At 67.1% G+C, this 55,024-nt stretch carries 54 protein-coding genes, 1 tRNA gene and 1 pseudogene (1 of these 56 cut by a window edge); 28 read left to right on the top strand and 28 right to left on the bottom strand.

All coding sequences use genetic code 11. The features are described from left to right. Window positions 1-226: the 5' portion of an HNH endonuclease gene (locus tag KBY71_RS04915; protein WP_254927843.1), read on the bottom strand. 197 nt of this gene lie to the left of the window's left edge; the window shows 226 of its 423 coding nt (coding positions 1-226); its start codon is at window positions 224-226; the stop codon falls past the left edge of the window. 74 nt (window positions 227-300) lie between these two features. Here KBY71_RS04915 and KBY71_RS04910 point away from each other — a divergent pair, with 74 nt between their 5' ends. After that, entirely contained in the window at window positions 301-1,890 is a 1,590-nt protein-coding gene (locus KBY71_RS04910) for a DEAD/DEAH box helicase (protein ID WP_254927842.1), read from the top strand. A 5-nt stretch (window positions 1,891-1,895) separates the two neighbouring features. Here the strand turns inward: KBY71_RS04910 and KBY71_RS04905 are convergent, their stop codons facing one another. The 3 genes and pseudogenes from KBY71_RS04905 to KBY71_RS04895 all read right to left on the bottom strand — a co-directional run. Continuing rightward, window positions 1,896-2,336: a hypothetical protein gene (locus KBY71_RS04905; RefSeq protein WP_254927841.1), complete on the bottom strand. Its 441-nt coding sequence runs from the start codon at window positions 2,334-2,336 to the stop codon at window positions 1,896-1,898. Then, window positions 2,317-2,781 (bottom strand): DUF6554 family protein, encoded by a 465-nt coding sequence (locus KBY71_RS04900; RefSeq protein ID WP_254927840.1) that lies wholly within the window; start codon window positions 2,779-2,781, stop codon window positions 2,317-2,319. The genes KBY71_RS04905 and KBY71_RS04900 overlap by 20 nt, the downstream gene beginning before the upstream one ends. Before the next feature lie 69 nt (window positions 2,782-2,850). After that, window positions 2,851-3,384 (bottom strand): annotated as a pseudogene (locus tag KBY71_RS04895) (AbrB family transcriptional regulator); the annotation flags it as partial. An 86-nt stretch (window positions 3,385-3,470) separates the two neighbouring features. On the opposite strand from KBY71_RS04895, the gene KBY71_RS04890 reads away from it, so the two are divergent. The 3 genes from KBY71_RS04890 to KBY71_RS04880 all read left to right on the top strand — a co-directional run bounded on the left by KBY71_RS04890 (window position 3,471) and on the right by KBY71_RS04880 (window position 4,473). Next, on the top strand, window positions 3,471-3,773 hold the full coding sequence (locus tag KBY71_RS04890; RefSeq protein WP_254927839.1) for a hypothetical protein: 303 nt from the start codon (window positions 3,471-3,473) through the stop codon (window positions 3,771-3,773). A 44-nt stretch (window positions 3,774-3,817) separates the two neighbouring features. Continuing rightward, the gene (locus KBY71_RS04885; RefSeq protein ID WP_254927838.1) at window positions 3,818-4,072 is read left to right on the top strand and encodes a hypothetical protein; all 255 of its coding nucleotides are present in this window, start codon (window positions 3,818-3,820) and stop codon (window positions 4,070-4,072) included. 218 nt (window positions 4,073-4,290) lie between these two features. Beyond that, entirely contained in the window at window positions 4,291-4,473 is a 183-nt protein-coding gene (locus KBY71_RS04880; protein WP_254927837.1) for a hypothetical protein, read from the top strand. Window positions 4,474-4,621: 148 nt separating this feature from the next. On the opposite strand, the gene KBY71_RS04875 is transcribed toward KBY71_RS04880, so the two are convergent. Next, window positions 4,622-4,693 (bottom strand) — tRNA-Gly (locus tag KBY71_RS04875). Between the two features lie 70 nt (window positions 4,694-4,763). Further along, a complete protein-coding gene (locus tag KBY71_RS04870; protein ID WP_254927836.1) occupies window positions 4,764-5,915 on the bottom strand; it encodes an alanine--glyoxylate aminotransferase family protein in 1,152 nt (383 codons plus the stop codon). Window positions 5,916-5,996: 81 nt separating this feature from the next. Here KBY71_RS04870 and cbiD point away from each other — a divergent pair, with 81 nt between their 5' ends. The 5 genes from cbiD (at window position 5,997) to mrdA (ending at window position 11,709) form a co-directional block, all read left to right on the top strand. Continuing rightward, window positions 5,997-7,142 carry a cobalt-precorrin-5B (C(1))-methyltransferase CbiD gene (gene cbiD / locus KBY71_RS04865; RefSeq protein ID WP_254927835.1) on the top strand — a complete coding sequence of 382 codons (1,146 nt, stop codon included), beginning with the start codon at window positions 5,997-5,999 and terminating at the stop codon, window positions 7,140-7,142. Between the two features lie 46 nt (window positions 7,143-7,188). Continuing rightward, entirely contained in the window at window positions 7,189-8,808 is a 1,620-nt protein-coding gene (gene guaA / locus KBY71_RS04860) for a glutamine-hydrolyzing GMP synthase (RefSeq protein WP_254927834.1), read from the top strand. A 94-nt stretch (window positions 8,809-8,902) separates the two neighbouring features. Beyond that, window positions 8,903-9,484: a hypothetical protein gene (locus KBY71_RS04855; protein WP_254927848.1), complete on the top strand. Its 582-nt coding sequence runs from the start codon at window positions 8,903-8,905 to the stop codon at window positions 9,482-9,484. Window positions 9,485-9,535: 51 nt separating this feature from the next. Next, complete coding sequence (locus KBY71_RS04850) at window positions 9,536-9,949, top strand: hypothetical protein (protein ID WP_254927833.1); 414 nt, start codon at window positions 9,536-9,538, stop codon at window positions 9,947-9,949. 38 nt (window positions 9,950-9,987) lie between these two features. Next, a complete protein-coding gene (mrdA, locus tag KBY71_RS04845; protein ID WP_254927847.1) occupies window positions 9,988-11,709 on the top strand; it encodes a penicillin-binding protein 2 in 1,722 nt (573 codons plus the stop codon). A 38-nt stretch (window positions 11,710-11,747) separates the two neighbouring features. On the opposite strand, the gene KBY71_RS04840 is transcribed toward mrdA, so the two are convergent. The 4 genes from KBY71_RS04840 to KBY71_RS04825 form a co-directional block, all read right to left on the bottom strand. Beyond that, window positions 11,748-12,884, bottom strand: a complete 1,137-nt coding sequence (locus tag KBY71_RS04840) for a glycosyltransferase family 1 protein (RefSeq protein ID WP_254927832.1) — start codon at window positions 12,882-12,884, stop codon at window positions 11,748-11,750. A gap of 17 nt (window positions 12,885-12,901) precedes the next feature. Further along, window positions 12,902-14,095 carry an NAD-dependent epimerase/dehydratase family protein gene (locus KBY71_RS04835; RefSeq protein ID WP_254927831.1) on the bottom strand — a complete coding sequence of 398 codons (1,194 nt, stop codon included), beginning with the start codon at window positions 14,093-14,095 and terminating at the stop codon, window positions 12,902-12,904. A gap of 96 nt (window positions 14,096-14,191) precedes the next feature. Then, window positions 14,192-14,359 carry a photosystem II assembly protein Psb34 gene (psb34, locus tag KBY71_RS04830; RefSeq protein WP_254927830.1) on the bottom strand — a complete coding sequence of 56 codons (168 nt, stop codon included), beginning with the start codon at window positions 14,357-14,359 and terminating at the stop codon, window positions 14,192-14,194. Window positions 14,360-14,460: 101 nt separating this feature from the next. After that, window positions 14,461-15,243 carry a thiazole synthase gene (locus KBY71_RS04825; protein WP_254927846.1) on the bottom strand — a complete coding sequence of 261 codons (783 nt, stop codon included), beginning with the start codon at window positions 15,241-15,243 and terminating at the stop codon, window positions 14,461-14,463. A 143-nt stretch (window positions 15,244-15,386) separates the two neighbouring features. Here KBY71_RS04825 and KBY71_RS04820 point away from each other — a divergent pair, with 143 nt between their 5' ends. Next, window positions 15,387-16,013, top strand: coding sequence for a hypothetical protein (locus tag KBY71_RS04820; protein WP_254927829.1), 627 nt, complete (start codon window positions 15,387-15,389; stop codon window positions 16,011-16,013). 30 nt (window positions 16,014-16,043) lie between these two features. Here KBY71_RS04820 and KBY71_RS04815 read toward each other — a convergent pair whose 3' ends face one another. From KBY71_RS04815 to rpmI, 3 genes are read right to left on the bottom strand one after another with little or no spacing between them, the layout of a single operon-like run. Continuing rightward, window positions 16,044-16,586, bottom strand: coding sequence for a tetratricopeptide repeat protein (locus tag KBY71_RS04815; protein WP_254927828.1), 543 nt, complete (start codon window positions 16,584-16,586; stop codon window positions 16,044-16,046). Window positions 16,587-16,605: 19 nt separating this feature from the next. Continuing rightward, window positions 16,606-16,953, bottom strand: coding sequence for a 50S ribosomal protein L20 (gene rplT, locus KBY71_RS04810; RefSeq protein ID WP_254927827.1), 348 nt, complete (start codon window positions 16,951-16,953; stop codon window positions 16,606-16,608). A gap of 50 nt (window positions 16,954-17,003) precedes the next feature. Further along, on the bottom strand, window positions 17,004-17,201 hold the full coding sequence (rpmI, locus tag KBY71_RS04805) for a 50S ribosomal protein L35 (RefSeq protein WP_094558996.1): 198 nt from the start codon (window positions 17,199-17,201) through the stop codon (window positions 17,004-17,006). A 91-nt stretch (window positions 17,202-17,292) separates the two neighbouring features. Between rpmI and KBY71_RS04800 the strand changes: the two genes are divergently transcribed. Next, on the top strand, window positions 17,293-18,861 hold the full coding sequence (locus KBY71_RS04800; protein WP_254927845.1) for a SpoIID/LytB domain-containing protein: 1,569 nt from the start codon (window positions 17,293-17,295) through the stop codon (window positions 18,859-18,861). 24 nt (window positions 18,862-18,885) lie between these two features. After that, complete coding sequence (locus KBY71_RS04795; protein WP_254927826.1) at window positions 18,886-20,229, top strand: glycosyltransferase family 2 protein; 1,344 nt, start codon at window positions 18,886-18,888, stop codon at window positions 20,227-20,229. 32 nt (window positions 20,230-20,261) lie between these two features. Here the strand turns inward: KBY71_RS04795 and KBY71_RS04790 are convergent, their stop codons facing one another. The 5 genes from KBY71_RS04790 to tig all read right to left on the bottom strand — a co-directional run bounded on the left by KBY71_RS04790 (window position 20,262) and on the right by tig (window position 26,446). Beyond that, window positions 20,262-22,139 carry a DNA polymerase III subunit gamma/tau gene (locus KBY71_RS04790; RefSeq protein WP_254927825.1) on the bottom strand — a complete coding sequence of 626 codons (1,878 nt, stop codon included), beginning with the start codon at window positions 22,137-22,139 and terminating at the stop codon, window positions 20,262-20,264. A gap of 49 nt (window positions 22,140-22,188) precedes the next feature. After that, the gene (locus KBY71_RS04785; protein ID WP_254927824.1) at window positions 22,189-22,836 is read right to left on the bottom strand and encodes a lecithin retinol acyltransferase family protein; all 648 of its coding nucleotides are present in this window, start codon (window positions 22,834-22,836) and stop codon (window positions 22,189-22,191) included. A gap of 13 nt (window positions 22,837-22,849) precedes the next feature. Then, window positions 22,850-24,217: an ATP-dependent protease ATP-binding subunit ClpX gene (clpX, locus tag KBY71_RS04780; protein WP_254927823.1), complete on the bottom strand. Its 1,368-nt coding sequence runs from the start codon at window positions 24,215-24,217 to the stop codon at window positions 22,850-22,852. Between the two features lie 77 nt (window positions 24,218-24,294). After that, window positions 24,295-24,954 (bottom strand): ATP-dependent Clp endopeptidase proteolytic subunit ClpP, encoded by a 660-nt coding sequence (gene clpP / locus KBY71_RS04775; RefSeq protein ID WP_254927822.1) that lies wholly within the window; start codon window positions 24,952-24,954, stop codon window positions 24,295-24,297. Window positions 24,955-25,012: 58 nt separating this feature from the next. Continuing rightward, complete coding sequence (gene tig / locus KBY71_RS04770) at window positions 25,013-26,446, bottom strand: trigger factor (protein WP_254927821.1); 1,434 nt, start codon at window positions 26,444-26,446, stop codon at window positions 25,013-25,015. 228 nt (window positions 26,447-26,674) lie between these two features. On the opposite strand from tig, the gene KBY71_RS04765 reads away from it, so the two are divergent. The 3 genes from KBY71_RS04765 to KBY71_RS04755 are packed head-to-tail and all read left to right on the top strand — an operon-like array spanning window position 26,675 to window position 30,750. Beyond that, entirely contained in the window at window positions 26,675-27,754 is a 1,080-nt protein-coding gene (locus KBY71_RS04765; protein ID WP_254927820.1) for an aspartate-semialdehyde dehydrogenase, read from the top strand. Continuing rightward, window positions 27,751-28,656: a 4-hydroxy-tetrahydrodipicolinate synthase gene (gene dapA, locus KBY71_RS04760; RefSeq protein WP_254927819.1), complete on the top strand. Its 906-nt coding sequence runs from the start codon at window positions 27,751-27,753 to the stop codon at window positions 28,654-28,656. Before KBY71_RS04765 ends, dapA begins: the two co-directional genes overlap by 4 nt. A gap of 60 nt (window positions 28,657-28,716) precedes the next feature. After that, a complete protein-coding gene (locus KBY71_RS04755; RefSeq protein WP_254927818.1) occupies window positions 28,717-30,750 on the top strand; it encodes a ribonuclease J in 2,034 nt (677 codons plus the stop codon). A gap of 19 nt (window positions 30,751-30,769) precedes the next feature. Here the strand turns inward: KBY71_RS04755 and KBY71_RS04750 are convergent, their stop codons facing one another. Next, window positions 30,770-31,489, bottom strand: a complete 720-nt coding sequence (locus tag KBY71_RS04750) for a hypothetical protein (protein WP_254927817.1) — start codon at window positions 31,487-31,489, stop codon at window positions 30,770-30,772. Next, the gene (gene tilS / locus KBY71_RS04745) at window positions 31,486-32,571 is read right to left on the bottom strand and encodes a tRNA lysidine(34) synthetase TilS (protein WP_254927816.1); all 1,086 of its coding nucleotides are present in this window, start codon (window positions 32,569-32,571) and stop codon (window positions 31,486-31,488) included. The genes KBY71_RS04750 and tilS overlap by 4 nt, the downstream gene beginning before the upstream one ends. Window positions 32,572-32,597: 26 nt before the next feature. On the opposite strand from tilS, the gene KBY71_RS04740 reads away from it, so the two are divergent. The 3 genes from KBY71_RS04740 (at window position 32,598) to uvrB (ending at window position 35,929) form a co-directional block, all read left to right on the top strand. After that, window positions 32,598-33,377 (top strand): DUF561 domain-containing protein, encoded by a 780-nt coding sequence (locus KBY71_RS04740; protein ID WP_254927815.1) that lies wholly within the window; start codon window positions 32,598-32,600, stop codon window positions 33,375-33,377. A 68-nt stretch (window positions 33,378-33,445) separates the two neighbouring features. After that, a complete protein-coding gene (locus KBY71_RS04735; protein WP_254927814.1) occupies window positions 33,446-33,871 on the top strand; it encodes a phage holin family protein in 426 nt (141 codons plus the stop codon). Between the two features lie 51 nt (window positions 33,872-33,922). Then, on the top strand, window positions 33,923-35,929 hold the full coding sequence (gene uvrB, locus KBY71_RS04730; RefSeq protein ID WP_254927813.1) for an excinuclease ABC subunit UvrB: 2,007 nt from the start codon (window positions 33,923-33,925) through the stop codon (window positions 35,927-35,929). Window positions 35,930-35,936: 7 nt separating this feature from the next. On the opposite strand, the gene KBY71_RS04725 is transcribed toward uvrB, so the two are convergent. The 4 genes from KBY71_RS04725 to KBY71_RS04710 form a co-directional block, all read right to left on the bottom strand. Continuing rightward, window positions 35,937-37,256, bottom strand: coding sequence for an exopolysaccharide biosynthesis polyprenyl glycosylphosphotransferase (locus KBY71_RS04725; protein WP_254927812.1), 1,320 nt, complete (start codon window positions 37,254-37,256; stop codon window positions 35,937-35,939). Continuing rightward, window positions 37,253-39,082: an aspartate kinase gene (locus KBY71_RS04720; RefSeq protein ID WP_254927811.1), complete on the bottom strand. Its 1,830-nt coding sequence runs from the start codon at window positions 39,080-39,082 to the stop codon at window positions 37,253-37,255. Before KBY71_RS04720 ends, KBY71_RS04725 begins: the two co-directional genes overlap by 4 nt. A 72-nt stretch (window positions 39,083-39,154) precedes the next feature. After that, window positions 39,155-40,135: a DNA polymerase III subunit delta gene (holA, locus tag KBY71_RS04715; protein WP_254927810.1), complete on the bottom strand. Its 981-nt coding sequence runs from the start codon at window positions 40,133-40,135 to the stop codon at window positions 39,155-39,157. A gap of 10 nt (window positions 40,136-40,145) precedes the next feature. Then, window positions 40,146-40,937 (bottom strand): hypothetical protein, encoded by a 792-nt coding sequence (locus KBY71_RS04710; protein WP_254927809.1) that lies wholly within the window; start codon window positions 40,935-40,937, stop codon window positions 40,146-40,148. 168 nt (window positions 40,938-41,105) lie between these two features. On the opposite strand from KBY71_RS04710, the gene KBY71_RS04705 reads away from it, so the two are divergent. Further along, window positions 41,106-41,810 carry a precorrin-8X methylmutase gene (locus KBY71_RS04705; protein WP_254927808.1) on the top strand — a complete coding sequence of 235 codons (705 nt, stop codon included), beginning with the start codon at window positions 41,106-41,108 and terminating at the stop codon, window positions 41,808-41,810. On the opposite strand, the gene mutS is transcribed toward KBY71_RS04705, so the two are convergent. After that, window positions 41,762-44,539 (bottom strand): DNA mismatch repair protein MutS, encoded by a 2,778-nt coding sequence (gene mutS, locus KBY71_RS04700; RefSeq protein WP_254927807.1) that lies wholly within the window; start codon window positions 44,537-44,539, stop codon window positions 41,762-41,764. The two genes, KBY71_RS04705 and mutS, sit on opposite strands and share 49 nt — an antisense overlap. Before the next feature lie 164 nt (window positions 44,540-44,703). Between mutS and psbZ the strand changes: the two genes are divergently transcribed. Together psbZ and ribH are read left to right on the top strand one after the other, a co-directional pair. After that, the gene (psbZ, locus tag KBY71_RS04695; protein WP_254927806.1) at window positions 44,704-44,892 is read left to right on the top strand and encodes a photosystem II reaction center protein PsbZ; all 189 of its coding nucleotides are present in this window, start codon (window positions 44,704-44,706) and stop codon (window positions 44,890-44,892) included. 40 nt (window positions 44,893-44,932) lie between these two features. Continuing rightward, window positions 44,933-45,412 (top strand): 6,7-dimethyl-8-ribityllumazine synthase, encoded by a 480-nt coding sequence (gene ribH / locus KBY71_RS04690; RefSeq protein ID WP_254927805.1) that lies wholly within the window; start codon window positions 44,933-44,935, stop codon window positions 45,410-45,412. A gap of 114 nt (window positions 45,413-45,526) precedes the next feature. Here the strand turns inward: ribH and KBY71_RS04685 are convergent, their stop codons facing one another. Further along, a complete protein-coding gene (locus tag KBY71_RS04685) occupies window positions 45,527-46,000 on the bottom strand; it encodes a GNAT family N-acetyltransferase (RefSeq protein ID WP_254927804.1) in 474 nt (157 codons plus the stop codon). A 29-nt stretch (window positions 46,001-46,029) separates the two neighbouring features. On the opposite strand from KBY71_RS04685, the gene rfbA reads away from it, so the two are divergent. The 3 genes from rfbA to rfbD are packed head-to-tail and all read left to right on the top strand — an operon-like array spanning window position 46,030 to window position 48,348. After that, window positions 46,030-46,914 carry a glucose-1-phosphate thymidylyltransferase RfbA gene (gene rfbA / locus KBY71_RS04680; RefSeq protein WP_254927803.1) on the top strand — a complete coding sequence of 295 codons (885 nt, stop codon included), beginning with the start codon at window positions 46,030-46,032 and terminating at the stop codon, window positions 46,912-46,914. After that, window positions 46,904-47,488, top strand: a complete 585-nt coding sequence (gene rfbC / locus KBY71_RS04675) for a dTDP-4-dehydrorhamnose 3,5-epimerase (protein ID WP_254927802.1) — start codon at window positions 46,904-46,906, stop codon at window positions 47,486-47,488. The genes rfbA and rfbC overlap by 11 nt, the downstream gene beginning before the upstream one ends. Continuing rightward, a complete protein-coding gene (gene rfbD / locus KBY71_RS04670; protein WP_254927801.1) occupies window positions 47,485-48,348 on the top strand; it encodes a dTDP-4-dehydrorhamnose reductase in 864 nt (287 codons plus the stop codon). Before rfbC ends, rfbD begins: the two co-directional genes overlap by 4 nt. A gap of 190 nt (window positions 48,349-48,538) precedes the next feature. Here rfbD and KBY71_RS04665 read toward each other — a convergent pair whose 3' ends face one another. Continuing rightward, window positions 48,539-48,685: a hypothetical protein gene (locus KBY71_RS04665; RefSeq protein WP_254927800.1), complete on the bottom strand. Its 147-nt coding sequence runs from the start codon at window positions 48,683-48,685 to the stop codon at window positions 48,539-48,541. Between the two features lie 265 nt (window positions 48,686-48,950). Between KBY71_RS04665 and rfbB the strand changes: the two genes are divergently transcribed. The 4 genes from rfbB to KBY71_RS04645 are packed head-to-tail and all read left to right on the top strand — an operon-like array spanning window position 48,951 to window position 54,188. Further along, entirely contained in the window at window positions 48,951-50,078 is a 1,128-nt protein-coding gene (gene rfbB / locus KBY71_RS04660) for a dTDP-glucose 4,6-dehydratase (RefSeq protein ID WP_254927799.1), read from the top strand. Continuing rightward, window positions 50,075-51,304 (top strand): glycosyltransferase family 2 protein, encoded by a 1,230-nt coding sequence (locus tag KBY71_RS04655; RefSeq protein ID WP_254927798.1) that lies wholly within the window; start codon window positions 50,075-50,077, stop codon window positions 51,302-51,304. The genes rfbB and KBY71_RS04655 overlap by 4 nt, the downstream gene beginning before the upstream one ends. Next, the gene (locus KBY71_RS04650) at window positions 51,301-52,245 is read left to right on the top strand and encodes a glycosyltransferase family 2 protein (protein ID WP_254927797.1); all 945 of its coding nucleotides are present in this window, start codon (window positions 51,301-51,303) and stop codon (window positions 52,243-52,245) included. The genes KBY71_RS04655 and KBY71_RS04650 overlap by 4 nt, the downstream gene beginning before the upstream one ends. Next, window positions 52,242-54,188, top strand: a complete 1,947-nt coding sequence (locus KBY71_RS04645; RefSeq protein ID WP_254927796.1) for a glycosyltransferase family 2 protein — start codon at window positions 52,242-52,244, stop codon at window positions 54,186-54,188. The genes KBY71_RS04650 and KBY71_RS04645 overlap by 4 nt, the downstream gene beginning before the upstream one ends. A gap of 133 nt (window positions 54,189-54,321) precedes the next feature. On the opposite strand, the gene KBY71_RS04640 is transcribed toward KBY71_RS04645, so the two are convergent. Further along, a partial coding sequence (locus KBY71_RS04640) for a hypothetical protein (RefSeq protein ID WP_254927795.1) occupies window positions 54,322-55,024 on the bottom strand: 703 nt, incomplete at its 5' end.

Below are 55,024 nucleotides of genomic sequence, written 5' to 3'. Positions count from 1 at the left end.
CGTTGGAGTCTCCCTTGTGGCCGTTGCAGGCGAGGCAGGCCGGCACGCAGTTCTCGGTGACGCTCAAGCCCCCCCGGCTCTGGGGATGCACGTGGTCAATGGATTCGGAGCGTTCGCCGCAGTAGATGCACCGTTGGTCGGTGACCTGGTGCAGGGATTGGCGCCATCGCCTGACGCGCAACTTGGGGCAGAGATCCTCAAGGAAGACCGCATCCCTGGCCTGCATCCGGGCGCCCCGATTGGCGGCAGTTTGCCCCGATCGCCCAGGGTGTCAATGTGTCGAGGGTTGCACTTCCGCGGATGCGCTGTCTGCTGCGGTTGGGAGCGACGGGGCAGATCGAGGTGGTCAGCCCCTACGACGCCGTGACCCAGGCCCAGTTGCGGGCGATTCGTCCCCGGGGGGTCTGGTCGGGTCGGAGGCGTTGCTGGTGTTTCCCTCTGGAGGCGGCCCCGGCGCTGCAGCAGGCCCTGGCGGGCCGTTTTCCGCTGGAGCCCGAGCTGGCGGAGTGGCTGGCCTGGTTGGCCCAACCCCTGCCGCCCCTGCCTCCCCATCGGCAGTTGGTGGCGGCGGCCGACCTGGAGCAGACCCTGCTGGATGGTCGCCACCTGTTTGCCCACCAACGGGCGGCGGTGCGCTGGTTGCTGGCCCGGCGTGGGGCCGTGCTGGCCGATGCCATGGGCCTGGGCAAGACCCTCTCCGCCCTGGTGGCGGCTCGCGCCATGGTGCGTCTGGCCGATTGCCGCATCCTGGTGATCGCGCCGGTTGGCCTGCACGGCCATTGGCAGGGCGAGGCGGCCTCCCTGGGTCTGCGGCTTGAGCTGCACAGCTGGGCCCGGCTGCCCCAGGCCCTGCCCCCCGCCGGCACCGTGGTGATCGCCGATGAAGCCCATTACGCCCAGAACGGCCAGACCCGGCGCAGCCAGGGTCTGCTGCGTCTGGCGCGGCACCCCCGGCTGCGGGCCATCTGGCTGCTGACCGGCACCCCGATGAAGAACGGCCGGCCAGCCCAGTTGTTTCCCCTGTTGGCCGCCATCGGCCATCCCCTCGCCCGCGATCAACGGGCCTACGAGGAGCTGTTCTGCCAGGGTCACTGGCGGGAGCAGGGGGGGCGGAGGCTCTGGCAGGCCACGGGCGCCAGCCATCTCCACGAGCTGCAGCGGTTGGTCCGGCCCCTGGTGTTGCATCGCCGCAAGCAGGATTGTCTCGACCTGCCCCCCAAGCACCGGCAGCTGCTGGCGGTGGAGCTGGACGACCTTCAGGCCCGGGGCTTCCACCATCGCCTGCAGACCAAGGTGGACGATTACCGGCGCCGGGCGGCCCGCGGTGAGGTGCGCCGGGATGCGGAGGTGCTGGCGGTGCTGACGGCGCTACGTCAGATCGGCTCCGATTACAAGCTGCCGGCCACCCAGAGCCTGGTGGCCTCGCTGCTGGACCGGGGCGAGGCGGTTGTGGTGTTCACGGCCTTCGTGGCCACTGCCGCGTTGCTGCATCGCCGTTTCCCGGCCAGCGCCCTGCTCACCGGGGCCCTGCCGCCAGCACAGCGTCAAGGGCAGGTGGATGCCTTTCAGCGGGGTGAGCATCCCCTGCTGATTGCCACCTATGGCACTGGGGGCCTGGGGTTCACCCTGCACCGGGCCCGGCATGTGGTGCTGGTGGAACGTCCCTGGACCCCCGGTGATGCCGAGCAGGCCGAGGACCGTTGCCATCGGATCGGCATGGGGGCCTGTCTCACCAGCCACTGGCTGCAATTGGGGGTGGCCGATCAACTGGTGGACGGTCTGATTGCCAGCAAGGCGGAGCGCATCGCCCTGCTGCTGGAGCGCCGTCCCCAGCTGTTGGAGCGCCGCAGTCTGCCGGCCATGGTGCGCGACCTGATGGACCGTTGGTGAGCGGTTCAGGGCTGGGGGCGGTTGTTGGTGGCTGGGGTGCCCTTGGGGTCTTGGCAGAGCTCTTGCCGGAGTTTCAGTTCCGTGCGCAGCTGAGCATCGAGGCTGCCGGGGGGTTTGGCACGGGCCAGGGTTGACGCCCGGGCGATGTCGGCACAGGCAGCCGCTTCGTTGCCGGCCAGGCTGTGAAGCAGGTACCGATCGTTCAGGGGAACGGGGTTGGTCGGGAAGGCAGCCACCACCCCATTGCAGCGGCGGATCTGCTCGTTGAGTTGCGCGAGGTTGACGTTTTGGAGGCAGTCGTCGCTGCGCACCTGGCGCTGGGGCAGGGGTTCCTCCGAGCAGCCGCTGGTCAGCAACAACCCAACCAGGGCGGCCGTGGCGGCCAGGTTGTCCACCAGGCCACGGCCACCCCGGCAGCGGGGCGCCCTACTGACCGAGACGCTCATTGCGGCTGACGCCGGTGGGAGCCGTTGTTGTGTCGCTCTCTGGCTTGGGTTCGGGCTTGGTGAACAGGTCGCCGAGATAGCGGCCGCAGTCTGGATAAACACTGGGGTTCTGCACCACGGCTTCCGTGATCATCACCGCGGCGTGTTCCGGGGATGTCTTGAACAGTTTGTCGTTCTGGCGTTTGATCACCGCATAGGCCGCATCCCAGCTCACCTGGTGGTTGTTGCCGCTGTTGCGCATGAAGCAATAGATCTGGGCCCCCTTGCCGCCGGCCCCAGCGCTGCTGGCTGCCGCATTGATTTCTGCTGTCTGGGCCTGGCTGGGCGGGGTGCCGAGTGCGGCGCAACCGATCGTGCTGACCAGGGCCAGGGCCAGGCTGCGCAACCTGGGGCGCTGGCGTGAGTCCCCTCGGGAGTCCAGCGGGGCAAAAAGGCTCAGGGCCATGGCCTGGGGGCAACGTCGAAACACCAGGGCCCAACGTATCGATCGGAGCGGTCCCAGTCGAGCCCCGGTTCAGCCGGTCGGCGGGGTGGGTCCCCCAGGCACCACCAAGCGCACCACCAAGGGCAGCACCACCAGCACCGTGATCAGTCGCACCGCATGCAGAGCGGCCACGGCGGCCCCCACCCCAAATTCAGCCCCCACCAGGCTCATGCCGCTGATGCCTCCCGGCGCGGCCCCCAGCAGGGCCACCACCGGATCGATGCCGAGCAGTCGGCTGCACCACAGGCCCACCACCAACCCCGTCAGCACCAGGGTGATGGTGATCAGCAGGGCGGGTCGCCACAGGAGGCGCAGCTCCCCCAGCGCCCCGGCCGTCAGGCCGGTGCCGATCACGGTGCCGATGGCGATTTCCAGCAGGGTGCGGGTTCCGCTGGGCCATTGCGCCGCTTCCAGCCGGCCACTCATGCTCACCAGGCCTGCGCCCAGCAGGGCTCCCGCCAGCGGAGCGGCGGGAATCCCCGTGCGCAGGGCCAGCATGCCGCCCCCGGCACCGGCGAGGCCGTAAACCAACAGGGACCAGGGCTGGGTCATCGTCACCTGGGTCGGATTGCCAGAGGGCTGGTGGACGCAGTCTGGCCTTGGCCCCGTTGCGTTTGTGTGTTGTGATCGGCTCCACTGCGCCTCTTGCCATGGCCTCCGAGTCGGTTTCCTTCCGCATCAGCCGGAACGCAGAAGATCTCGCCCAGACCGTGCATGCCCTGTCCCAGCGGCTGGTCAAGCTGGAACAGCGGCTCGGGGCGATGGAGCTGCAAGTAGATCGCCAGGTGGAGCGGGATCCCCAGGAGAGCACCAGCCTCGACAATGTGGAGCGGTTGCTTCTGGATTGCCGCACCTTGCTCGAGATGTCCGAGCAGGCAACCGGTGGGATTCACAGCGGGGATGGCGGTGCCGATCACGGTGCCGAGGACGACACGTTTGCGACAGCAGCCTGACCACGAGGGCTGGTCAGCGGTGTCACAATGGGAAGAAAGTGGCCATGGCATACCCCACCCCGTCCACTCCCGGCTCCCAGCATGGGGCCGCTGCGCGGTTCGCCCAGGGTTCCGGAGCCTCTGCTCTATCTGGCGGACGCCCCGGGTTCCCCCCCACCCCTGGCGAGGGTGATCATCAGCTCGAGAAGCTGGAATTCGCCCTGGCTGTGGCGCTCACCCGTGGAGATCTCCAGCGCTCCGAGAATCTGCGCAACCAGATTGCAGCCCTGGGTGGCAATCAGGAAGAGCCTGGTACCTGACTCCCCGTCGCCAAATGTTTGTGCTTGGAGATGCTTGAGGCGGCGATCTTGTCGCGGGTCTAAGTTATTGGACAGGCAGACTCGGGATCTGGGTCATTGGTGAGGCTTTCAGGGCTTGTTCCCGAATCATCAGAACCACCCCAATCTTTCTTCAGGCACCAGCTTCAATGACGGCCATCCTGTCCAGACCATCCCGCGCTTCCGACGCTGCCCGTGAGGTGGCCGATCGTCGTGCCCATCTCAAGGACGCCATTCAGGCCCATGAGGCCCAGGCTCAGCAGTCGGCTCAGCAGGGAGACCTGGCCGGGGCCGCCCGATCCATCCTGGCCGCACTGGATGCGGAACGTCGGATGGCCGGCTCAGGACCTCAGGTTCTGCAGGTGATCAAACCCCGGGGCTGATCGGCCTTGTCGTGGCCACCGGTCCAGAAGGGCCTGGATCAGGTTTCATCTGGGGCGGCTTGAAACGGCACGATTGCAGCGGCAGGCAAATCGGCTGCGGCAAAGCCGAAGCAGCAAGTTTAGAACTTCAGTAGAGTTTAAAACTAAAAGCGGGTGACCGGACTCGAACCGGCGACGTTCAGCTTGGGAAGCTGACATTCTACCACTGAATTACACCCGCAAGGTGTACAAATTAAACTAGCAGATACCGGAGGGCCCGGGGTGATTGCCCGGGCCCTTCCAGGTTTCCCTCAGCCAGCCAGGGCGGCGGCGCAGGCGGCCACACCGGCTCCCATGGTGCCCTTGTGCAGGCCCAGGTCCTGCAGGGTGGCCTCGATGGCGGCCACGGCCGTGAGCACGTCGCGGTCGCACACAAAACCCAGGTGGCCGATGCGGAACACCTTGCCCTTGAGATGGTCCTGGCCGCCGGCCAGCAGGATGTCGAACTTCTCTTTCACGGCCTTGCGCATCGCCTCGGCGTCGATGCCCTCGGGGGCCACGGCGGTGATGGCGGGGCTGCCGTAGCCCTCGGCGGCGTAGAGGGGCAGGCCCATCGCCTGCATGCCGGCCTGGGCGGCGGCCCGGTGGCGCGCGTGGCGGGCAAAGATTGCCTCCAGGCCCTCCTTCTGCATCATCTCCAGGGCCGCCTCGAGGGCGAAGTAGAGATTGATGGCCGGGGTGAAGGGGTTGCTGTCGGCCTTGGCCGATTTGCGGTATTTGGCCAGATCCAGATAGAACTTCGGCAGATCAGAGCGCTCAGCGGCGGCCCAGGCCCGGTCGCTCATGGCGACGAAGGCCAGGCCCGGGGGCATCATGTAGCCCTTCTGGGAGCCCGAGCCGATCACGTCGAGGCCCCAGGCATCCATGGGTACGCTGCAGGCGCCCAGGCTGGTGACGCAGTCGGCGATGGTGAGGGCGGTGCCGTGGGCACGCACGTGCCTGGCGATGGTTTCCAGGTCGTTGATCACGCCCGTGGAGGTTTCCGAGTGGGTGAGGATCACGGCCTTGATCGCCTTGGCCGTGTCGGCCTCCAGGGCGGCGCGGAAGGCCTCGGGATCGAGGGGCTGGCCCCACTTGGCTTGGATCACCTGCACGTTCAGGCCGTAGGCCCGGGCGACTTTCACCCAGCGCTCACCGAACTTGCCGTTGTCGCCGCAGAGCACGGTGTCGCCCTTGCTCAGCACGTTGATGATCCCGGCCTCCATGGCGGCCGTGCCGCTACCGGTGATCACCAGCACATCGTTCTGGGTCTGATGCAGCCACTGCAGCTGCTCGGTGGTGCGCTTGACGATCTTCTGGAAGTCGGCGCTGCGGTGACCGATCGGGTGGCGGCTCATGGCCAGCAGGACGCTTTCCGGCACCGGGGTGGGGCCGGGGATCATCAGGGTGAGCTTGTCCTGCATGGATAGGGGGGTGCTGCGGCGGGCGGCGTCGAACCGCGTTATCGACCACCATAAAAAACAGAGTTCCCGGGACCCCTGGCCGTGTCGACCCAACCCCAGGACTCCAGCGGTGGTTACACCGTGCCGGTATGGCTCGCGGCGGCCGCCCGGGCGGCGCTGATCTACCTGCGTGGAGAGCCCAGCACCAGGACCCAGCCGCTCTGGTTGGATCCCACGGCCCTCGGGGACGATGTCCAACCCCAGCCCGTGCCCGTGGAGGCGGTGGCTCCCCTGGCGGACGGCTGGGTGCTGGCGATGGCCTGCTGCGATCCCGGACCAGAGGTGCTGGATCTCACCCGCGGCCTGCGGCTCTGGGTGCAGTTGCGCTGGGGAGAAGGCCCGGGTGACTGGTTGGAGCTGCGGGCCGGCGAGGGGGTGGGGGTCCTCCAGGACAGCGGCGACCCCTGCCTCTCGGCCTATGCCCGCCAGCTGCTGGAGATCAATCTGCGGCCCCTGGTGCCCCTGGGCCGTCGTCTGGAGCTGCAGGTGGTGATTCCCGAGGGACGGCGGCTGGCGGAGCGCACCAGCAATGCCGCCTTCGGCGTGGTGGATGGGTTGGCCCTGATCGGCACCCAGGCTGAGGTGCAGCGCAGTGCCGGGCCCGATCCCCTGGCCCAATCTCTGGCCGAGCTGCGCGCGCGCTGCAGCGCCCCGGGCTTTAGCGGGGATCTGGTGCTGGTGATCGGCGAGAACGGCCTCGACCTGGCCCCGCGGTTGGGCTTGCCGGCCGAGCTGTTGCTCAAGGCGGGCAACTGGCTGGGTCCCTTGCTGGTGGCGGCGGCCGAGGCGGGCGTGCGGCGTCTGCTGTTGTTTGGCTATCAGGGCAAGTTGATCAAGTTGGCGGGGGGGATCTTCCACACCCACCACCACCTGGCCGATGGACGGGCCGAGGTGCTCACGGCCCTGGCCGCCTTGGGGGGCCTGGAGGGCGACGCCCTGCAGGCCCTGTATGACGCCCCCACGGTCGAGACGGCCCTGGCGGAGCTGGCCCTGCGGGACGGGTCCCGGGCCCAGCAGTTGCGCCAGACCATCGCCGCGGCCGTGGAGCAGCGCAGCCGGCGCTATCTGGCCCGCTACGGCCAGGAGGCCATGGAGGTGGGGGCTGTGCTGTTTGACCGCTCCCGCCAGATCTGCGCCCAGGGCCCGGTGGGTCTGGAGTTGCTCACCGCCCTGCGTGACCCCTCTTAGCGGCGCCGCCTAGGGTGGTTCGAATGCCCCGGGTCCAGCGCTGTCGATGTCCCAAACCGCGTCCCCTCCTGTCCAGTCGGCCCAGGTCGACGCCACCTCCCAGTCGTCGCGCCACCCCGCGATCGTCATCCTGGATTTTGGCTCCCAGTACTCCGAGCTGATCGCCAGGCGGGTGCGGGAAACGGAGGTGTTCTCCCTGGTGATGGGCTACACCACCACGGCTGAGGAGCTGAGGGCGATTGCGCCGAAGGGAATCATCCTCAGCGGTGGCCCCAGTTCCGTCTATGAGTCCGGCGCACCGGTGTGTGATCCGGAGATCTGGAATCTCGGCATTCCCGTGCTGGGGGTTTGCTACGGCATGCAGCTGATGGTGCAGCAGTTGGGCGGGTCGGTGGTGGCTGCGGGCCGCGCCGAATACGGCAAGGCGCCCCTGCATGTGGACGATCCGGTGGATCTGCTCACCAATGTCGAAGACGGCTCGACGATGTGGATGAGCCATGGCGATTCGGTGGAGCGGTTGCCGGATGGGTTTGTGCGGTTGGCCCACACCGACAACACGCCCGAGGCGGCGGTTGCCGATCACCAGCGCCGGCTCTACGGCGTGCAGTTCCATCCCGAAGTGGTGCACTCCACCGGCGGCATGGCGATGCTGCGCAACTTCGTGTACCACATCTGCGGTTGTGAGACCGACTGGACCACCGCCGCCTTCATCGATGAGGCGGTCGACGATGTGCGCCGTCAGGTGGGTGACAAGCGGGTGCTCCTCGCCCTTTCCGGTGGCGTCGACTCCTCGACCCTCGCCTTCCTGCTGCACAAGGCGATCGGGGACCAGCTCACCTGCATGTTCATCGACCAGGGCTTCATGCGCAAAGGCGAGCCCGAGTTCCTGGTGGAGTTCTTCGACAAGCGCTTCCACATCAACGTGGAATACATCAATGCCCGGGAGCGCTTCATCAACAAGCTTGATGGCATCACCGATCCGGAGGAGAAACGCAAGCTGATCGGCACGGAGTTCATCCGGGTGTTCGAGGAGGAGAGCAAGCGCCTTGGCCCCTTCGACTACCTGGCCCAGGGCACCCTCTATCCCGATGTGATTGAAAGTGCCGGCACCAACATCGACCCGAAGACCGGCGAGCGGGTGGCGGTGAAGATCAAGAGCCACCACAACGTGGGCGGCCTGCCCAAGGATCTGCAGTTCAAGCTGGTGGAGCCCCTGCGCCGTCTGTTCAAGGACGAGGTGCGCAAGGTGGGCCGCTCCCTCGGCCTGCCCGAGGAGATCGTCGGCCGCCATCCCTTCCCGGGCCCGGGTCTGGCGATCCGCATTCTTGGCGAGGTGACCAGCGAGAAGCTCAACATCCTGCGCGATGCCGACCTGATCGTGCGTGAGGAGGTGAAGGAGGCAGGGCTGTATCACGAGATCTGGCAGGCCTTCGCCGTGTTGCTGCCGGTGCGCAGCGTCGGGGTGATGGGCGACAAGCGCACCTATGCCTTCCCGATCGTGCTGCGCTGTGTCTCGTCGGAGGACGGCATGACGGCCGACTGGTCGCGCCTCCCCTATGACCTGCTGGAGACCATTTCCAACCGCATCGTCAACGAGGTGAAGGGCGTGAATCGGGTGGTGCTGGACATCACCAGCAAGCCCCCCGGCACGATCGAGTGGGAGTAGCCCCGTCGGTCGACCTTCGATACCATCGGCTCCCAGCCCAACCGTCGTGACTGCCGCCTCCGCGCCCCCCAGCTCGACAACCCCCGATTCCGACATGCAGCGACGGCTGCAGCAGGACAGCATCCTGTTGGGCGGCAAGACGATCTACCTCAACCCCTTTCTCTACTGGCGCCGTTTCGACGCCAACACCGACCGCTGGCTGCGGGAGCCCGGTCAGTTGATGGAAGACCAGATCGTCAGTAACCGGGCCCGCTTTTATCCCGAGGTCGACTGGGAGTTGCTCGATGACCCGGAGCGGGCCGCCAAGGATGGCGCCGTCGAGATGTTCCTCAAGAGCTTGGAGCTGATCAGCACCTTCAACCCCGAGCTCACGGCCGGTCAGCTGCTCGAGGTGGAGCGCAAGATGGCGGTCACCAAGAAAAAGTCGTTTGAGCGCTGGGTGGCCCGTTCCCTGCGCCGGCGTCAGCAGGAGGAGGAGAAGGCTCGCCGGCGTTTCGATCGCGAGCGCACCCTGCGGGCCTGGGGCGAGTGGCTCGCCCTCGATGTGACCCGCCAGGCGCTGGTGCCCTTGGCCTCCCTCCTGGTGATCGCGGTGGCGGCTGGCTGGTGGTGGGGCAGCCAGCAGAACTGCCGGCAGGTGATCGTCGATCCGGGGATTCAGCGGTTGGCGCCCTGAGGTTCGGGTGCCGGCGCGTCAGACTGGAGATCCAGTGCCAGGACCGCCGCCATGGCCACCGATCCCCTTGATGCCCTCCGGCTGACCCTCATGCAGGACGTGCTGCCCGTGGGTCTGGCGGTGGTGGAGCGGGCCCGCAAGGGCGGCGCCCAGGAGGTGATGGCGGCCTTTGATGGCCGCTCCGCCGATCCCCTCGGCACCCTGCGCCAGGAGGGTGAACCTGCTGCCAGCCAGGTGCGGCAGGGGCTGGACCGGGTCAGTCCCGGCCTGGGCAATCCCGTGATGAAGGTGGATGTGCACGAGATGGCCGACGGGATGGTGCACCCTGAAGCTGGCGATGTCCATGGGGCCGATCCCCAGGACGCCCTTGCCTTGCAGCAGGGTCTGGCCCTGATTGCCGGTCGCCTGGAGCTGCTGGAGCAGCGGCTCGGGCTCGTGCCCCCCACCGATGGGGGCGGCAACTGACCGTGGCGTTTGTCTCCGGGGCCTGGCGCCACACCGGCATGGGCCGGCAGCCAGCGCTGCTGCTGGCGGTGGTGTTGCTGTTCTGTGGGGCCATGGTGGCCCGGTTGGCCTGGCTCCAGTTGCTGCATGGCAGTGAAAACCGGGCCCGGGCGGATGAAAACCGGATCCGGTTGATGCCCCGCAATCCCATCCGGGGCCGCCTGCTGGATCGCCATGGCCAGGTGCTGGCCACCAGTCGCCTCACCTACAACCTCTACATCCAGCCCCGGGAGGTCAGCGACGCCCAGTGGCCCGCCCTGCGCGATCGACTGGTGGCCGTGATGGGCGTCCCGGCGGCCCAGCTCGAGGCGAAGCGGCGCAGCGGTGCCAATGCGGAGGGGTTCCGCATTGCCTTGGCCAGCGGCCTCAAGCCCGAGCAGGTCCTGCGTTTCCGTGAGCAGGCTTCGGGCCTGCCGGGGGCCGAGGTGGATGTGGACATCCTGCGCAGCTACCCCCATGGGCGGCTGGCAGCCCACGTGCTCGGCTACACCAGCGGCATCACCGAGGAGGAATACGCCCAGCTCGAAGCCAAGGGTTACCGGATCCTGGACCGGGTAGGCCGCAGCGGGGTGGAGAAGCAATACGAAGGGCACCTGCGCGGGGAATGGGGCGGCCAGCAGGTGGAGGTGAATGCGGCGGGTCAGGTGCAGCGGATCCTGGGCGAAAAACCCGCCAGGGCCGGCAAGGACCTCCGCCTCACCCTCGATCTGGCTCTGCAGCAGGCGGCGGAGCGGGCCCTCGATGGGGTGCGCAAGGGAGCGATCGTGGCGCTCGACCCCCAGACCGGAGCCATCCGGGCCCTGGCCAGTCGGCCCACCTTTGATCCCAACGTCTTTTCGCCCGCTCCCAGCACGAGCCAGTGGTCAGCCCTCAATTCGCCGGATGCCCCCCTGCTGAACCGGGCCTTCCAGGGGTTTCCCCCCGCCAGCACCTTCAAGATCGTCACCACGGTGGCGGGCCTGGAATCCGGCCGTTACACCGCTGGCTCGAAGGTGATGACGATGAATTCCTTCTGCTACGCGGGCCTCTGTTACGGCGACCATGGCGCCCATGGGGCGATCGGTTTCCCCTTCGCCCTGGCGGTGAGCAGCAACACCTTCTACTACCAGGTGGGGCTGAAGGTGGGCCCCGATGAGCTCTTCAAGGCCGCCCGGCGCATGGGCTACGGCCAGGTCACGGGCATCGAGCTGGTGGAGGAGGAGACCCCTGGTCTGCTGGGGGATCAGGCCTGGAAACGGGAGGTGCTCGGGGAGGCCTGGACGCCGGTGGACACCATCACCTCAGCGATCGGCCAGGGGGCCCTGCAGGTGACGCCGATCCAGATGGCCCGGCTGTACGCCGCGGTGGCCAATGGCGGCTGGCTGGTGACGCCCCACCTGGTGGAGCGCCCCACCGAACGCACCTGGATCGGTCTCAAGCCGGCCACCCTGCAGGTGTTGCGCGATGGTCTGCGCCAGGTGGTGACCAATGGCACCGCCACGCTCCTCAATGATCCCAGCCTGCCGCCGGTGGCAGGGAAGACCGGCACCGGAGAGGATCCGCCCCGTCCCGACCACGCCTGGTTCGGTGGTTACGCCCCCGCCGGTAAGCCCACCCTGGTGATCATCGCCTTCGGCGAAAATTCCGGGGGCTACGGCGGCACCGTTGCCGCCCCCATGGTGAAGGCGCTGATGACCACCTGGTTTCGCGGCAGTCTCCCCAGCCCATCGTCCCGGTCCTGAGCCGGCGTAGGCCGCCCCTGGCTCAGGCGACCCCTGGCTTAGGCGACCAGTTGCAGTTCTGGATGGTCCAGCAGACGGCGGTAGTAGCCGCGCAGTTGTTCGGTGGCCCCAGCCCAGCCCCAGCGCTCGGCTTCCTCGCGGGCGTTGCGGCGGAGCTGGGAGCGCTCGCTGGCATCGCCCAGCAGGCGTTCCACCGCGGCGGCCAGGCTGCCCTCCTGGTTGGGTTCGTAGAGGCAGCCGTTCACCCCATCGCTGACGATGTCGGGGATGCCGCCACGGTTGGCCCCCACCACGGGGCAGCCCGCTGCCATGGCTTCGAGCAGCACCAGGCCCAGGGTTTCGGTGCTGGAGGGGAACAGGAAGGCGTCGCCACTGGCGTAGGCGGCGGCCAGCTCTTCACCGGCCAGGTAGCCGACAAAGTGGGTGGGGGTGCCGGCGAAGATCTTTTCCAGTTGCTGGCGGTAGGGCCCATCCCCCACCAGGGCCAGCCGGGCGTCGGGCATGGCCTCGAGCACGGGGCGGATCCGTTCGATCTGTTTCTCGGCCGAGAGGCGGCCGATGTAGAGCAGCAGCTTGCCGGTGTCGCTCTGGCCGTTGAGCAGCCGGGCCCGCATGGCATCGGAGCGCAATTCGGGCTGGAACAGGTCGGTGTCCACTCCGCGTTGCCAGAGGTCGGTGTGCTGGATCCCCTTCTCGCTCAGTTCCTGCACCATCGCTGTGGAGGTGCAGAGGTTGAGCCGAGCCTGGTTGTGGGCGGCCTTGAGCAGCTCCCAGAGCAGGGGTTCCAGCATGCCCATGCCGTAGTGCTCCAGGTATTTGGGCAGGTGGGTGTGGTAGCTGGCCACCAGGGGGTAGGCCTTGGTCTTGGCCAGCCAGATGCCCCCCAGGCCCAGCACCGCCGGGTTCACCACGTGGACGAGGTCAGGCTGGAAGCGGTCCAGGGCTTCGGCCACGGCCGGCCGCGGCAGGGCCAGTTTCAGTTCGGGGTAGAGGGGCAGCGGCATGGCCGGCACCCCCACCACCTGGGCCCCCATGTAGGTCTCGGGGGCACCCTCCGGGCAGAAGATCAGCACCTCGTCGCCGGCGGCCACCAGGTGCTGCACCGTCTTGGTGAGTCGGGTGACGATCCCGTCAACCTTGGGCAGGAAGGTCTCGGTGAAAAAGGCGATCTTCAAGGGTGATCTGGGGCGCCTCAGGCCGTCTGAATGGCCTGGGCCTGGGTGCGGGTCCAGGCCGACACACAGGGGATGCGGCTGCGGTCGCAGCGATCGGCCCAGCGACGGGCCACATCCACCACTTCCGCCAACAGGCCGTCATCGAGGGTGGTGGGATTGAGGCCCAGCTCGATGAAGCAGCGGTTGTCCACGATCAGGTCGTTTTCGACGGCCTCGTTGCGGGGGTTGGGCAGGTAGTTGATTTCCGCTCCCGTCAGGGCAGCCACCTTGCGGGCCAGCTCGCCCACCTGGTGGCTCTCGGTCATCTGGTTGAAGATTTTCACCCGCTCGCCCCGCTCCGGGGGGTTCTCCAGGGCCAGTTGCACGCACTTCACCGAGTCGCGGATGTGGATGAAGGCGCGGGTTTGGCCGCCGGTGCCATGCACCGTGAGCGGGTAGCCGATGGCCGCCTGCATCAGGAAGCGGTTGAGCACGGTGCCGTAGTCCCCGTCGTAGTCGAAGCGGTTGGTGAGCCGGGGATCCCGCTCGGTGGCCTCGGTGTTGGTGCCCCAGACGATGCCCTGATGCAGGTCGGTGATGCGGACCTGGTCGTTCTTGTTGTAGTAGAGGAACAGCAGCTGATCCAGCGTCTTGGTCATGTGGTAGACGCTGCCCGGACTCGCCGGGTGCAGGATTTCCTCCTCAAAGCGCGAGCCGTCGGGCTGGGGTACCTCCACCTTGAGGTAGCCCTCGGGGATGGTGGCGCCGCGGTGGGAGCCGTAGCCGTACACCCCCATCGTGCCGAGGTGGACGATGTGGGTGTCGAGGCCGCTCTCGACGATGGCGGCCAGCAGGTTGTGGGTGCCGTTGACGTTGTTGTCAACGGTGTAGCGCTTGGTGGCGCTGCTCTTCATCGAGTAGGGGGCGGCCCGCTGCTCGGCGAAGTGGACGACTGCATCAGGGCGCTCCGCCACCAGGAGGTCCACCAACCGCTGGTACTCGTGGGCCAGGTCGAGGTTCACGAACCGCATCGGCTTGCCGCCCACCTGCTCCCAGGCCTTGAGGCGGTCGCCCATGGTGGCGATCGGGGTGAGTGACTCCACCTCCAGATCGATGTCGATCTTGCGACGGCTGAGGTTGTCGAGGATCACCACCTCGTGGCCAGCGTCGGCCAGGTTCACCGCACAGGGCCAACCGCAGAAGCCGTCGCCGCCGAGAACGAAGACCTTCATCGCAATCCCCATTCCGACCTCATTCCGTGAACCCAACTCCAGCAGGACGAGCGGGTGCTCCGCCTCGCAAGCTACTACAGGCGTTCGGCTTGGGGCTCAGCTGATCCAGGCGGCCACCAGCATCAGGACGGCCACCAGCACGGCGCCGCCGATCAGCAGCAGGCGGGAGCTGGAGGCGCTGGCTTCAGCCTGGTCCATCACCACCATGCGGGGTTCGCGGGCGAAGGCGTTGAGCCTGCCGCCGTCTTCTTCGGTGACTTGCATGGGAGAGGAAGCGCAAGGACGATCAACCTATGGATGCTGTCCCTGGCTGCCCAGGCCCTGGCATGGATCGTCACAGTGCGCCTGAGCGGCGGCAGAGGGCCTCAGCTGCCCACCCGTCCGGAGCTGGGGGAACTGGCGCTCGCCTGTGCCCTTACGGGTAGCCGGCCGGCGTGGAAGGCGCTCCGGCCGGCTTCGGTGGCCAGGGCCATGGCCCGCGCCATGGCTGGGGGATCGCCCGCCAGGGCAATGGCGCTGTTGATCAGCAGGGCGTCAGCTCCCATCTCCATGGCCTGGGCGGCCTCGCTGGGCACGCCGATGCCGGCATCCACCACCACGGGTACGGAGGCGTTCTCGATGATCAGGGCGATGTTGGCGGCGTTGCGGATGCCCTGGCCCGAGCCGATCGGCGAGCCCAGCGGCATGACCGTGGCACAGCCCGCCTCCTCGAGTCGTTTGGCCAGCAGCGGATCGGCGTTGATGTAGGGCAGCACCGTGAACCCCTCCTTCACCAGTTGCTCGGCCGCTTCCAGGGTGCCGAAGGGATCGGGGAGCAGGTGTTTCGTGTCCGGGATCACCTCCAGCTTCACGAAGGTGTTGTCCTCCTGGCCGGCCAGCTTGGCCAGCTCCCGACCCAGTCGGGCCACCCGGATGGCCTCCTCGGCGGTGGCGCAGCCGGCCGTGTTGGGCAGCATCCAGATGCGTGTCCAGTCGATCGCCTCCATCAGCCCCTCGTGGCCGGCGGCCTGGCTTTGGACGCGTCGCACCGCCACGGTCACGATCTCGCAGCCGCTGGTCGTGAGGCTGGCCTGCATCGCCGCCAGGCTTGGGTATTTGCCCGTGCCGGTCATCAACCGGCTGCGAAAACGGCGCCCACCGATCACCAGCGGGTCCTGGACCGGGGCTGGATCCTGGTGCGGATCGGTGTGTCGATCAGTGTGCGGATCGCTGGGGGAGGCTGTGGTGACCACGGAACAGGGCCAGATCTCGGCAACGGTCCTAGCCTCCCATCAGTTGGATCCCTTCTGTCGTGTCCGTCGCTGTTCGGGCTGCCGTGCCCCTAGCTCTTGTGCCTCTGGCTGTTCTGCCGCTCCTTGTGGTGCCGCAACTGCAGTCCCCGGCGAAGGCGGCCACACCCCTGGCCAGCGAGGCCTTCGTGCCCTTCATGGCCCCCGCGGCCGCCAGCCTCGGTGGGGAATCCCTCAGTGGTCTGGGTGGGGCCGAAACCTTCGATCCCATCGCCCGTGCCCAGCTGCTGGCCAGGGATCTGCCCCTCAACTGGAGCGGGGTGTATCAGTCCTTCGACAATTCCCAGACCGTCAACGCCGAGTTGCGGTTGGCCTCGGCCCGGCCGATGGGCCAGATGATCGACCTGCGGGGTGAGCTCACGGTGGGCGGGGTCACCACCCCCGTACAGGGCAATCTCAATGCCGAGTCGGACCAGCTGGATCTGCTGATGCTCTGTCAGTGCGACGTCGCAGGTCTGGAGCTCGGTGGCGTGTTCACCGGTCTGCAGGGCCTGCAGTTGTCCGGCTGGCAGGCACCTCGCCTCACCAGTCGAGGTGGTCGCCTCGATCTGAGGCCCGTTAGCACCTCCCGAACCGCCACCAGCCGCAATGCTTACGGCTCGGGCTCCCCGGTTCGTGGACTCTGGTGAGGTCCAGCGTTAAGGGCCTGAACGAGACGTTCAGGCCACTTTGTCCGTGCCGACTTTGCGCTCCAGAAGCTTCAGCCGTTTGCGCGCCGTCTTGTTGGTGGCATCCAGGGCAATGACCCGTTCGTAGGTCTCCCTGGCCTCCTCCAACTTGAGCTGTTTTTCGAGGGCGTAGGCCAGGTTGTTGAGGGCCACCGGGTAGGCGGGTTTGGCCTCAAGCGCCAGTTTGTAGTGGCGCATGGCGCCTTTGTAATTGTTTTGGGCCGCCAGGGCAAAGCCCAGGGCGTTTTGAATCACCGCTTGGGCTTCGGCCGGCTCCTTTTCCGCTTCCGCCTTCTTCAAGGCCAGCTTCAGGGATTCGGCGGCCTGCCCGTAGAGCCTTTTGCGCAGCTGCACCGAGCCCAACTCATACAAGCTGGCGGCGTCGGAGGGTTTGGCGCTGTCTTTGCGCTCCAACTTGGCCAGGGTGACCTCATCGGCGCGCACACGCCAAATCTGTCGGGCCACCACGATTGCGGCGACCCCGAGGAGAACAATCAGCCCAATGAGGTAGGCCTGCGGAAGGAGGGCGTCCAAGGGGACCTACCAGGGGGACTCAGTTTTTGGCGGCACCCACCACGCTGGTGAAGCTGCCGGGATCGACCACGGCGAGCTGGGCCAGCATTTTGCGATTGATGCGCACGTCAGCTTTTTTCAGGCCACCCATCAGACGGCTGTAGCTCAGGCCGTTCAGGCGAGCAGCGGCGTTGATGCGGGCAATCCAAAGACGGCGGAAGTCGCGCTTGCGACGACGACGGTCCCGGTAGGCATTGCACAGCGCCTTCATCACCCGCTGGTTGGCGGTGCGGAAGAGGGAACCGTTGCCACCGCGGAAGCCGCGGGCGAGGCGAAGGATCTTGTTACGGCGTTTGCGGGCAACGTTGCCCCTCTTGACGCGAGCCATGGCAGGGAATCAGGAAAAAATGAAAACGGATGGGCAGGGGCGCCGTGGGATCAGGCGTAGGGGAGCATCGCGCTCACGTTGTCGGCGTCGCGCTCGTCGACCACCGCCATCGTGCCCAGGTAGCGCTTGCGCTTCGGGCTCTTGTGGTCGAGGAGGTGGCTGCGGAACGCCCGGCGACGCAGGAATTTGCCGCTGCCGGTGGCTTTGAACCGCTTGGCGGCTGCTTTGCGGGTCTTGAGCTTCGGCATGTCTCGCGTCGCGGCGGGCACAAACAAGCAGAGTACGACGTGGCAGTGCCTTCCTCCAAGCCCCTCTTCACCAGCCATGGTTCCGTTCCGGATGGCTTCGCTCCCATCGCTGCTGCCGGCGGCGGTCTGGGCAGGGTCTCTGCTCTTGGCCGGGGGGTGTCGGGCCGCCGTGCCCCCCGCTCCAGCGAGCAGCACCCACTGGCCCGTGCCAGCCCCGCCTGCGCTGGATGGGGCGGCGCCCGTGCTGTGGGTGGCCCTGGCGGCCCATCTGCGCCCCCCGGCCCCCCTGCTGCTGCGCAGCGCCGCCGGCAACCTCACGTTGGAGACAGCGGGTGGCCAGCGCGTTCAGGCCCCCCAGCTCACGTTGCAGTGGCGAAGCCTGCCCCTGGCGGAGCCCCTGACCCTGCGGCGTCAGGTGTGGGGTCCGTTTGCCAGCTATGAAAGCGCCCAGGATGCGGCAACCCGTTGGCGCCAGGCCGGAGCGGCTGCGGTGATTGCCCATCCGGCGGAGTGGGAGGTGTGGGCCCCCCTGGATGCCCCCATGCCCCCAGGAGCCTCGTCGCGGCGGCTGGAGCAGCTCCAGCGCCAGCGCCTCGTGTTGGAGCTGCGGCGCCCTGAAGGTCCGCTGCTGCTGGAGGGTCCCTTGCGACTGGAGGCGCCGGGGGGATTGCGCTGGCAGGGGGGGGTGTATGCCGGGCCCTTCCGGCTGCAGAGCGATGCCTACGGCAGCTGGACCCTGGTGGAGCAGGTGCCGCTGGAGCGTTACTTGCTCGGTGTGGTGCCCCACGAGATAGGGGCCGGTGCTCCTGCGGCAGCGTTGGCAGCCCAGGCGGTGCTGGCCCGCACCTGGGCCGTGCGCAACCAGGAGCGCTTCGCCGTGGATGGCTACCACCTCTGTGCCGACACCCAGTGCCAGGTGTATGCCGATCCCCGCCAGGCTGGAGCGGCTGTGCGGCAGGCGGTTGGGGCTACCCGATACCAGGTGCTGGCCTGGCAGGGGGCACCGATCCATGGGGTGTACCACGCCACCAACGGAGGGCTGGCGGCTGGGTTTGAGGAGGTTTGGAGTGGGTCGGCCCTGCCCTATCTGCGGCCGCGGGTGGATGGTCCGTCCGCCATGGAGGCCAGCGTGGCCCTGCCGCTGCCGCCGGCCGGGGTCGCCGCGGCCCTGGCGGCCACCTCCCGGGCCTACGGGGCCGACCATCCCCGCTTCCGCTGGAGCCGCAGCCTCGACGCTGCCCAGATTCGCCAGGCCCTGGCCCGCACGGGCCCCCAGCTTGGCGTGCCCACCGGGCTGGCGGTGCTGGAGCGGGGCCCCAGTGGCCGGGTCCTGGCCCTGGCCATCAGCCTCCAGGCTCCGGCCGGAGCTCCCCAGCGGGTGGTGCTGCGGCGCGATGCCATTCGGCGCACCCTGCGGCAGTTGCCCAGCACCTTGTTTGTCCTGCGTCCTGAGGGTCCGGGCCGTTGGCGTTTCGAGGGTGGTGGGTTTGGCCATGGTGCCGGCCTGTCCCAGGCGGGAGCCATCGACCTGGCCCGTCGCGGTTGGAGCCTGACCCGAATCCTCGATCACTACTATCCGGGCACAAGCCTGGAGCACCTCAAGGCCCTCACCAGCGGGATTGGAGCCGCGCCGGCGGGCCCTGCTGCAGGCTCCCCTTAGAGTTCGGCCACTTCTGGGATCGCCATGGCTGCGGGTGGCCGTTCCACCGATCACCGTCGTGGCAAGTCTGCCCTGTTCCTGATCGGCTGTGGCTGGGCAGGGATGGCGCCCCACTGGCTGCAGGGTCCCCTGCGCTTGGCTCCCGCTATCACCCTGGCGGTGCTGCTGGGGGGATACACCCTGCGCACCGTGCTGCTGCGGGCCTTTGGTCCGTCGTCCGCTCCTGCCGAGGGCGAGGGCGCCTCCCTGGCTGCGTTGCCGGCGGTGGACGTGGTGGTGGCGGCCCGCGATGAACAGGCCGTGATCGGGCGGCTGGTGGAGCGCATCGCCCAGTTGCGTTACCCGGAGGGTCAACTGCGGCTCTGGGTGATCGATGACGCCAGCCGGGATCGAACGCCCGAGGTGCTCGCTGAGCTGCAGGAACGCCACGCCTTTTTGCAGGTGCTGCGCCGCGAGGCCGATGCCGGGGGCGGCAAGTCGGGGGCCCTGAATCTGGTGCTGCAGCAGCTCCAGGGTCGCTGGATGTTCGTGCTGGATGCCGATGCCGATCTCCAGAGCGACACCCTGGAGCGCCTGATTCCTTACGCGGAGCAGGGCGGATGGGCGGCGGTCCAGCTGCGCAAGGCCGAGGTGAACGCCACGGCCAACTGGCTCACCCGGGCTCAGGCGATGGAGATGGCTCTGGACGCCGTCATTCAGCAGGGACGGCTGGCGGTGGGCGGCGTGGTCGAGTTGCGTGGCAACGGCCAGTTGCTGCGCCGCGATGCCCTGCTCAGCAGCGGTGGCTTCAATGAAGCCACGGTCACCGACGACCTCGACCTCAGCTTCCGGCTGCTCCTCGACGGCCAGCCGGTGGGCTTGCTCTGGGACCCTCCCGTGCAGGAGGAGGCCGTGCTCAGCCTGGCGGCCCTCTGGCGTCAGCGCCAGCGCTGGGCTGAAGGCGGCTTGCAGCGGTTCTTCGACTACGGGCCAGGCCTGCTGTCGGACCGGCTGAGTGGGGCCCAGAAGCTCGATTTGGCCTGTTTTTTCCTGCTCCAGTACGGGCTGCCGGTGGTGGCGATCGCCGATCTGCTCGGAGCCCTGATCACCCGCACGTCCCCCACGGTCTGGCCCCTGTCCTTTGTGGCCTTTGGACTGTCGGGCGGCGCCATCCTGGCTGGCTGTCGTCGCCCCGGCGAGGGTCCGCCCCTGCCCGCGATGAATCCCTGGAACTTGGCCCTGGGCATTGCCTATCTGGGCCACTGGTTTGTGGTGATCCCTTGGACCAGCCTGCGCATGGCCCTGTTGCCCAAGAGCCTGGTGTGGGCCAAGACGATGCACCTCGGCGAAGACGACGAGGCGCCGATGGAGGATCCGGCTGCCGCCTGAGTCCGACGGCTCGGTTGGCGGTTGTGGGGGGCTCAGGCCGCCGCTTCGTCTGGGGGGAGCCCGTCGAGGGGGCCATCGAGTTCGACCACCTCGCCGTTGAAGAACTCGGCCAGCCGCCGCGCCTTCTCATCGAGGGGGGCGGCGGGGGTCGGAGGGGCCGCCGAAATGGGTGTTGGATTCGCCGTAGCTGTAGCCGTAGCCGTTGCTAGCGCTGTCGCCGGTGGCGCTGGAGCTCCGGTCGGAGCCGGCGTTGGACTGGCCGCGGCAGCGGAACTCGGGGGCTCCATCGCCGGGGCGGCCGGCGTTGCTGCCGGGATCACCCGGGAGACGGTTGGGGCCGGGGCGGCGCTGGGAGGGGGCATGGGTTCTCCTCCGCCTTCGAGCACCAGCTGCCGCGGGCTGCCGAGGGCCTTGGTCACCGCCGTCTCCAGCAGGGAGAGGCGGCTCTGCACCATCGCCATCCAGTTGCCTGCCACCTGCACCACGGCCCGGCGCTCGTCCAGGCGCACCAGCTGGGCCTGCTGGGACAGCAGCATGCGGGTGGAGGGCAGCTCCAGTCCGGCCAGGATCTGTTGCCACAGTTCCGGCAGGTTGGGGGAGTGCTCCGCTGCTGCCGTTTCGGTGGCGGCCTCTGCCGCGGCAGGGGCGGCTGCAGGGGCGGCTAGGGCCGGGGTTGTTTCAGCTTGCGTTGCAGGTGCAGGTGCAGGTGCAGTTGCCAGGGGCGGGGCTGGGGCAGCTTGAGCTGGGGAGGGAGCTGGATTGGGAGTGGCGACGGGGACGGGGACGACGGCCCGAGCGGCAACCGGTTCGGCCAACAGCCCTAGCAGCAGCACCTCCAGCCACAGGCGCGGATTGACGCTGTGGCGCAGCTGCTGTTCGCTGCCCTTGAGCTGGGCCTGCCACTGCAGCAAGCGCGCCTTGCCGATGGCGCGGGCCAGATCGGGCAGTTCGCCGCGGAACTGGGGCGACACGCTGGTGAGCTCTAGCCGGTCGGGGGCGGTGCCGGCCAGCACCAGATCCCGCAGCAGGCTCACCAACCCCTGCAGCACCGCAGCGGGTTCCCGGCCCCGCTCCAGCAGCTCCCGGCTGCCCTCCAGCAGGGCGAGGGGTTCGGCCCTGGCCAGGGCCTGGGCCAGGGCCAGCAGCTCCTGCTCCGGCACCGCCCCGAGCAGTTCCCACACCGCCGTGGCCTCGATCGGCGCCGGCAGCAGGCTCAGCTGATCCAGCAGGCTCTCGGCGTCCCGCAGGCCCCCCTGGGCCCGCTGGGCCACCACGTGCAGGGCCTCGGGGGTGATGCCGATCGACTCCTGTTCGGCGATCCAGCCCAGGTGCTGTTCCAGGGCCTGCAGGGGGATGCGGCGGAAATCAAAGCGCTGGCAGCGGCTCAGGATCGTGGGCAGCACCCGCTGGGGGTCGGTGGTGGCCAGCACGAACACCACCCGCGGCGGGGGTTCCTCCAGGGTTTTCAGCAGGGCGTTGAAGGCCGCGGTGGAGAGCATGTGGCACTCGTCCACCACGTACACCTTCCAGCGGGCCTGCACCGGCGCGAAGCGGGAGCGCTCGATCAGCTCGCGGATGTTGTCGACGCCGGTGTTGGAGGCGGCGTCGATCTCGATCACATCGAGGGCATTGCCCGCGGCGATGGAGGTGCAGAGCTCGCAGGCGCCGCAGGGTTCCGGGGTGGGGCCGTCTGCGCCGATGCAGTTGAGCGAGCGGGCCAGGATGCGGGCACTGGAGGTCTTGCCGGTGCCGCGGGGACCGCAGAAGAGATAGGCCGGCGCGATTCGCCCGGTGCGCAGCGCATTGCCCAGGGTGGCGGCGATCGCCTCCTGACCCACCAGCTGGTTGAAGCGCTGGGGCCGGTACTTGTGGTGGAGAGGCTGGTAGCTGGGGATCGCCGTTGGGCTCATGGGGCAGCGGCGCGCAGGGAGGCTGCCTCGAAGAGGCGGATGGTTGAGATTACTGGTCCTGTCCCGGTTCGAACTGGCGCCGCAGGCGCTCTTCCAGTTCTTCCACTTCCGTGAGCCGGTCGGCCAGGTTCTGGGCCGCCAGCCGCAGGCTTTCGAAGCGATCCTCCCCCCAGCGCGCTTCGGCCCGGGCGAGTTCCTCCTCCAGCTTCTGCTGCAGGCTGAGGCGGAGCTGGTCGAGCTGGTCGAGACTGCGCCGCGCCAGCTCCTTGCCCTTTTCCAGCTGGGGGCCCTGGCCCAGCAGCATCCGGGCGCCGGTCAGCACGGCGGCGGGCATCCACTGGCCGAGGGCCAGGGCCCCCAGGCTGCCGGTATGGAGCCAGTCTTCGACCTGGGCGCTGCGGTGGCGGCCTGTTTTGCACCAGTGGGCGAAGTGCTCGCAGTTGTTGAACAGCAGGTTGTAGTTCTGTTCGCCCAGCCGCCCCATGGCGCGCCGCAGGGTGACGCCCACCGGCGAGCAGGTGCCTGCCGGGTAGGCCACCACGGCCACGGGTTGGCCGCGGCTGAAATCAACCACCGGGCTGCGCAGAATCTCGCGCCCTTCCAGGTAGTGGGCCACGCTGCCGTCGCCCAGGTCGATGCCGTGGTGCAGGAACAGGCCGTGCTGGCGCGGCACCTGCAGGTGATCGGCAGCGGTCATCGGTGGGGCTGGATCAGGCGCTGGCCTGCTGGGCTTCCTCGAGGGTCCCGCCCAGCGGCAGCACCTGGGCCTTGCTGCGCTGTTCCACTAGTTCCCGGGTCACGGTGAAGGAGGTGACGTCCTTGCGGGAGGGCAGGTCGTACATCAGATCGAGCATCAGCTCTTCCACGATGCCGCGCAGGGCCCGGGCGCCGGTCTTGCGGCGGTGGGCCTCGATGGCGATGGCCTCCACGGCCCCCGGTTCGAATTCGAGCAGGACGTTGTCCATGCTCAGCAGGGTTTGGAACTGCTTGATCAGGGCATCGCGCGGTTCGGTGAGGATCGACTCCAGGGCGGTGGTGTCGAGTGGTTCGAGCACCGCACTCACCGGCAGCCGACCGATGAATTCAGGGATCAGGCCGTAGCGCACCAGGTCGTCGGGTTCGAGGTGGCGCAGCACTTCCGCCGCGTGCCGATCCTTGCCGGTGCGGGGCCGGCTGCTGCCATCGGCGCTGAGGAAGCCAATGGCATTGCGGCCCATCCGTTTCTGCACCACGTCTTCAAGACCCACGAAGGCGCCACCGCAGATGAACAGGATCTGGCTGGTGTCGATCTGGATGCAGTCCTGATAGGGGTGCTTGCGGCCGCCCTGGGGGGGCACGTTGGCCACGGTGCCCTCCAGCATCTTCAGCAGGGCCTGCTGCACGCCCTCGCCGGACACATCCCTGGTGATCGAGGGGTTTTCGCTCTTGCGGGCGATCTTGTCGATCTCGTCGATGTAGATGATGCCCCGCTGGGCCTGCTCCACATCCAGATCCGCTTTCTGCAGCAGGCGCAGCAGGATGTTCTCCACGTCTTCACCGACGTAGCCCGCCTCGGTGAGGGTGGTGGCGTCGGCCACCGCAAACGGCACGTCGAGCATCTCGGCCAGGGTCTGGGCCAGCAGGGTTTTGCCGCAGCCGGTGGGGCCGATCAGCAGGATGTTGCTCTTGTGCAGGCGGGTGGCCGTCTGGTCGGTTTCGCCCTTGCCGTCGCCCTGCCAGGCCAGCCGTTTGTAGTGGTTGTAGACCGCCACCGACAGGTTCTTCTTGGCCTCCTCCTGTCCCACCACCTGGCGGTCGAGGAAGGCCTTGATCTCGTGGGGCTTGGGCACCTCGGCCAGGGTGGGCGCTGGCTTGGAGGTTTTCTTGGTGGGAGCCTTGCTGCGGCCGGTTTCCGGGGTGTGCCGGCCGCCACTGCCGCTGCCGCCCTGGCCGTCGACGAGTTCCTCATCCAGGATCTCGTTGCAGAGATCGATGCATTCGTCGCAGATGTAAACGCCGGGGCCGGCAATCAGTTTGCGCACCTGTTCCTGGGACTTGCCGCAGAACGAGCACTTCAGGTGGGCATCGAACTTGGCCATCGGGGCGGCGACGGGCGGGCAGGGGGTCCTGGATTCAGGATCGACGGAAAAAACGGTTCGTCAGCCGTCCTTAAGGATCAAACCAGGGCCGTGGCCGCGCTGGAGTCGGTCACCACCTGATCAATCAGGCCGTATTCAACCGCCTCTGCCGGGGAAAGGAAGTAGTCGCGATCGGTGTCTTCGGTGATCTTCTCGAGCGGCTGGCCGGTGTGTTCGGCCATCAAGCCGTTGAGGGTGTCCTTGAGGAACAGGATTTCCTTGGCCTGGATCTCGATGTCGACGGCCTGGCCCTGGGCGCCACCGAGGGGTTGGTGGATCATGATCCGGGCATTGGGCAGGGCCAGCCGTTTGCCCTTGGTGCCGCCCGACAGCAGAAAGGCACCCATGGAGGCCGCCAGGCCGTAACAGATGGTCACCACATCGGGGGACACCTGCTGCATGGTGTCGTAGATCGCCAGGCCGGCGGTCACCGACCCTCCCGGTGAATTCACGTAGATCTGGATGTCCTTTTCCGGATCCTCGGCTTCCAGGAACAGCAGCTGGGCCACCAGGGAATCGGCCACCTGGTCGTCGATGCCGGTGCCCAGGAAGATGATCCGCTCGCGCAGCAGGCGCGAATAGATGTCAAAGGCGCGGTCGCCCTTGCCCGACTGCTCCACCACGGTGGGCAGCACCCCGGGGGAGCCGCTGGGGCTCCAGCTGCTGTGGATGGGATGGCGGATGGTGGCGTCGATCACGCGCGGGGGAGGGCTCGTGGTTGCAATCTATGGGCTTTGACCGGGCACCGGGCCCGGATCAGGCCTCGGCGGTGGCGTCGGCCTTGGTTTCGCCTTTGGCAGCCTTGGCTTTGGCTTTCGCCTTGGGCTTGCCCGCACCGTCGCTCTCCGAGGCCGATTCGGGAGCCGTCTCGGTGATGGTGCTGTTGGCCTCGAGCCACTCCAGCAGCTTGTCGCGCAGCAGGTCGTCGGCCACGGCCAGGCGCAGGCGCTCGGGATCGATGTTGCCCTGTTGGCTCAGACCCCGGCTGATCTCCTTGACCTTGGCCTCCAGCTCCTTGGCCTCCACTTCGATCGCCTCCGCGGTGGCGAGGGCCTTGAGGGCCAGGCTGCGGCGCAGGCGCTCCTCGGCTTCGGGGCGAGAAGTGTCCATCAGGCTGCGCACCAGGTCGGGGGTGAACAGCTTCTTGACGTCCATGCCCTGCTGGGCGATCTGGCTGGCGGTCTGCTCCACCAGGTTGCGGATTTCTTGCTGAACCAGGGTTTCGGGCAGCTCCACCTCCAGCTCCTGCACCAGTGCGGCGAGCAGGGCGTCGTGGCGGTTGGCCTTGGCCCGGCGCTCGGCGTCGTCCTTGAGCCGGGTTTCCAGGTCGCTGCGCAGCTCCGCCAGGGTGGTTTTGTCGCTGGCCTGCTGGGCGAAGGCGTCGTCGAGGGCCGGGAGCTCGCGGCTCTTGAGGTCCTTGAGGCCGATGTCAAAGCGGGCCGGGCGGCCGGCGGACTCCTCCTGGGGATAGCTCTCGGGGAACTGGCAATCGATGGTCTTGGTGTCGCCCACCGCCATGCCGATCACCCCTTCGACGAAGCCGGGGATCATGCGGCCTTCTTCCAGTTCCACCTCCATGGCGTCGCTGCTGCCGCCGCTGATCGCCTCGTTGGTGTCGGCGTAGACGCCGCTGAAGCTCAGCACGGCCACATCTCCGCTGGCGGCAGCGCGGCCCTCCACGGGCACGAGGGTGGCCAGCTGTTTGCGCGACTGTTCAATCAGCTCATCGACGCGGGCCGGATCGAAATCCACGGCCTCGGCTTCGGCCTTCAGCCCCTTGGTGGCCTTGAGGGTGGGGGTGGGCTCGACGTCGAGCTCCAGGGTGATGGTGAGGGCGCTGCCGGGCTCGAAGCGCTCCAGCACGGCCTCAAAGCCCTCGCTCAGCTCGGGCCGGCCGATGGCCGCCACCGGCTCCTGCTCCAGGGCGTCGCGGAAGGCGGAGTCCACCAGGTCTTCCAGGGCCGTGGCGCGGATGCGGAGGGGGCCGATCTGCTGCAGCAGCACGGGCCGGGGCACCTTGCCCTTGCGGAAGCCGGGCAGCTTGATGCTGCGGCTCAGCTTCTCCACCGCGGCGTCGTAGCTGGCCTGGCTACGGCCGCCGGGGATGGCCACCTCGAGGGCCACGCGGCTGCCCGGGCGGGGGGTGGCCTTCACGGACAGGCTGGTGGATGGGGCGGCGGCAGAGCTCATGGAAAACGGATGCAGCCCCCGATCCTAGAAACTGACCGTTCCGGACCCGGAACGCGTATTGTCGGGTCGGCGCACGACGAAGGCGATAGCTTCCCAATCTGCATCCGCAGGTCTGAATTCAGACCCTGCGCTTTGCGGCAGCTTCAGCCCTCTGGCCCTTCAGCATTCGGCCCGGGTTTCGTCCCCAACTCGGTTCCGCCACTCGCTTTCGATCCCGTTCCCGCTCCCTTGACCGCCGCCCAGACCGCCCTTTCTCCCACCCCGATCTCCCTTCCCAACCGACCCCTGCGGGTGGCGGTGCTGGGAGCCACCGGTGCGGTGGGTCAGGAACTGCTCGAACTGCTCGAGGAGCGCCGTTTTCCCGTGGGGGAGTTGATTCCGCTGGCCTCGCCCCGCTCCGCCGGCCAGAGCCTGCGCTGGCAGGACCAGGCGCTCACCATCCAGCCGGTTGAGGCCGCTGCCTTTGAGGGCGTCGATGTGGTGCTGGCCTCGGCTGGTGGCTCGGTGTCGCGGCAGTGGGCTCCGGTGGCGGCCCAGGCCGGGGCCGTGGTGATCGACAACTCCAGTGCCTTTCGGATGGACCCGGAGGTGCCGCTGGTGGTGCCTGAGGTGAACCCCGAGGCTGCCTTCAGCCATCGGGGCATCATCGCCAACCCCAACTGCACCACGATCCTGCTCACCCTGGCCCTGGCTCCCCTGGCGGCGCGGCGGGCCATCCGTCGGGTGGTGGTGAGCACCTATCAGAGCGCCAGTGGCGCCGGAGCCCGGGCCATGGAGGAGCTGCGCAGCCTGAGCCGCACCGTGCTCGATGGCGGCGAACCGGTGAGTGCGGTGTTGCCCCACTCGCTGGCCTTCAACCTGTTTCTGCACAACTCGCCGCTCCAGCCCAACGGCTACTGCGAGGAGGAGCTCAAGATGGTCAACGAAACCCGCAAGATCATGGGAGTTCCTGAGCTGCGGCTCTCGGCTACCTGTGTGCGGGTGCCGGTGCTGCGGGCCCATTCGGAAGCCGTCAACATCGAATTCCACGAGCCCTTTCCGGTGGAGGAGGCCCGCGCCCTGCTGGCGGTGGCTCCCGGGGTGGAACTGCTGGAGAACTTCGAGGCCAACCGCTTCCCCATGCCCACGGATGTGACCGGCCGGGATCCGGTGGCTGTGGGTCGCATCCGCCAAGATTTGAGCGAGCCCAATGCCCTGGAGCTGTGGCTCTGCGGCGATCAGATCCGCAAGGGGGCAGCCCTCAATGCCATTCAGATCGCCGAACTGCTGATCCAGGGCCCGAACGCCACCCCGGGAGGTGCCGCTTGAGCCGCCCCCAGGAGGCGTCTGCGCCATTTGGCCGCGTGGTGACGGCCATGGTCACGCCGTTTGCTGCCGATGGCTCCGTGGATTTGGCCCTCACCGCCCGGCTGGCCGATCACCTGGTGAGCCATGGCTCCGATGGGTTGGTGGTGTGCGGCACCACCGGCGAATCCCCCACCCTCAGCTGGGACGAGCAGCACGCCCTGTTTGCGGCGGTGAAGGGAGCCGTGGGCGATCGGGCCCGGGTGCTGGCCGGCAGCGGCAGCAATTGCACCGCTGAGGCGGTGGAGGCCACCCGCCAGGCCGCAGCCCTCGGAGCCGACGGTGCCCTGGTAGTGGTGCCCTACTACAACAAGCCTCCCCAGGACGGCCTGGAAGCCCATTTCCGCGCCGTGGCCGCGGCAGCTCCCGAGTTGCCGCTGATGCTCTACAACATCCCCGGTCGCACCGGCACCAGCCTGGAGCCGGCCACCGTGGCCCGGCTGCTCGACTGCCCCAATGTGGTGAGCTTCAAGGCCGCCAGCGGCACCACCGAAGAGGTGAGTGCGCTGCGGGCCCTCTGTGGCGACCGTCTGGCCATCTACAGCGGCGATGACGCCCTCACCCTGCCGATGCTCGCCGTGGGGGCCGTGGGAGTGGTGAGTGTGGCTAGCCATCTGGCCGGCCCCCAGATCAGCGCCATGGTGCACGCCTTCCTCGAGGGCGATCAGGCCCTCGCCCTGGCCCTGCATGAGCAGCTGTTGCCCCTGTGCAAGGCCCTGTTCTGCACCACCAATCCCATCCCCGTCAAAGCCGCCCTGGAGCTCTGCGGCTGGCCGGTGGGTGCCCCCCGTCTTCCCTTGCTGTCCGCCACTGCCGACGTGCGACAACGCCTTTCCGAAACCCTGGCCGCCCTGCGTCCCACCTGACGCCAAGGCTTGAGACCAGATCCGCTCCGTCCGTTTCCCTTCCCTGATCGTTTCCCTTCTATGTCCAGTTCCAATGGCAGCAACCACGGCTCCCGGTCCTCCAACCCCAGCCAGCCCCACCTGCGGGTGATCCCCCTCGGCGGCCTGCACGAGATCGGCAAGAACACCTGTGTGTTCGAGTACGGCGACGACATCATGCTGGTGGATGCCGGCCTGGCCTTCCCCAGCGATGGCATGCACGGCGTCAACGTGGTGATGCCGGACACCAGCTATCTGAAGGAAAACCAGAAGCGCATTCGCGGCATGATCGTGACCCACGGTCACGAAGATCACATTGGGGGCATTGCCCACCACCTCAAGAACTTCAACATCCCTGTGATTCATGGGCCGCGCCTGGCGCTGGCCATGCTCACCGGAAAGATGGAGGAAGCCGGTGTGATGGATCGCACCATCCTCCAGACCGTCGCCCCGCGCGACGTGGTGAAGGTGGGCCAGCACTTCTCGGTGGAGTTCATCCGCAACACCCACTCGATGGCCGACAGCTTCTCGCTGGCCATCACCACTCCGGTGGGCACGGTGATCTTCACCGGCGACTTCAAGTTCGACCACACCCCCGTGGACGGCGAAACCTTCGACATGGCTCGCCTGGCCCACTACGGCGATCAGGGTGTGCTGTGCCTGTTCAGCGATTCCACCAACGCCGAGGTGCCGGGCTTCTGCCCGCCTGAGCGCTCGGTGTTCCCCTGCCTGGATCGCCACATCGCCCAGGCCGAAGGCCGGGTGATCATCACCACCTTCGCCAGCTCGATCCATCGCGTGTCGATGATCCTGGAGCTGGCCCTCAAGAACGGCCGCAAGGTGGGCCTGCTGGGCCGCTCCATGCTCAACGTGATCGCCAAGGCGCGGGAGCTGGGTTACATGCGCGCCCCCGATGACCTGTTCGTGCCGATCAAGCAGATTCGCGATCTGCCCGACCGCGAAACCCTCCTGCTGATGACCGGCAGCCAGGGTGAGCCCCTGGCCGCCCTGAGCCGTATTTCCCGCGGGGAGCACCCCCAGGTGCAGGTGAAGAGCACCGACACGATCATTTTCTCGGCCAGCCCGATCCCCGGCAACACCATCTCGGTGGTGAACACCATCGACCGGCTGATGATGCAGGGAGCCAAGGTGGTCTACGGCAAGGGCGAGGGCATTCACGTGTCCGGCCACGGCTTCCAGGAAGACCAGAAGCTGATGCTGGCCCTCACCAAGCCCAAATATTTCGTGCCGGTGCACGGCGAGCACCGCATGCTCGTGGCCCACAGCAAGACCGCCCAGTCGATGGGCGTGCCGGCCGACAACATCCTGATCATCGACAACGGCGACGTGGTGCAACTCACCGCCGATTCGATCCACAAGGGCGATCCGGTGAAAGCGGGTATCGAACTGCTGGATGCCTCCCGCAATGGCATCGTCGATGCCCGGGTGCTGAAGGAGCGTCAGCAGCTGGCGGAAGACGGCGTGATCACCCTGCTGGCCGTGATCAGCATCGATGGTGTGATGGCTGCACCCCCCCGGGTGAACCTGCGCGGTGTCGTCACCACGGCCGATGCCCGCAAGCTCTCGATGTGGGCTGAGCGGGAGATCGGCTGGGTGCTGGAGAACCGCTGGAACCAGCTCTGCCGCAACACCGGCGGCAAGGCCCCCGACGTCGACTGGGTGGGCGTGCAGCGGGAGGTGGAGGTGGGCCTCCAGCGCCGTCTGCGCCGCGAGCTGCAGGTGGAACCCCTGATCATCTGTTTGGTGCAGCCCGCCCCCGCCGGCACGCCGGCCTACAAGGGCCGGGCCGATGCCGAGCCCGACAGCCGCCCGGCGCCCCGCGGTCGTGGCGGCGGTCGGGATGCAGCCCGGGATGAGCGGGGTCGGGCCCCGGCCCCCCAGCGTCAGCTGGCTGCCGTCGGCGCTCCGGCCACCCCAGCTCCGGTGGCGGCTCCGGCCACGGCCACGGCTACAGCAACAGCCGTTGTGGCCGCGGCGGTTTCAGCGGCAGCGGTGGAGCTTGAGCCGGAACCCGCCGGCCGCACCCGCCGCCGCCGCTCCGCCGCCGCCGGCTGAGCCGGGCAGCGCTGCAGCCTTAGCGGATCACCACCCGCAGCAGCCCCTTGGAGAGATCGGCAATCTCCTCGGGGCTGAAGCTGCCCGCGGGCTCGTGGGTGCTCTCCGAACGGATGGCCACCTCCAGCTCTTCGGCCCGGGCGGGATCGGCCTGGGCCACGTCTATGAGCTCCGGCTCTTCGACCACCTCCACCACCAGCTCCGGCTCGGATCCGACGGCCAGCCCTGGTGAGGGATCCGCAGGAGCCCCCGGTGTCTGAGCCTCGGCTGCGGCCACGGGGATCTCATCCCGTTGGGTCATCCAGGGCATGGCAGGCACGGCATCTGTGGCGCCCGCCCCAACCGCGACGGGTGTGGAGCTGAACGGAAACGCCTGGCCGCCTGCTGCAGCGGAGCTCTCCGCCGTGGTTGGGCCTGAGCCCGTCGTTGGGGTGTTTCCAGCGGCCTGGTTGGCGCACTGCTCCAACCCCTGGTCGGCGATGTCCCGCAGAACGGCTTCTGAGGTGGCGGCGCGCACCCGGTTGTAGAAGCCTGTGGCTGTAGCGGCATCCTGGTAGCCGTACAGGTAGGTGTGGCCCAGCAACAGCTGCAGCCGCTGGCGCAGGGGATGGCTGGCGTCGTCCGGCAGTTCCAGCAGCAGCGCTTCGCTCAGGCGGGCCACATCGTCCCATTGACGCTCGCTGTAGACCCGCTCGATGGCTTCGTAGCGCTGTTGCAGAGACTCCGGCGAGGCGGTCATTGCGCTGGGGGCGAGGGGGGAGCATTCAGCCACAGTGTGCAGCGATCCCACCGGAGCTGCCAACCCGTGCGCAGCGCGGTTGTGCCAGGCGGCTGGCCGGCCTGCAGGCGCGGCAGGAGGTCTTCCAGTTGCCGGGCCGTCAAGGTTTGGCCGCTGAAGCGTTCGAGCCAGCGATGCAGCAGTTGGCGCTGGGTGGCGGGGGCCTGCCGCACCAGCTCGGGGCGCCGCAGGGTCTGGTTCGGCCCACCAGCGTCCAGGGCCTGCAGGGCCAGGTCGACCAGGGCATCGCGGTCGTTCACCTCCTCCACCAGCCGTTCGGCCAGGGCGCTGATCCGTTGGGCTGCGCCGGGATGCAGCTCCTCCAGCACGGGCAGTACCTCGGCCCGGATGCGGTTGCGGCTGAAGTGGCAGTCGCTGTTGGAGGGGTCGATCCAGACCGGCAGCTCCAGTTCACTGCAGAGGCGGGCCGTGTCGGCCCGGGAGAAGGTCAGCAGGGGCCGGCTCAGCAGGATGGGGGCGGTGTCTTCCGCTCCGGGGCTGAGGGGACGCTGGCGGCGCAGGCTGGCCAGGCCGCGGCGGTGGCTGCCGCGGGCGAGGTGCAGGAGCAGGGTTTCGGCCCGGTCGCTGGCGGTGTGGGCCGTCACCACGTGGCTGGCCCCCAGGGCCCGGGCCCGGGTTTGCAGCTGGCCGTAACGCCACTGGCGGGCGCCGGCTTCACTGCGGGGATCCAGGTCGTTTTGGGCCGCCGCTGGCTCCCAGGTGTCGATGTGCAGCTCCAGTCCCAGGGCGGCGGTCCAGCGTTCCAGCTCGGCGGCCTGACGGCTGGAGTCCGGCCGCCAGCGGTGGTCGCCGTGCCAGAGCTGCAGGGACCAATGGTGCAGTCGGCCCAGGTCATGCAGCAGGGCCAGCAGGGCCATGGAGTCCTGCCCGCCCGAGAGGGCCAGCAGCAGGGTGGCCCCCGCAGGCAGCAGTTCCGGATGGCGCAGCAGGTGGCGGTGCAGCCGCAGGTGGTCGGGCCCCCAGCGCGGAACGGGTTGGTGGGTTGGGGCCTGGGCCGTAGGGCCTCTGGATGGGAGAATCACCCCACTATCCCAATGCTTGCGTCCCCATGGTTGCGAAGTCGCGTCTCGCCCTCCTGCCCAGCTCGCTGCAAGCCGCCTTGGTGGAGCGTCGCCTCCTGAAGGTGATCGCGGGCCTGACCAACTTCGACGCCGCTGCCGTGGAGCGGATCAGCCGGGCGGCTGGCCAGGGCGGAGCCGATCTGATTGATGTGGCCTGTGATCCGGCCCTGGTGCGTCTGGCGGCCGAGGTGTCCGGGCTGCCGATCTGTGTGAGTGCCGTGGATCCCGAGCTGTTCCCCGCCGCCGTCGCTGCCGGGGCCGCCCTGGTGGAGATCGGCAACTACGACGCCTTCTATCCCCTCGGCCGCGTTTTCGATGCGGCTGAAGTGCTGGAGCTCACCCGCCGCACGCGGGCGCTGCTGCCCGAGGTGGTGCTGAGCGTCACCGTGCCCCATGTGCTGCCCCTCGATCAGCAGGAGCAGCTGGCCCTGGATCTGGTGGCCGCCGGGGCCGATCTGATCCAAACCGAGGGCGGCACCAGCGCCAAGCCCTTCAGCGCCGGCAGCCTCGGCTTGATCGAGAAGGCCGCCCCCACCCTGGCCGCGGCCCACAGCATCAGCCGCGCCCTGCAGTCGGCCGGGGCCACCGCTCCAGTGCTGTGTGCCTCTGGCCTCTCGGCGGTCACCGTGCCAATGGCCATCGCCGCCGGCGCCGCCGGGGTGGGCGTGGGTTCGGCGATCAACAGGCTCCAGGATGAGCTCGCCATGGTGGCGGTCGTGCGCGGCCTGCGGGAAGCCCTGCCCAACCGCGCAAGCGTTGCCGTTTGACGCCAGGCGAGTTGGTCTTGGGTTGAACCCATGTCTACGTTGCGGGGGTTGATCCCTGCTCGTCTGTCATGGGTTTGATGTGGCTGTTGCAGTGGCCGATTCGGGCCATCGTGCTGTTGATCGTGGCGTGGCTGCCCCTCGGCGTGGAGGTGAGCAGCTTTCCGATCGCCCTGCTCTCCGCGGTGGTGATCGGCCTGCTGGGCACCCTGTTGATCTGGCCGCTGAAGCTGGTGCTGGGACCCGTCTGGGCGATCACCAGCCTGGGCGGGTTGATCAGTCCGGTGAGCCTGCTGTTCAACTGGGTGATCACCGTGATCCTGTTTGGCCTGGCGGCCTGGCTGATCAAGGGGTTCCGCCTCAAGAACGGTGTGGTGAGTGCGATTCTCGGCGGTGTGGTGTACGCGGTGCTCTCGGCCCTGATCCTGCGGGTGTTGGGCCTTGATGTGGACTTCACCCGGGCGGCAGCGCTGATCACCGCGGCGCCGGTGGCCTGAGTTCGGCTTCCCGGAGTCACAGCGACTCCAATGGCCCCCGAGAATGGGGGGATGGTTCCGTTCCAGCTCCACGCCCCCTACGAGCCCAAGGGTGACCAGCCCACCGCCATTGCTGGGCTGGTGCAGGGCGTGGAGGGGGGCGAGCGCTACCAAACCCTCCTGGGGGCCACCGGCACCGGCAAGACCTTCACCATCGCCAACGTGATCGCCCAGACGGGGCGACCGGCTTTGGTGCTGGCCCACAACAAGACCCTGGCGGCCCAGCTCTGCAACGAGCTGCGGGAGTTCTTCCCGAACAACGCCGTTGAGTACTTCATCTCCTATTACGACTACTACCAGCCGGAGGCGTATGTGCCCGTCTCCGACACCTACATCGCCAAGACGGCGTCGATCAACGAGGAGATCGACATGCTGCGCCACTCGGCGACGCGCTCCCTGTTCGAGCGCAAGGACGTGATCGTGGTGGCCTCGATCAGCTGCATTTACGGCCTGGGGATTCCCTCGGAATACCTCAAGGCGGCGGTGAGATTCGAGGTGGGTGAGACCCTGAATCTGCGCGGCTCCCTGCGGGAGCTGGTCAACAACCAGTACTCCCGCAACGACCTGGAAATTTCCCGCGGTCGTTTCCGCGTGCGCGGCGATGTGTTGGAGATCGGCCCGGCCTACGAAGACCGGCTGGTGCGCATCGAGCTCTTCGGCGACGAGGTGGAGGCCATCCGCTACGTGGATCCCACCACCGGTGAGATCCTGCAGAGCCTGGACAGCATCAACATCTATCCGGCCAAGCACTTCGTGACCCCGAAGGAGCGGCTGGCCGATGCGATCCAGGCGATCCGCACCGAATTGCGCGAGCGACTTGAGGTGCTCAACGGCCAGGGCCGGCTGCTGGAGGCCCAGCGGCTGGAGCAGCGCACCACCTACGACCTGGAGATGCTGGAGCAGGTGGGTTACTGCAACGGTGTGGAGAACTACGCCCGCCACCTCGCTGGCCGCGAAGCCGGCACCCCGCCCGAATGCCTGATCGACTACTTCCCCGACGACTGGCTGCTGGTGGTGGACGAGAGCCACGTCACCTGCTCCCAGTTGCAGGCCATGTACAACGGCGACCAATCCCGCAAGCAGGTGCTGATCGAGCACGGCTTCCGGTTGCCCAGTGCGGCGGACAACCGGCCGTTGCAGGGCTCGGAGTTCTGGGAGAAGGCGCGCCAGACCATCTTCGTGAGCGCCACCCCGGGCAACTGGGAGCTGGGGCAGAGCACGGGCCAGGTGGTGGAGCAGGTGATCCGCCCCACCGGCGTGCTCGATCCGATTGTGGAGGTGCGTCCCACCGAAGGCCAGGTGGACGACCTGCTCGGCGAGATCCGCACCCGGGCTGAGAAGCGCGAGCGGGTGCTGGTGACCACCCTCACCAAGCGCATGGCCGAGGACCTCACCGACTACCTGGCCGAGAACGGCGTGCGGGTGCGCTACCTGCACTCCGAGATCCACTCGATCGAGCGGATCGAGATCATCCAAGACCTCCGCAATGGCGAGTACGACGTGCTGGTGGGGGTCAACCTGCTGCGCGAAGGCCTGGATCTACCGGAGGTGTCCCTGGTGGCGATCCTCGATGCCGACAAGGAGGGCTTCCTGCGGGCCGAGCGCTCCCTGATCCAGACCATTGGCCGCGCCGCCCGCCACATCGAGGGGGTGGCCCTTCTCTACGCCGACAACCTCACCGATTCGATGGCCAAGGCCATCTCGGAAACCGAGCGCCGCCGCGCCATCCAGCACGCCTACAACGTGAAGCACGGCATCACGCCCACCCCGGCGGGCAAGCGGGCGGGCAATTCGATCCTGGCCTTTCTGGAGGTGTCGCGCCGGCTCAACGACGATCAGCTCGAGCAGGCCACCGAGCAGGCCGAGCACAACGAAGTGCCCCTCGATTCGCTGCCGGAGCTGATCCAGCAGCTCGAGGAGAAGATGAAAACAGCCGCCAAGAACCTGGAGTTCGAGGAGGCTGCCAACCTGCGCGACAAGATCAAGACCCTGCGCCAGAAGCTGGTGGGCAAGGCTTAAACAGGGGTCAGCGACCGGCGGCTTTGAGCACGATCTTGATGGTTTTGGCCAGGATCAACAGGTCGAGCCAGAGGCCTGCGTTGCGCAGGTAGTAGAGGTCGTAGCTGAGTTTCAGCTCGGAATCCTCGACGCTTGAGGTGTAGGGCATGTTCACCTGGGCCCAGCCACTCAGGCCCGGCCGCACCCAATGCCGCAGGCGGTAATTGGGAATCTCCGCCTCCAGTTGACCTTCCAGTTCGGGCCGTTCCGGGCGCGGGCCGATCAGGCTCATCTCGCCGCGCAGCACATTGATCAGCTGGGGCAGTTCATCGAGGCGGGTGCGGCGCAGCCATTGGCCGATCGGGGTGATGCGGTGGTCTTGCTCGGTGGCCCAGAGGGCTGAGCCCGTTTCGGCTTGGGGCACCATCGTGCGCAGTTTCAGCACGGCAAAGGGTTGCCCCAGCAGGCCGCTGCGCTGCTGCCGGTAGATCACCGCCCCGCCGTCCTGGGCCCGGATCATCAGCGCCGCCAGGGCCAGAATCGGGCTGGTGATTAGCAGCAGCAGCACGCTGATCACCACATCGGCGAAGCGTTTGAGCTGCTGCTGGATGGTGCTGTGTTCGCCATCGATCCGGCTGGAGAACAGCAGCCATTGATTGGCCACCCAGTGGGGCGGGATCCGCTGCAGTTCCTGTTCCGCCAGGGCCGCCAGGCCCAGCACCGGGTGCCCCTGGCCCACCACCTCCTGGCAGAACTGCTGCACGTTCGCCTCGGCAGCCACGCCGGTGCTGAGGGCGATGGCGGCGCTGGGGCCATCGGTTGCCCACAGCGTTGGGCTGAAGCGCAGGATGGTGGGTGCGGGGGCGTTGTTGCTGGAGCGGCGCCATTCCCGGGTGATCGCCTCGATTTCCTGGGGGAGCGCCACGATCTGCCAGGCCGGCAGCGGAGAGAGGCGCTCACCCTGCCGCAGCCCAAGACGCACCAGGGCGCTCCAGATGGTGACCAGGCTGAACAGGGGAATCAGGCTGCCCCGGTGCAGCAGGCCGATGTCGGGCGGCACCCGCAGCAACCAGCCCAGCAACGCCCCGGCGGTGAGGCTGGCGGCGCTGGTGACGCCTAGGCGCAGCAGAAGCTGGGTCCAGCGCAGCCGTGACCGTTTGAGCAGGGTGTAGGAGCCGAACAGCCAGCCCAGGCTCAGGTAGAGCAGCACCAGCACCAGCAGCAGAAGCTGCTGCTCGGCCAGGTTGCTGCGGCGCAGACCATTCACGGCCACCGCGATCCCCACCAGCCCGGCGGCGTCGAGGCCGGCGGCCAGGGCCAGCGGAAAGCGGTGGCGGGCCCAGCTCATGGCACGGGTGCTTCGGTGCCTTCGGCGCGGTGGTTGATGGCCCCGCCCAGCCCAAAGGCGGCATGCACCGCCTGCAGGGCCCCAAGGCCGTCGGCTTCGGCCACCACGCAACTGGTGCGGATCTCACTGGTGGCGATCAGCTCGATGTTGATGCCCGCGTCGGCCAGGCAGCGGAACATGCGGGCGGCGGTGCCGGGGGTGCAGGGCATGCCGGCGCCGACGGCGCTGATGCGGGCGATGGCAGGCCCTTCCTCGAAGCGGGCGCCGGGCCATTGGCGCAGCAGGGGCGCCAGGGCCTGGTCGGCCCGGGCCAGGTCGTCGCGCTTGAGCACGAAGCTCATGTCGCGGCTGCGGGCATCGCCCTCACCGTGGGTGCGCTCGGACTGCACGATGGCATCGAGGCTGATGCCCGCATCGGCCAGGGTGCGGCAGACGGCCGCGGCGGTGCCGGGGCGATCCGGCAGGCGTTGCACGGCCACCTGGGCCTGGTCGCGGTCGAGGGCCACACCGCGCACGGCCGGGTTGCCGAGGGAGCAGGGCTCGGGATTGCGGCGCAGGTGCTGCTCGGGCAGCTCAAAGGCCTCGGCCGCGGCCCGCAGGGCTTTGGCGGCCTGGTGCCCGGCCACCAGACAGCTCACTTTCACTTCGCTGGTGGCAATCAGGCGCAGGTTGATGCCAGCGCGGGCCAGGGTGTCGAACAGCTTCGCGGCCACCCCAGGCCGGCCCATGATGCCGGCGCCGGAAATGCTCAGCTTGGCCAGCCCCGCCTCGGCGCTGAGCTGGGCGCCGCCATCTCCCAGCGCCGCCCCCAGGCCTGCCAGCACTTCCCGGCACACCAGTTGGGCCCGGTCGCTTTCGGCGGCCGCCAGGGTGAAGGCGATGTCGTTGGAGGCCCCCTCGTGGGTGGCCTGCACGATCAGATCCACGTTGAGCCCAGCCTGGCCCAGGGCCTCAAACAGTTGGGCCGCCACCCCGGGCCGGTCGGGCACGTGGGACAGGGCCAGCACGGCCTGATCGGTGTCGAGCTCGGCGCCATCCACCGGTTTGCCCAGCTCCAGCCCCTCATGGCCGATCGGCCGCGGCGTGCCACTGGTGAGGCGGGTGCCGGGGGACTCGCTCCAGCTGGAGCGCACCACCAGGGGCACGCCGTAGTTGCGGGCGATCTCCACCGCGCGCGGGTGCAGCACGGCGGCACCGAGGCTGGCCAACTCCAGCATCTCGTCGCAGGTGACGGTGTCCATCAGCTGGGCGTCGGCCACCTTGCGGGGGTCGGTGGTGAGCACGCCGGGCACGTCGGTGTAGATCTCGCAGGCATCGGCGCCGAGTGCAGCGGCCAGGGCCACGGCCGAGGTGTCGGAGCCACCGCGGCCCAAGGTGGTGATCTCCGGGGTACCGCCGGCGCCGCTGCTGGTGCCCTGGAAGCCGGCCACCACCACCACCTGGCCCTCGGCCAGCAGGCGCTGCAGCCGTTCGGTGCGGATCTCCAGAATGCGGGCGCGGCCGTGGGCCGATTCGGTGACGATCCCCGCCTGGGTGCCGGTCATTGAAACCGCCGGAACGCCCTCGGCATGGAGGGCCATCGACAGCAGGGCAATCGACACCTGTTCGCCGGTGGCCAGCAGCATGTCCATCTCCCGCTGGGGCGGATTGGTGCTGATCGCCCCGGCCAGGCTGGTGAGTTGGTCGGTGGTGTGGCCCATCGCCGACACCACGATCACCAGCTCATGGCCCTCCTCGCGGCAGCGGGCGACGCGGCGGGCCACCGCCTGGATGCGCTCCACATCGGCCACCGAGGTGCCACCGAACTTCTGAACCAGCAGGGCCATGGCGGGGCGCGGCGGCGGGCGTTGGGGAAAGAACGCTTGATTATCCGTCTTGGTCCAAGGCTTGGTTTGGGCTCAGGCGCAGAGCAGGAAGCCGTCGCGGAAGGCGTCGCCGGCGTCGGTGCCCCGTTTGAGGGCGGCTTCCACATCGAGCAGCTGGCTGAGCAGGCGCAGGAAAACGGCGGGCTGGCGGCCGCGGATCTGCTTGCGCATCACGTAGATGCGCTTGGGGTTGCCGATGCCGGCGGCCTTGGCGATCACGGCCACGTCCTGTTCGCCGGCCCGCTCCAGCAGGGTCACCCACAGCCAGCCACGGATCTGGCTGGTGAGGGCGGCCACGATGCGCAGGGCCGGTTCGTTGGCCTCCAGCAGGGCGTCGAGGCAGGCGATGGCCTCGGCCGGTTGGCCCGCCAGCAGGGCGTCACCCACCGCCAGGGCGCTGGTGCTCTGGCCGCCCACCAGGGCCTGCACGGCGGCCCGGCTGATCGGCGCGCCCGGGGCGGCGTAGAGGCTGAGTTTTTCCAGTTCGCTGGCCAGGCGGGCGCTGTCGCTGCCGATCGCGTCGGCCAGGGCTTCGGCGGCGGCCGGCTCTAGCTTCAGCCCGAGTTCCCGCGCGGTGCGGCTCACCAGCTCCACCTGGCCGGCGCCGTCCCAGATGGCCGGCAGGGCAAAGCTCTGCTCGCTGGCCTGGCCCGCCTTCACCAGCTTCTGGAGGGCCTTGGTGGTGCGCAGCCGGGCGTCGGGTTTGCCGGCGCTCACCAACAGCAGGTGGCAGCCATCCGCCACCTGGCCGAGGGCGGCCTCAAAGCCCTCGGCCAGCTCGGCCGGGCACTGGCTGCAGAAGGGGCTGCGCTGCAGCAGCACCACCCGGTTGCCGGCACCGAAGGGGGGGGTGCGGGCTTCCTCCAGGGCCTGGGCGGCCTGGCCGGCGTCGCTGCCATCGAGGCGGCTGAGGTTGAGGCTGGCCCAGCCGGGATCCAGCTGCTCCTGCACCAGCGCCTCCACGGCGCGGTTGCGGGCCGCCTCGTCGTCGCCCCAGAACAGGTGGATGGGCATGGGGAGGGACTCAGACCCGCAGGGCACTGAGCACGGGGTGCTGTCCAGTTTGGGCCAGGGCGGGATGGTCGGTGACTAGCACTGCAGCACCGGCCTGGATCGCGGTGGCCAGTTCGATGGCGGCGCTGTCGTCGAGCTGGGGCTCCTGGCGGCGCAGGCGCACGGCCGCTGCCGCGATGGCGGCATCGGCGGGCACTAACTGCCAGTGGACCGGGTTCTCGAAGGCCTTGGTGTAGCGCTGGGCCAGGGCCTCATCGCCGCAGGCCAGGGGTCCCTCGAGCACCCGGATCAGGCTCACGCTGCTCACGACCCCGATCCAATACCCCGCCGCAATGCCCTGCAGGAGGGGTTCGAGGTGCTTGCCGGCGCCCTTGGCGTCGGCCAGAAAGGCCACCAGTGCCGTGCTGTCGAGGGCGATCCGGGAGCCGTGGGCTAGGAGGCGGGGATTGAAGGCGCGTTGGCGCTGTGCCTCACCTGGGGGCCCCAGGTGCTGAACGGGCTGCACAAAGGCGGGGGCTGCCGGGGCTGGGCGGGCCGGATGCCGTTGGTTGGGGTCCCAGCAGCCACGGCCGCTGCCCTGCAGACCCATCAGGCTCTGTACCTGCCGCTGCCGCAGGCTCGGATCGGTGGGCGCCTGCCCGGCCAGGGGCACCAGGGCGGCCATGGGGGTGCGGTGCCGCCGGATCACGATGCGCTCGCCGGCCGCAGCCCGCTCCAGCAGCTCTGGCAGCCGCCGCCGCGCCGCCTCCACGCCAAAGGAGGCCTCCGGGGTGGTGGCGGAGTCGGGCTGGGGCGAGCGCATGTGCCTTCCAGATTCTGTACAACCTGTACAAGTTGTACAGCCTGTACAGAATTGAGGACAGTGTTGTTTTGGGATGGATGGAGTCGTGTCGTGCTGAGTTGGGTTGAGGTGTCAGGGGCTGCGGCAGGCCGGGTTGCGGCAGGGTGGGACGGCGACTGAAGACGTTCCATGCCCGCCGCCGGCGCTGACTTCGAGGCTGATTTGGGGGTCGGGTTCGATCACCCGATCTTTCGCGAGAGCCTGCGGCTGATCCGGGCGCTGCCGGGCACGGCGGCGGCTCTGGCGCCGCTTACCCCCCTGCAGCAGGACGTGGTGTTGCGCCTGATCCACAGCAGCGGCGATCCGGAGCTGGCGGGTGCGGTGCGGTTTGCGGCGGGGGCCTGCGAGGCTGGCTTGGCGGCCCTGGCCGCCAGGGCGCCGATCCTCACGGACACGGCCATGGCGGCGGCGGCGGTGGCGCCGATGGCGCGGCGCACCTTTGGCAATGCGGTGCGCAGCGTGCTCGATTGGGCCCCTGAGCGGGCCCCAGAGGGGTCCACGCGCACGGCTGCCGGGATGGCAGTGGCTCTGGAGGTCTTAAGCCCGGCTGTGGTGCTGATTGGCAGCGCCCCCACGGCCCTCGAGGTGCTGTTGGAGCAGGTGGCAGCTGGCACCGCGGCGGCCCCCGCCCTGGTGATCGGCATGCCGGTGGGGTTTGTGGGGGTGGCGGAGAGCAAGCGTCACCTGGCTGACAGTGGCCTGGCCCACATCCAGCTCGAGGGCTCCAAGGGCGGAGCCGGACTGGTGGCCGCGGCCTGCAACGCCTTGCTGCGGGCGGGCTGGTGTCAGGCGGCGAGCGCGCCGTCTGGCCCGTCTTCTTCGCCGCTTTCCTGATCGCCCTCCTGATCCACCCGCACGACGCTGTTGGCCTCGATGCGGCCCAGTACCTGGCGGGCGCGCAGCACCACCGCGGCGGGTACGCCGGCCAGGCGGGCGGCCTCGATGCCGTAGCTGCGGCTGGCGCCCCCCGGAGCTACCCGGTGCAGGAACACCAGGGCGTCGCCGGTTTCCTCCACCAGCACCTGGGCGTTGGCCACGTTGGCCAGCTGCTCGGCCAGGGCGTTGAGCTCGTGGTAGTGGGTGGCGAAGATCGAGCGGGCGCCGATGCCGCCGCCCTCGGCCGGGGTAGCCAGGTGCTCGGCCACGGCCCAGGCGATCGAGAGGCCGTCGAAGGTGGCGGTGCCGCGGCCGATCTCGTCGAGCAGCACCAACGAGCGCGGCGTGGCGTGGTGAAGGATGTTCGCCGTCTCGGCCATTTCCACCATGAAGGTGGACTGGCCGGCCGCCAGGTCGTCGCCGGCGCCGACGCGGGTAAAGATCCGGTCGGCGATCCCCAGCCGCGCGGAGGTGGCCGGGATCCAGCTGCCCATCTGGGCCATCAGCTGCAAGAGGCCCGTCTGGCGCAAGTAGCAGCTCTTGCCGCTGGCGTTGGGGCCCGTGAGGATCAGCAGGTCAGGGGCGGCCCCTAGGCGGATGCTGTTGGCGGTGAAGGGTTCCTCCACCAGCAGCTGCTCCACCACCGGGTGGCGGCCGGCTTCGATCTGGAGCAGGCGGGCCTCGGGGCCGGCGGGGTCGGTGATGTCGGGGCAGCAGTAGCCGGAGGTGGCGGCCACCTCCGCCAGCGCGGCGATGCCATCGAGCTCGGCCACCAGGCGGGTGGCGGTGCGGATGGCGGCGGCGTGTTCGCCGACGCGGGCGCGCAGGGCGCAGAACAGGTCGTATTCGCGTTGGGCGGCCCGGGCCTTGAGCTGCTGGATGGCGCCCTCGCGGTTGCGCAGGGCCGGGGTGACGAAGCGCTCCTCGTTGGCCAGAGTCTGGCGGCGGATCCAGTGCTCCGGCACCGCCGCCGCCCGCGCTTTGGACACCGCCAGGAAGTAGCCGAAGGTGCGGTGGTATTGGAGCTTGAGGGTGGCGATGCCGCTGAGCCGGCGTTCCTCTGCCTCCTGCTGGGCCAGCCAGGCGTCCTGGTCATCGAGCTGGTTGCGCAGCGCATCGAGGGCCGGATCGACGCCGTCGTGGATCAGGCCGCCCTCGGTGAGGGAGAGGGGCGGGGTGTCGAGCAGGGTGTGGCGCAGGTCGGCGGCGAGGGTGTCGAGCTCGGGCCAGGGGCGGGCCAGGGCCTGCAGCGGGGCGCTGCTCGCTTGGGTGAGCTGGGCGGCCAACTGGGGCAGGCGCTCCAGACCATCGGCCAGGGCCACCAGATCCCGGGCCGAGGCGCTGCCGGCACCGGCCCGGCCGGCCAGGCGCTCCAGGTCGCCCATCGGGCGCAGCAGCCGGCGCAGGGTCAGCCGCAGGCCGCGGCCCGCCACCAGCTCACTCACCCCACCCTGGCGCTCCAGGATCGCCGCGCGTTCCACCAGTGGCGCCTGCAGCCAGCGGCGCAGGCAGCGGCCGCCCATGGCGGTGTGGGTGCGATCGAGGGCCCAGAGCAGGGAGCCGTGCACGCTGCCGCCCAGCTGGGTTTTGGTGAGCTCCAGGTTGCGGCGGGTGGCCGCATCGAGCACCAGCTGGTCGCCGGCGTGCCAGGTGGTGGGGGGATCGAGGGGGACGAGGGCTTCTTGGAGGGTGCTGTCGAGGTAGGCCACCAGGCCCCCGGCCGCTCGTAGGGCCAGGGGCAGCTCGCCCAGCCCCAGGCCATCGAGGCTGGCCAGGCCGAAGCGCTGCTTCAGGGTGGCGGAGGCTTCCGGCGCCTCAAAGGGGGTGCGGGGCAGGGGCGTTAGCCGTAGGGCCTCAGGGCACCAGGCGGGGCTGTTGCTCTCGGCGCTCGTGCTGGTGGCGGGCCAGAGCACCTCGGCGGCCTCCACCTGCAGCAGCTCCTGGTGCAGGGCGTCGCTACCGGCGCGCTCGGTGACCCTGAATTCACCGGTGCTCACATCGGCCACCGCCAGGCCCCAGCGGGCGGCTGAGGTGCCGGCGCCCTCCAGCACCACGGCGCAGAGCCAGTTGTTGCGGCGGGCCGCCAGCAGGCCCTCCTCGAGCACCGTGCCGGGGGTGAGTACCCGGGTGATGCCGCGCTTGAGCAGTTCGCCCTTGGCGGGGGTGGTTTCGAGTTGGTCGCAGAGGGCGACGCTGAGGCCGCGGCGCACCAGTTCACCGCAGTAGCGCTCGGCGGCGTGGTGGGGGATGCCCGCCATCGGCACCCGGCCAACGCTTTTGCCGCCCTCCTTGCCCGTGAGGGTGAGCTCCAGCAGGCGCGAGAGGGTGATGGCGTCTTCGAAGAAGCACTCGAAGAAGTCGCCCAGGCGGTAGAGCAGCACCCGATCGGGATGGGCCGCCTTGAGCTCCACGTAGTGGCGCAGCATGGGCGTGAGCTGCTCGGGATCCACCAGGCCGTGGTGATGCCAGGCGGGCAGGTCGGAGTCGGGCTCTGCGGAATCGGACTCGGTGGGGGAGTCGGGGCTGGTGGCCGGTGCGGCTTCCGGCGTGGGCTTGCGCTGGCGGGTGCGGGGCCGCCCGGGGCCGAGCGCTTCGGGCTCAGGGGCGGGCTCGGTGGCGGCTGGAGTTTCTTCGGGCAGGCCCAGGGCGGCTGCGAGCGAAAGCTGCTGGTCGGCTTCCGCGGCCACGGCGACGGGGTTGCTCGGAGGGGCCTGATGGTAGGCGCACCCCACAACTTGTGAAGGATCGCCGGGGGCCCTCGGCGGGTGGCCGGGCCGTCGTGTGAGAATCCGCCCACTGACTTGATCAGGCCCCGCTCTGATCTGGCTCCGCGCCATTCGCCGCATCCGCCATGCAGATCCTCAACACCCTCACCGTTCTGGCCCTGGTGGTGCTGTCGTTCGCCCTGATTGTGGCGGTGCCGGTGCTTTACGCCAGCAGTGAGGATTCGGGCCGCTCCAACCGCCTGATCCTGCTGGGCGGGATCGCCTGGGTGGCCTTGGTGCTGCTCAATTGGGGCGTGAGCTTCTTTGTGGTCTAAGGGCTGCTGCGTAGCCTGAAGGCATTCGCATCCCAACCCAGTGGCCAGCTTCGAGGGCACCTTCACCGGCGCCAGTGGTCTGCGCATCGCCATCGTGGTGGCCCGGTTCAACGATCTGGTGACCGGCAAGCTGTTGAGCGGTTGTCTGGATTGTCTGAGCCGGCACGGGATTGATACCGCGGCTACCAGCGCCCAGCTCGACATCGCCTGGGTGCCCGGCAGCTTCGAGATTCCCCTGGTGGCCCAGCGCCTGGCGGCCAGTGGTCGCTACCAGGTGGTGATCACCTTGGGGGCCGTGATCCGCGGCGACACCCCACACTTCGATGTGGTGGTGGCTGAGGTGAGCAAGGGTGTGGCCGCCGTGAGCCGCTCCACCGGCGTGCCCGTGATCTTCGGCGTGCTCACCACCGACACACTGCAGCAAGCTCTGGAGCGGGCCGGCATCAAGAGCAACCTGGGCTGGAACTACGGCCTGCAGGCGCTGGAGATGGGCAGCTTGATGGCCGAGTTGCCCGGGTGAACGCGCCAGGCTGAAGGCCGCACTGCAGGGGCCGCCGGGATCCTGGGGGGTGGTTTCGTGTGCTCTCCGGAATTCTGTACAGCCTGTACAGAATTCATGACAGGCAGGCTTCTGTCAGTCAGGAGCCTCACCGGCCCCTCGCTTCACCAGCAGGGCCTGGGGGGCAGCGTTGCGGAAGCCCAGCTGCTCATAGAAGCCGGCGCTGTTGGTGGTCATCAGATAAACGCGCTCGACGCCGCGCAGGTCTGGGGCCGCGAGCAGGGCCTCCACTACCCGGCGGCCCAGGCCCTGGCCGTGCAGATCTCCCGCCACCACCACGTCCCAGAGCACGGCGCGGCAGATGCCGTCGCTGCTGGCCCGTCCGAAGCCCACCAGGCGTTTGCCCTGCCAGAGGCTCACCACCACGCGGCTGCCTGCCAGCAGGCGACGCAGATCCGCAACGCTGCGCCCCTGGGCCCAGAAGGCGTGCTTGTTGAACAGGCGCTGCAGTTTCCACAGGCCCCGGCTAGGCCGTAGCCCCGGGCCGAGGCCGAACCAGCGCAGGCCTGGGGCGCCCGGGGCGTGGATCAGGAGCTGCAGTGCTGCCATGGCAACATCTTCCCAGCGGAGTGTGCTCCATGAGCCGCAAGGGCATCATCCTGGCTGGAGGTAGCGGCACCCGGCTGCATCCGATCACCCAGGCGGTGAGCAAGCAGCTGCTGCCGGTCTACGACAAGCCGATGATCTATTACCCGCTCAGCACGCTGATGCTGGCGGGGATTCGGGAGGTGCTGATCATCAGTACACCCCACGATCAACCGGCCTTCGAACGCCTGCTTGGGGATGGTTCGGCTTGGGGCATGACGATCGCCTACGCCGTGCAGCCCAGCCCGGATGGACTGGCCCAGGCGTTTCTGATCGGCGCCGATTTCCTCAACGGCGCCCCGGCGGCCCTGGTGCTGGGCGACAACCTGTTTCATGGTCACGACCTGATCCCCCAGCTGCAGGGCTGCAATGGCCCAGCCGAGGGGGCCACGGTGTTTGCCTATCCGGTGCGGGATCCCGAGCGCTACGGCGTGGTGGAGTTTGCCGCCGATGGCCGGGTGCTGAGCCTGGAGGAAAAGCCCAGCAAGCCCAGGTCGCGCTATGCGGTGACCGGCCTCTACTTCTATGACGCCTCGGTGGTGGAGCGGGCGCGGCGGGTGCAGCCCTCGCCCCGCGGCGAGCTGGAGATCACCGACCTCAACCGGATGTATCTGGAGGAGGGGCTGCTGCAGGTGGAGCTGATGGGCCGGGGTATGGCTTGGCTGGATACGGGCACCTGCGATTCGCTGCATGAGGCCGGCAGCTACATCCGCACGCTCGAGCACCGCCAGGGGCTCAAGGTGGGCTGCCCGGAGGAGGTGGCCTGGCGGCTGGGCTGGATCAGCAGCGATCAGCTCGCGGCCCTGGCGGCGCCGCTGCGCAAAAGTGGCTACGGCGACTACCTACTGCAATTGCTGGAGACCCCCGATGCAGGCTGAAGCGCTCACCACGGCGGCAGGCGCCACCCTTGATGGGCCCCTGCTGCTCACACCACGGGTGTTTGGCGACGAGCGGGGCTTCTTCTTTGAGAGCTGGAACCAGCAGGCCTTTAACGCGGCCGCCGGCGATACCTGTTTTATGCAGGACAACCATTCCCGCTCCAGCCGTGGGGTGTTGCGGGGCCTCCACTACCAGTTGCCGCCCCATCCCCAGGGAAAGCTGGTGCGTTGCGTGGTGGGGGAGATCTTTGACGTGGCGGTGGACATCCGCCGCGGCTCAACCACGTTCGGCCAGTGGGTGGGGGCGCACCTGAGTGCCGCCAACCACCAGCAGCTGTGGGTGCCGGCGGGCTTTGCCCATGGCTTCCTCACCCTGAGCGAGCAGGCCGAGGTGCTCTACAAAACCACCGACTTCTGGAGCCGCGATTGTGAGCGCGCCATCCGCTGGGATGACCCGCAGCTGGCGATTGCCTGGCCTTTAGAGGCCCTGGCGGGGCTGCTGCCCCAGCTCTCCGAGAAGGATGCCGCGGCGCCGTTGCTGGGGGAGCTGGCCGAAGGAGATCTGTTTTCATGAAGGTGCTGCTCACCGGCGCCGCCGGCCAGCTGGGCCAGGCGTTGCTCGCCTCAGTGCCGCCGCAGGTGGAGCTGATCGCCTGCAGCCGGGCCGAGCTCGATCTGGCCAACCCCGAGGCTTGTCGGGCCGCTGTGCAGGCTCAGCGCCCGGATTGGGTGCTGAATGCCGGCGCCTACACGGCGGTGGACAAGGCCGAAAGCGAGCCGGAGTTGGCCCATGCCGTGAATGCCGGCGCCCCCGGCGCCTTTGCTGAGGCCCTGGCCGAAACGGGCGGCCGGTTGCTGCAGGTGAGCACGGATTTCGTGTTCAATGGCGAGCAGGGCAGGCCCTACCAGCCGGATCAGGCGCTTGATCCCCTGGGGGTCTACGGAGCCACCAAGGCGGCGGGCGAGGCGGCGGCCCTGGCCTTACCCGGCGCCCGGGTGCTGCGCACCAGCTGGGTGTACGGGCCGGTGGGCAAGAACTTCTGCCTCACGATGCTGCGGCTCCATGCCCTCAAAGCGGCGGCGGGGGAAGCCTTGGGGGTGGTGGCTGATCAGGTGGGATGTCCCACCAGTACCCATACCCTGGCGACGGCCTGCTGGCGGGCTATCAGCGTCGAGGGCCCGCGGATCCTGCACTGGAGCGATGCCGGCGCCGCCAGCTGGTACGACTTCGCTGTGGCCATCGGCGAGCTGGGGGTGGAGCTGGGGCTGCTGCAGCAGGCGGCGGCCGTGCGCCCCCTCACCACGGCCGACTACCCAACCCCAGCCCAGCGCCCCAGCTACTCCCTGCTCAACTGCACGGCCAGCCGGGCCGCCCTGGGGCTGGAGCCGCATCACTGGCGGGCGGTCCTGGCGCAGGTGCTGGACCCCGGATGAGCGTGGCTGCAGGGGCTGCGCCTGCCCGCCTGCGGAATTGCGGCCAGTGCTCTTTGGGAGTGTGGTGTTTGGGAGTGTCGGCAAATCTGTACAGGTCGTACAGTTTTGAAGCTTTCAGCTCACCCCCATCCGGGGCCAGCGATCAACCGAGCCATTTCTGGGGGAGATCGGCAATGCCGTGAAACTCGGCCTACTTGGCCAGGCTCAAGGGGATGTTGGGGCTTTCAGGGTTCACGGTGATCGACTGCAGCTGGGGCCGCAGCATGAGATCCATGTTTTCCATGGGGATTGCTCCCAGCAGCACCTCGTTGTCCAGCACCATGCCGCCGGTGTCCATCGGCCAGGATCACCTCCCGCTTCTCCAGCTCTCGCAGCTGCAGCTGGATGGCGATGTGCTCAGGGATGCAGAGGTGCACGGCCCCGGAATCGGCCAGGGCACGCACCTCCAATCCCTGCAGCTCGGGGCTTGAGGGGTTGGAGAGCTGAACGGTGCCGTAAATCAAGCACATGAGGTCAGGTTAAGGGCGTCCTGCCTGTATGGATGCCGCCGCCCGGTGGTGATAGTTTGCGAAGCTACGCTCCCCGGGAGCCTGATTGAGCTCATGGCCTCCCTGTTGCCTCAAGGCATCAACCGTGTTCTGGTGACCGGCGGGGCGGGTTTCATTGGTGGAGCCCTGGTGCGGCGCCTTTTGGCGGACACCACCGCCATGGTGTTCAACCTCGACAAGATCGGTTACGCCAGCGATCTCACCAGCATTGATCGGCTGGGCCCTGAGGCGGCCCAGCGCCACCAGCTGCTGCGGGTGGACCTCACCGACGCCGATGCCACAGCCGCAGCCGTGCGCCAGGCCGATCCCGACCTGGTGATGCACCTGGCAGCCGAAAGCCATGTGGATCGCTCGATTGATGGGCCTGGGGCGTTCATCGAGAGCAACGTGAGCGGCACGTTCAACCTGTTGCAAGCGGTGCGGGCTCATTGGGAGCAACTCAGCGAAGAGCGTCGGGCCGGCTTCCGCTTCCACCACATCAGCACCGATGAGGTGTTCGGATCCCTGGGTGCAACCGGCCGTTTCTCAGAAATCACCCCCTACGACCCGCGTTCCCCCTACTCGGCCAGTAAGGCCGCCAGCGACCACCTGGTGAACGCCTGGCACCACACCTACGGCCTGCCGGTGGTGCTCACCAACTGCTCCAACAACTACGGTCCCTGGCAATTCCCCGAGAAGCTGATCCCGGTGGTGATCCTCAAGGCGATCGCCGGCGAGCCGATTCCCTTGTATGGCGACGGCGCCAATGTGCGCGACTGGCTCTATGTGGAAGACCACGTGGAGGCGCTGCTGCTGGCAGCCACCCGGGGCCGGCTTGGTGAGAGCTATTGTGTGGGCGGTGCCGGCGATCACGGCTCCCCCAGTGAGCGCACCAACCGCGACGTGGTGGAAACGATCTGCGCGCTGATGGATCAGCTGCAGCCCCAGGGTGCTCCTCATGTTCGATTGATCAGCCGTGTGGGCGACCGCCCCGGCCACGACCGGCGCTATGCGATCGATGCGGCCAAGATCACCACCGAGCTGGGCTGGAAACCACGCCACAGCTTTGAGCAGGGCCTGGCGGCCACGGTGCGCTGGTATCTCGAGCATCTCGACTGGTGCCAGCAGGTGCGCGATCGCGCTGGCTATAGCGGTGAGCGCATCGGCACCCAGGCACCGGCGCAGACTGTGCCTGCCGGATGAGGCGCGGCTGGACGCTGCTTGCACTCGGCGTTGGCCTGGACCTGGTGGGGATGCTCGCCGGGGGCCTGCTGGCAGCTGAGTTGCGCCAGCTCAACCCCGTCCTGGTGCTTCAGGCCGATGGCCTGGTCTTCGGGATTGGATTTTTACTTGTGGCCTGGTTTTTCGGCGGCTATTCCTTCCTGAGGTGGCCGTGGATGCCTTACCGGCAGCTGGTGCAGCGTTGGTTGGTGGTGGTGGTCATCGCCCTTGGGCTGGCGGTGCTGGGAGGTTTGCTGCTGAATGCGCCGCCCATAGCGGTGTGGTGGCAGCCCAGCAGCCTGCTTATCCTTGGTGCGGTGTTGGCGGTGTGGGGAGGGCTGCTGCGGCGCTGGCTGCAACCGCTAGCGCGGACCCAGGCCAGCCAGCGGCTGGCGGCCTCGCCGGTGGCTGGGATTAACCACAGCCAGGGAAGGCAGTTGATTCTGTTGTTTGTGGCCTACCACCCATCGCAGCCGGAAGTGGAGCAACTGCAGGCCTGCCTGGCGGAGTTACCGTCTCAGGTGGGTTACGCGGTGGTGGTGAACGACCATCATCCGGGTGAACCGGTGGAGCAGATGGCTGCAGGGGCCGATGGCTTCCTGGCTAATCCCGACAACCCGGGTTACGGCCGTGCCGTGAACCGTCTGGTAGCGCACCTCGGCCAGCTCCCGCCTTACGTCGGAGTGCTCAACACCGATCTCACCTGGCCCAGCGGCACTTTTGAGCAGCTGCTGGGCTGGTTGCAGCAGCACCCGCAGGTGAGCCTGGCGGTGCCGCAGATCCTGGATGAGGCTGGCTCTCCCCAGAAGCTGTGCAAGCACAACCCAACTGCGCTCGGTCTGTTCAGCCGCCGCTTCCTGCCGGAGTGGCTCAAGCCCACCTGGCTAAAGCGCTACGACCGCTGGTATGTGATGGCGGATCAGAACTACCAAGAGGTGTTTGAGGCGCCCTACCTGAGTGGCTGCTGCATGTTGATTCGAAGCGAGGCCTTCCGCCGGGTTGGCGGCTTCGATGAGCGCTATTTCCTCTACCTGGAGGATGCCGATCTCACCCGCACCCTGGCCCGTGATGGTCGCTGCGTGCATCTGCCGGTGGCTGGTGTTGTCCATGGCTGGGGCCGCGGCAACTACCGCAACCTTGTCCTGATGGCTGTCAACCTGGCCAGCGCCTGGCATTACTTCCGCAAATGGGGCTGGGCGCTGTGGTGAGCGTTGCATCGATCGAGGTTGTGTTGCCTACTTACAACGGCGTTTCCTACCTTGAGGCCCAGATCACTTCGATTTACAACCAGACTCTGCGACCTGAGAGGGTGCTGCTCCGAGACGATGGCTCCAGCGACGGCACGCCGGCTCTAATCAGCCAGCTGCAGCAGCGCTATGGGACGTGGCTTCAGATGTTGCCGGCTGATGGCAATCTCGGCTGCACGGCCAATGTGAATCGGCTGCTGCAGGCCACTACGGCTCCTTATGTGGCTCTGGCGGATCAGGATGATCTCTGGCTGCCCCACAAGCTTGAGCAGTCTTTGGCTCTGATGCAGCAGTTGGAGGTGAGGAAGGGCTCTGCCACGCCGTTGTTGGTGCACAGCGATTTGGAGCTGGTGGATCAAGTAGGCAAGCCTATGGGTTGCCGCTATCTGCAACGTCAGCGACTTGATCCGCAGCGCACGCAACCGGCGGATCTCGCCTTCACCAATGTGGTGACTGGCTGTACGACGCTATTAAACCGTGCCCTCATACAGAAGGCCCTGCCGATTCCGACTGAGGCCCTAATGCATGACTGGTGGTTGGCGCTGGTGGCCAGCGCTTTCGGAAAGATCGCACTCTTGCAGTCGCCGGGGGTGCTTTACAGGCAACACGGCGGTAATGTTCTTGGCGCTAAAGGACTTGGATTAGTTTATTGGTGCAAGAGGCTTCATAACCTCATTGCAGATCCTGCCGCTGGTGGCCACACTGGGGCGGCGCTGCAGCAGGCGGCACTCTTTGAGCAGCGCTATCACCTGCGGATCTCGGCGCTACCAACATTGCTGAGACTTCGGCGTCGGTACCGCTGGCTAGGTCTGTTGCAGCTTCCAGCTGCTCAGCGGCCTTCTAAGCATGGCCCATTACGTACCTTGGGACTTTACGGTCTTCTTGCTTGCTTGCCCCGATGACTATTCGCACTCTTTTTAATCGTCTGGGTTCTTTTGCTCAGGTTCTGATTGTAAATCCAGGCTTGGTGCGCCGAGGGCCTCGCTTTGCATGGCGAGCATTGAAAGAAGGCCCGAGAGCTAGCATTGATCGAATGCGAGCCGTCATCAATCGCCTGCGATTGTCTCTGGATTATAGGGCCTGGCAGGCTGAGTTTGGCACTACCGTAGAAGAGAAGCTTGCGATGAGAGATTGGGCGCAGGCTTTGCCGCATCCCACCCAAGTTGCCGTGCTGATGCCTCTAAGTAACCCTAGATATGAGTGGTTGCAGGCCGCGATTCATTCAGTGCAGGCCCAGCTTTATCCCTGCTGGCAGCTTTGTATCGCCATTGATTCATCTACTGATCAGCGCATCCGGCTGTTGCTGGAGGCGAAGAGCGCCTCAGAGCCACGTATTGAAGTGGTTTTCTGTGAGGGCAAGGGCAAGATCTGCGAGACTTCTAACCGTGCACTGGAGCTCGCTAAAGCTCCTTGGGTTGCTTTGCTGGATCAAAGTGATTTGTTGTCTGATGACGCGTTAATCTGGGTCGCTAAGGCGATTCAAGAACACCCTGAAGCGCGTCTTTTTTATTCTGATGAAGATAAAATTCGCCCCATGGGTGATTTGTTCGAGCCGTATTTTAAGGGGCAATGGAATCCTTTGTTGATGGAAGGACAAAATATGTTTTCCCATTTAGGGGTGTACAGCGCTGATTTGATGCGTCAGGTGGGTGGCTTTCGACAGGGGGTAGAGAGCTCCCAAGATTATGATCTAGTGCTGCGTTGTAGCGAGCAGGTGCGCCGAGATCAGATCGTGCATATTCCGAGAGTGCTCTATCACGTACGCGTGAGTCGCCGCTCAACAGCACTTGGTGGCATGGGTGATCGGAAGGAGTCAGCAGCCCGAGCGATAAAGGAACATCTGGTGCGTCGTTGCGAACCCTTGCAGGAGCTCAGGTCAAACACATTTGGCTTCCATGCTAAGCGACTTTTGCCTGATCCAGCACCTCGGGTTAGCATTATAATCCCGACGCGCAATGGTCTGAATGTGCTCAAGCCGTGCCTTGAAAGTCTACTTAAAATGACTCGATATCCGGATTTTGAGGTTCTTGTTGTAGACAACGGATCCGACGACTGGGCGACGCTTCAGTTTTTGGAGAGCCTAAGGCAGCAGGAAAAAATTAAGGTGCTACATGATCCTAGCTCATTTAATTATTCGGCACTTAATAATAGAGCTGTTCAGGAAGCTAGCGGTCAATTGATTTGCCTTCTTAATAACGATATTGAGGTTCTTGATCAGGGTTGGTTAGAGGAAATGGTGGTGTTTGCTCTGCGCCCAGGTGTGGGTGCTGTGGGTGCTCGCCTCCTGTTCCCAAACGGAAAACTGCAACATGCTGGTGTTGTGCTTGGGCTTGGATTGGGTGGAGTTGCAGGCCATGCCCATTTAGGTATGCCTGGCGACAGTCCTGGCTATTTTTCCCGGGCGCAACTAGCCCAGGAGATCTCAGCAGTTACGGCCGCCTGCCTGGTGGTTCAACGTTGTCACTACTTAGAAGTAGGTGGCTTAGATGAGGTGAATCTTAGGGTTGCTTTCAATGATGTAGATTTTTGCCTGAAACTTAAGGAGCAAGGACTGCACAATATTTATGTTCCTGCTGCTCGGCTGATTCATCATGAATCTGCGAGCCGTGGCTTAGATCATAATCCTGAAAAAGCGGCTCGTTTTGCTCAAGAGGTGAGCTGGATGCATTATCGTTGGAGCCATCTTTTGCAGAACGATCCGGCCTATAATCCTAATCTTAGCTTCGATACTCCTCTGTTCCGATTGGCATGCCCGCCGCGCTTGAATAGATGGGGTGCGACTATTGTTGGCAATGCTTCACTACCGTATGATTTTACTTTTCGTGGCATTGCCGAGGAGAAGTAATGAAAAATATAATAGGCAATCTGAGGCCACGCAACCATTGGGCTTTAGATATTTGCTTGGGCGCACTAATAATGCAAACGAATTTTTAAGTGCTAATCATAAAGCTGAGGCCTAGTTGCAATGAATTATAGTTTTACTTTGGATTTAGAGTAGACGGGGAAGTACCATTTTCTCGAGAAAATTTCCTATTTATCCAGCTTAAAAGGTGCTTATGCGCTTTAGCGGCTGTATATTTGTTGAGCCTACTCTTGCAATTGACGAATATTCTCAATAGAAGAAACCGAACGGAGTCATTTAATTGAATAAAGTTTTTAATCTCGGCATTGAGCCTTTCGATCTCTTTATTAGAGTCTAGTAATCGTTCCAGAAGGCGGTTTGAGTACTTTTCACGGTTAAAAGTCAGGTTCTCGACATTAATAATATGTCCACGAGACATATTTTTTACTTCCAAGGCTATATTAATGCTGCTATCAATAATATTCATGTTAGCCAAGGTATGGCTGCCGATAAGATCTTTGGAGATGTATTTTTGAGCAACTAGGGTTTTCAACAGATTATCGAATTTAGCTTGACTTGACCAAAGTGAGTCATTGTGAATACGATATACTGCCATAACTGAATCAACATAGTAAATGTTGCCATGTTGCGCATTCATCATATGCATGTAGTAGTCTCCCAGCGGACACTCTTTAAAGTTAGGGCCAAAAATCATAACGCCTCTATTTCTAAATACACAAGAACAAGTATGTATATAGTTTCCAAGGGCTAGATCATTAATTGTCGTAATAGGAGCAGGAGGTATAGTAATAAAATCATCCATTAATAGCCCATTCTCC

This window comes from Cyanobium sp. T1B-Tous (assembly GCF_024345475.1).
In the GTDB taxonomy this organism is placed as follows: Bacteria; Cyanobacteriota; Cyanobacteriia; order PCC-6307; family Cyanobiaceae; genus Cyanobium_A.
Note: the sequence above shows the minus strand (reverse complement) of the source record. Positions and strands in the feature narration are given on the sequence as shown.

Bases quoted from the DNA above. Each gene is read 5' to 3' on its own strand.
- KBY71_RS04790 (WP_254927825.1), bottom strand. From the start codon at position 22,139: ATGAGCCCAACGGCGATCCCCAGCTACCAGCCTCTCCACCACAAGTAC.
- KBY71_RS04755 (WP_254927818.1), top strand. From the start codon at position 28,717: ATGTCCAGTTCCAATGGCAGCAACCACGGCTCCCGGTCCTCCAACCCC.
- KBY71_RS04890 (WP_254927839.1), top strand. From the start codon at position 3,471: ATGGCCTCCGAGTCGGTTTCCTTCCGCATCAGCCGGAACGCAGAAGAT.
- KBY71_RS04720 (WP_254927811.1), bottom strand. From the start codon at position 39,082: ATGGCCCTGCTGGTTCAGAAGTTCGGTGGCACCTCGGTGGCCGATGTG.
- KBY71_RS04750 (WP_254927817.1), bottom strand. From the start codon at position 31,489: ATGACCGCCTCGCCGGAGTCTCTGCAACAGCGCTACGAAGCCATCGAG.
- KBY71_RS04725 (WP_254927812.1), bottom strand. From the start codon at position 37,256: ATGAGCTGGGCCCGCCACCGCTTTCCGCTGGCCCTGGCCGCCGGCCTC.
- KBY71_RS04705 (WP_254927808.1), top strand. From the start codon at position 41,106: ATGCCCGCCGCCGGCGCTGACTTCGAGGCTGATTTGGGGGTCGGGTTC.
- guaA (WP_254927834.1), top strand. From the start codon at position 7,189: ATGTCCCAAACCGCGTCCCCTCCTGTCCAGTCGGCCCAGGTCGACGCC.
- KBY71_RS04900 (WP_254927840.1), bottom strand. From the start codon at position 2,781: ATGGCCCTGAGCCTTTTTGCCCCGCTGGACTCCCGAGGGGACTCACGC.
- holA (WP_254927810.1), bottom strand. From the start codon at position 40,135: ATGCCCATCCACCTGTTCTGGGGCGACGACGAGGCGGCCCGCAACCGC.
- rfbA (WP_254927803.1), top strand. From the start codon at position 46,030: ATGAGCCGCAAGGGCATCATCCTGGCTGGAGGTAGCGGCACCCGGCTG.
- psbZ (WP_254927806.1), top strand. From the start codon at position 44,704: ATGCAGATCCTCAACACCCTCACCGTTCTGGCCCTGGTGGTGCTGTCG.
- mrdA (WP_254927847.1), top strand. From the start codon at position 9,988: ATGGGCCGGCAGCCAGCGCTGCTGCTGGCGGTGGTGTTGCTGTTCTGT.
- KBY71_RS04850 (WP_254927833.1), top strand. From the start codon at position 9,536: ATGGCCACCGATCCCCTTGATGCCCTCCGGCTGACCCTCATGCAGGAC.
- KBY71_RS04665 (WP_254927800.1), bottom strand. From the start codon at position 48,685: ATGGACACCGGCGGCATGGTGCTGGACAACGAGGTGCTGCTGGGAGCA.
- tig (WP_254927821.1), bottom strand. From the start codon at position 26,446: ATGAGCTCTGCCGCCGCCCCATCCACCAGCCTGTCCGTGAAGGCCACC.
- KBY71_RS04800 (WP_254927845.1), top strand. From the start codon at position 17,293: ATGGCTTCGCTCCCATCGCTGCTGCCGGCGGCGGTCTGGGCAGGGTCT.
- KBY71_RS04645 (WP_254927796.1), top strand. From the start codon at position 52,242: ATGACTATTCGCACTCTTTTTAATCGTCTGGGTTCTTTTGCTCAGGTT.
- KBY71_RS04885 (WP_254927838.1), top strand. From the start codon at position 3,818: ATGGCATACCCCACCCCGTCCACTCCCGGCTCCCAGCATGGGGCCGCT.
- KBY71_RS04785 (WP_254927824.1), bottom strand. From the start codon at position 22,836: ATGACCGCTGCCGATCACCTGCAGGTGCCGCGCCAGCACGGCCTGTTC.
- KBY71_RS04905 (WP_254927841.1), bottom strand. From the start codon at position 2,336: ATGAGCGTCTCGGTCAGTAGGGCGCCCCGCTGCCGGGGTGGCCGTGGC.
- clpX (WP_254927823.1), bottom strand. From the start codon at position 24,217: ATGGCCAAGTTCGATGCCCACCTGAAGTGCTCGTTCTGCGGCAAGTCC.
- rplT (WP_254927827.1), bottom strand. From the start codon at position 16,953: ATGGCTCGCGTCAAGAGGGGCAACGTTGCCCGCAAACGCCGTAACAAG.
- KBY71_RS04910 (WP_254927842.1), top strand. From the start codon at position 301: ATGCGCTGTCTGCTGCGGTTGGGAGCGACGGGGCAGATCGAGGTGGTC.
- KBY71_RS04835 (WP_254927831.1), bottom strand. From the start codon at position 14,095: ATGAAGGTCTTCGTTCTCGGCGGCGACGGCTTCTGCGGTTGGCCCTGT.
- KBY71_RS04740 (WP_254927815.1), top strand. From the start codon at position 32,598: ATGGTTGCGAAGTCGCGTCTCGCCCTCCTGCCCAGCTCGCTGCAAGCC.
- KBY71_RS04685 (WP_254927804.1), bottom strand. From the start codon at position 46,000: ATGGCAGCACTGCAGCTCCTGATCCACGCCCCGGGCGCCCCAGGCCTG.
- rpmI (WP_094558996.1), bottom strand. From the start codon at position 17,201: ATGCCGAAGCTCAAGACCCGCAAAGCAGCCGCCAAGCGGTTCAAAGCC.
- KBY71_RS04735 (WP_254927814.1), top strand. From the start codon at position 33,446: ATGGGTTTGATGTGGCTGTTGCAGTGGCCGATTCGGGCCATCGTGCTG.
- rfbB (WP_254927799.1), top strand. From the start codon at position 48,951: ATGGCCTCCCTGTTGCCTCAAGGCATCAACCGTGTTCTGGTGACCGGC.
- uvrB (WP_254927813.1), top strand. From the start codon at position 33,923: ATGGTTCCGTTCCAGCTCCACGCCCCCTACGAGCCCAAGGGTGACCAG.
- KBY71_RS04855 (WP_254927848.1), top strand. From the start codon at position 8,903: ATGCAGCGACGGCTGCAGCAGGACAGCATCCTGTTGGGCGGCAAGACG.
- rfbD (WP_254927801.1), top strand. From the start codon at position 47,485: ATGAAGGTGCTGCTCACCGGCGCCGCCGGCCAGCTGGGCCAGGCGTTG.
- KBY71_RS04655 (WP_254927798.1), top strand. From the start codon at position 50,075: ATGAGGCGCGGCTGGACGCTGCTTGCACTCGGCGTTGGCCTGGACCTG.
- KBY71_RS04710 (WP_254927809.1), bottom strand. From the start codon at position 40,937: ATGCGCTCGCCCCAGCCCGACTCCGCCACCACCCCGGAGGCCTCCTTT.
- rfbC (WP_254927802.1), top strand. From the start codon at position 46,904: ATGCAGGCTGAAGCGCTCACCACGGCGGCAGGCGCCACCCTTGATGGG.
- psb34 (WP_254927830.1), bottom strand. From the start codon at position 14,359: ATGCAAGTCACCGAAGAAGACGGCGGCAGGCTCAACGCCTTCGCCCGC.
- KBY71_RS04795 (WP_254927826.1), top strand. From the start codon at position 18,886: ATGGCTGCGGGTGGCCGTTCCACCGATCACCGTCGTGGCAAGTCTGCC.
- KBY71_RS04870 (WP_254927836.1), bottom strand. From the start codon at position 5,915: ATGCAGGACAAGCTCACCCTGATGATCCCCGGCCCCACCCCGGTGCCG.